At 43.8% G+C, this 57671-nt stretch carries 49 protein-coding genes, 1 tRNA gene, 1 other RNA gene and 1 riboswitch (1 of these 52 cut by a window edge); of the genes, 26 read left to right on the top strand and 25 right to left on the bottom strand.

Annotated elements, in window-relative coordinates:
* Positions 1 to 23, top strand: partial view of a hypothetical protein gene (locus IG80_RS0104610; protein WP_032112758.1) — the end only. The gene continues 910 nt to the left of window position 1, outside the view; the window shows 23 of its 933 coding nt (coding positions 911–933); the start codon falls outside the window, past its left edge; the stop codon is at positions 21 to 23.
* Between the two features lie 24 nt (positions 24 to 47).
* Here the strand turns inward: IG80_RS0104610 and IG80_RS0104605 are convergent, their stop codons facing one another.
* From IG80_RS0104605 to ribD, 5 genes are read right to left on the bottom strand one after another with little or no spacing between them, the layout of a single operon-like run.
* A complete protein-coding gene (locus IG80_RS0104605; RefSeq protein WP_032112757.1) occupies positions 48 to 425 on the bottom strand; it encodes a riboflavin kinase in 378 nt (125 codons plus the stop codon).
* A complete protein-coding gene (gene ribH / locus IG80_RS0104600) occupies positions 409 to 885 on the bottom strand; it encodes a 6,7-dimethyl-8-ribityllumazine synthase (protein ID WP_032112756.1) in 477 nt (158 codons plus the stop codon). The genes IG80_RS0104605 and ribH overlap by 17 nt, the downstream gene beginning before the upstream one ends.
* Positions 875 to 2062 (bottom strand): bifunctional 3,4-dihydroxy-2-butanone-4-phosphate synthase/GTP cyclohydrolase II, encoded by a 1188-nt coding sequence (locus IG80_RS0104595; protein WP_032112755.1) that lies wholly within the window; start codon positions 2060 to 2062, stop codon positions 875 to 877. Before IG80_RS0104595 ends, ribH begins: the two co-directional genes overlap by 11 nt.
* The gene (gene ribE / locus IG80_RS0104590; RefSeq protein WP_032112754.1) at positions 2055 to 2663 is read right to left on the bottom strand and encodes a riboflavin synthase; all 609 of its coding nucleotides are present in this window, start codon (positions 2661 to 2663) and stop codon (positions 2055 to 2057) included. Before ribE ends, IG80_RS0104595 begins: the two co-directional genes overlap by 8 nt.
* Positions 2656 to 3795 carry a bifunctional diaminohydroxyphosphoribosylaminopyrimidine deaminase/5-amino-6-(5-phosphoribosylamino)uracil reductase RibD gene (gene ribD, locus IG80_RS0104585; protein WP_052046022.1) on the bottom strand — a complete coding sequence of 380 codons (1140 nt, stop codon included), beginning with the start codon at positions 3793 to 3795 and terminating at the stop codon, positions 2656 to 2658. Before ribD ends, ribE begins: the two co-directional genes overlap by 8 nt.
* Positions 3796 to 3927: 132 nt before the next feature.
* A riboswitch (FMN riboswitch) is annotated at positions 3928 to 4079 on the bottom strand.
* 201 nt (positions 4080 to 4280) lie between these two features.
* Here ribD and ygfZ point away from each other — a divergent pair.
* From ygfZ to IG80_RS0104550, 6 genes are all read left to right on the top strand, one after another.
* Entirely contained in the window at positions 4281 to 5162 is an 882-nt protein-coding gene (ygfZ, locus tag IG80_RS0104580; RefSeq protein ID WP_032112753.1) for a CAF17-like 4Fe-4S cluster assembly/insertion protein YgfZ, read from the top strand.
* Between the two features lie 113 nt (positions 5163 to 5275).
* Positions 5276 to 7063 carry a DNA primase gene (gene dnaG / locus IG80_RS0104575; RefSeq protein ID WP_032112752.1) on the top strand — a complete coding sequence of 596 codons (1788 nt, stop codon included), beginning with the start codon at positions 5276 to 5278 and terminating at the stop codon, positions 7061 to 7063.
* A 14-nt stretch (positions 7064 to 7077) separates the two neighbouring features.
* Complete coding sequence (gene rpoD, locus IG80_RS0104570) at positions 7078 to 9015, top strand: RNA polymerase sigma factor RpoD (protein ID WP_032112751.1); 1938 nt, start codon at positions 7078 to 7080, stop codon at positions 9013 to 9015.
* 578 nt (positions 9016 to 9593) lie between these two features.
* Positions 9594 to 10511: a class I fructose-bisphosphate aldolase gene (locus IG80_RS0104560; RefSeq protein ID WP_032112749.1), complete on the top strand. Its 918-nt coding sequence runs from the start codon at positions 9594 to 9596 to the stop codon at positions 10509 to 10511.
* A gap of 226 nt (positions 10512 to 10737) precedes the next feature.
* Positions 10738 to 11304, top strand: a complete 567-nt coding sequence (gene efp / locus IG80_RS0104555; protein WP_032112748.1) for an elongation factor P — start codon at positions 10738 to 10740, stop codon at positions 11302 to 11304.
* 154 nt (positions 11305 to 11458) lie between these two features.
* Positions 11459 to 12262 (top strand): inositol monophosphatase family protein, encoded by an 804-nt coding sequence (locus tag IG80_RS0104550; RefSeq protein ID WP_032113366.1) that lies wholly within the window; start codon positions 11459 to 11461, stop codon positions 12260 to 12262.
* Positions 12263 to 12308: 46 nt separating this feature from the next.
* Here the strand turns inward: IG80_RS0104550 and IG80_RS0104545 are convergent, their stop codons facing one another.
* A complete protein-coding gene (locus IG80_RS0104545) occupies positions 12309 to 13619 on the bottom strand; it encodes an MFS transporter (RefSeq protein ID WP_032112747.1) in 1311 nt (436 codons plus the stop codon).
* Between the two features lie 763 nt (positions 13620 to 14382).
* On the opposite strand from IG80_RS0104545, the gene IG80_RS0104540 reads away from it, so the two are divergent.
* Positions 14383 to 16713 (top strand): DEAD/DEAH box helicase, encoded by a 2331-nt coding sequence (locus tag IG80_RS0104540; protein WP_232224326.1) that lies wholly within the window; start codon positions 14383 to 14385, stop codon positions 16711 to 16713.
* A 264-nt stretch (positions 16714 to 16977) separates the two neighbouring features.
* Here the strand turns inward: IG80_RS0104540 and IG80_RS0104530 are convergent, their stop codons facing one another.
* The 3 genes from IG80_RS0104530 to IG80_RS0104520 all read right to left on the bottom strand — a co-directional run bounded on the left by IG80_RS0104530 (position 16978) and on the right by IG80_RS0104520 (position 20732).
* Complete coding sequence (locus IG80_RS0104530; protein ID WP_032112745.1) at positions 16978 to 18372, bottom strand: phosphomannomutase/phosphoglucomutase; 1395 nt, start codon at positions 18370 to 18372, stop codon at positions 16978 to 16980.
* Between the two features lie 135 nt (positions 18373 to 18507).
* Positions 18508 to 19842, bottom strand: coding sequence for a UDP-glucose dehydrogenase family protein (locus tag IG80_RS0104525; RefSeq protein ID WP_032112744.1), 1335 nt, complete (start codon positions 19840 to 19842; stop codon positions 18508 to 18510).
* 11 nt (positions 19843 to 19853) lie between these two features.
* A complete protein-coding gene (locus IG80_RS0104520) occupies positions 19854 to 20732 on the bottom strand; it encodes a UTP--glucose-1-phosphate uridylyltransferase (protein ID WP_032112743.1) in 879 nt (292 codons plus the stop codon).
* Between the two features lie 169 nt (positions 20733 to 20901).
* Between IG80_RS0104520 and IG80_RS0104515 the strand changes: the two genes are divergently transcribed.
* Positions 20902 to 22992 (top strand): sodium-translocating pyrophosphatase, encoded by a 2091-nt coding sequence (locus tag IG80_RS0104515; protein WP_032112742.1) that lies wholly within the window; start codon positions 20902 to 20904, stop codon positions 22990 to 22992.
* Between the two features lie 80 nt (positions 22993 to 23072).
* Positions 23073 to 23603: an inorganic diphosphatase gene (ppa, locus tag IG80_RS0104510; RefSeq protein ID WP_032112741.1), complete on the top strand. Its 531-nt coding sequence runs from the start codon at positions 23073 to 23075 to the stop codon at positions 23601 to 23603.
* Positions 23604 to 23805: 202 nt separating this feature from the next.
* On the opposite strand, the gene arfB is transcribed toward ppa, so the two are convergent.
* Genes arfB through IG80_RS13125 form a run of 3 tightly spaced genes read right to left on the bottom strand, consistent with a single transcriptional unit; the run spans position 23806 to position 25579 of the window.
* Positions 23806 to 24231, bottom strand: coding sequence for an alternative ribosome rescue aminoacyl-tRNA hydrolase ArfB (arfB, locus tag IG80_RS0104505; protein WP_032112740.1), 426 nt, complete (start codon positions 24229 to 24231; stop codon positions 23806 to 23808).
* On the bottom strand, positions 24228 to 24947 hold the full coding sequence (locus IG80_RS13130; RefSeq protein ID WP_052046020.1) for a methyltransferase domain-containing protein: 720 nt from the start codon (positions 24945 to 24947) through the stop codon (positions 24228 to 24230). Before IG80_RS13130 ends, arfB begins: the two co-directional genes overlap by 4 nt.
* On the bottom strand, positions 24944 to 25579 hold the full coding sequence (locus tag IG80_RS13125; RefSeq protein ID WP_052046018.1) for an alpha/beta fold hydrolase: 636 nt from the start codon (positions 25577 to 25579) through the stop codon (positions 24944 to 24946). The genes IG80_RS13130 and IG80_RS13125 overlap by 4 nt, the downstream gene beginning before the upstream one ends.
* Positions 25580 to 25668: 89 nt before the next feature.
* On the opposite strand from IG80_RS13125, the gene IG80_RS0104490 reads away from it, so the two are divergent.
* Positions 25669 to 26772, top strand: a complete 1104-nt coding sequence (locus tag IG80_RS0104490) for a zinc ABC transporter substrate-binding protein (protein WP_032112739.1) — start codon at positions 25669 to 25671, stop codon at positions 26770 to 26772.
* Between the two features lie 238 nt (positions 26773 to 27010).
* Positions 27011 to 29584 carry an ATP-dependent chaperone ClpB gene (clpB, locus tag IG80_RS0104485; RefSeq protein WP_032112738.1) on the top strand — a complete coding sequence of 858 codons (2574 nt, stop codon included), beginning with the start codon at positions 27011 to 27013 and terminating at the stop codon, positions 29582 to 29584.
* A gap of 345 nt (positions 29585 to 29929) precedes the next feature.
* On the opposite strand, the gene IG80_RS0104480 is transcribed toward clpB, so the two are convergent.
* Positions 29930 to 30751 (bottom strand): hypothetical protein, encoded by an 822-nt coding sequence (locus tag IG80_RS0104480; protein ID WP_032112737.1) that lies wholly within the window; start codon positions 30749 to 30751, stop codon positions 29930 to 29932.
* 116 nt (positions 30752 to 30867) lie between these two features.
* Between IG80_RS0104480 and IG80_RS0104475 the strand changes: the two genes are divergently transcribed.
* Both IG80_RS0104475 and rnpB read left to right on the top strand, forming a co-directional pair.
* The gene (locus IG80_RS0104475) at positions 30868 to 31566 is read left to right on the top strand and encodes an N-acetylmuramoyl-L-alanine amidase (protein ID WP_032112736.1); all 699 of its coding nucleotides are present in this window, start codon (positions 30868 to 30870) and stop codon (positions 31564 to 31566) included.
* A gap of 33 nt (positions 31567 to 31599) precedes the next feature.
* Positions 31600 to 32000: RNase P RNA component class A (rnpB, locus tag IG80_RS13310), an RNA gene on the top strand.
* 121 nt (positions 32001 to 32121) lie between these two features.
* Here the strand turns inward: rnpB and IG80_RS14970 are convergent.
* From IG80_RS14970 to IG80_RS0104465, 3 genes are all read right to left on the bottom strand, one after another.
* A complete protein-coding gene (locus IG80_RS14970; protein ID WP_156962031.1) occupies positions 32122 to 32289 on the bottom strand; it encodes a hypothetical protein in 168 nt (55 codons plus the stop codon).
* Positions 32290 to 32363: 74 nt separating this feature from the next.
* Positions 32364 to 33266 (bottom strand): 4-(cytidine 5'-diphospho)-2-C-methyl-D-erythritol kinase, encoded by a 903-nt coding sequence (locus IG80_RS0104470; protein ID WP_032112735.1) that lies wholly within the window; start codon positions 33264 to 33266, stop codon positions 32364 to 32366.
* Positions 33267 to 34868, bottom strand: a complete 1602-nt coding sequence (locus IG80_RS0104465; RefSeq protein WP_032112734.1) for an electron transfer flavoprotein-ubiquinone oxidoreductase — start codon at positions 34866 to 34868, stop codon at positions 33267 to 33269.
* 73 nt (positions 34869 to 34941) lie between these two features.
* On the opposite strand from IG80_RS0104465, the gene IG80_RS0104460 reads away from it, so the two are divergent.
* A complete protein-coding gene (locus tag IG80_RS0104460; RefSeq protein WP_032112733.1) occupies positions 34942 to 35754 on the top strand; it encodes a uracil-DNA glycosylase in 813 nt (270 codons plus the stop codon).
* 427 nt (positions 35755 to 36181) lie between these two features.
* Here the strand turns inward: IG80_RS0104460 and IG80_RS0104455 are convergent, their stop codons facing one another.
* The 3 genes from IG80_RS0104455 to IG80_RS0104445 form a co-directional block, all read right to left on the bottom strand.
* The gene (locus IG80_RS0104455; RefSeq protein WP_032112732.1) at positions 36182 to 36532 is read right to left on the bottom strand and encodes a DUF4167 domain-containing protein; all 351 of its coding nucleotides are present in this window, start codon (positions 36530 to 36532) and stop codon (positions 36182 to 36184) included.
* A 316-nt stretch (positions 36533 to 36848) separates the two neighbouring features.
* Positions 36849 to 37697, bottom strand: coding sequence for a peptide chain release factor N(5)-glutamine methyltransferase (prmC, locus tag IG80_RS0104450; RefSeq protein WP_052046016.1), 849 nt, complete (start codon positions 37695 to 37697; stop codon positions 36849 to 36851).
* Positions 37698 to 37707: 10 nt separating this feature from the next.
* On the bottom strand, positions 37708 to 38469 hold the full coding sequence (locus tag IG80_RS0104445) for an NAD kinase (protein ID WP_032112731.1): 762 nt from the start codon (positions 38467 to 38469) through the stop codon (positions 37708 to 37710).
* A gap of 141 nt (positions 38470 to 38610) precedes the next feature.
* Between IG80_RS0104445 and IG80_RS0104440 the strand changes: the two genes are divergently transcribed.
* Both IG80_RS0104440 and IG80_RS0104435 read left to right on the top strand, forming a co-directional pair.
* A tRNA-Asp gene (locus IG80_RS0104440) sits at positions 38611 to 38687 on the top strand.
* A gap of 80 nt (positions 38688 to 38767) precedes the next feature.
* A complete protein-coding gene (locus IG80_RS0104435) occupies positions 38768 to 39652 on the top strand; it encodes a hypothetical protein (protein ID WP_032112730.1) in 885 nt (294 codons plus the stop codon).
* A 74-nt stretch (positions 39653 to 39726) separates the two neighbouring features.
* Here the strand turns inward: IG80_RS0104435 and IG80_RS0104430 are convergent, their stop codons facing one another.
* Positions 39727 to 40356 (bottom strand): outer membrane protein, encoded by a 630-nt coding sequence (locus tag IG80_RS0104430; protein ID WP_032112729.1) that lies wholly within the window; start codon positions 40354 to 40356, stop codon positions 39727 to 39729.
* 332 nt (positions 40357 to 40688) lie between these two features.
* Between IG80_RS0104430 and IG80_RS0104425 the strand changes: the two genes are divergently transcribed.
* Complete coding sequence (locus tag IG80_RS0104425; protein ID WP_032112728.1) at positions 40689 to 42737, top strand: type VI secretion system Vgr family protein; 2049 nt, start codon at positions 40689 to 40691, stop codon at positions 42735 to 42737.
* Positions 42738 to 42745: 8 nt separating this feature from the next.
* A complete protein-coding gene (locus IG80_RS0104420) occupies positions 42746 to 43423 on the top strand; it encodes a toxin-antitoxin system YwqK family antitoxin (RefSeq protein ID WP_032112727.1) in 678 nt (225 codons plus the stop codon).
* A 291-nt stretch (positions 43424 to 43714) separates the two neighbouring features.
* Here IG80_RS0104420 and IG80_RS0104415 read toward each other — a convergent pair whose 3' ends face one another.
* A complete protein-coding gene (locus IG80_RS0104415) occupies positions 43715 to 44530 on the bottom strand; it encodes an MBL fold metallo-hydrolase (RefSeq protein WP_052046014.1) in 816 nt (271 codons plus the stop codon).
* 98 nt (positions 44531 to 44628) lie between these two features.
* On the opposite strand from IG80_RS0104415, the gene IG80_RS0104410 reads away from it, so the two are divergent.
* Entirely contained in the window at positions 44629 to 45717 is a 1089-nt protein-coding gene (locus IG80_RS0104410; protein ID WP_032113361.1) for a patatin-like phospholipase family protein, read from the top strand.
* A 162-nt stretch (positions 45718 to 45879) separates the two neighbouring features.
* Here the strand turns inward: IG80_RS0104410 and IG80_RS0104405 are convergent, their stop codons facing one another.
* Positions 45880 to 47769, bottom strand: a complete 1890-nt coding sequence (locus tag IG80_RS0104405) for a lytic transglycosylase domain-containing protein (protein WP_032112725.1) — start codon at positions 47767 to 47769, stop codon at positions 45880 to 45882.
* A 24-nt stretch (positions 47770 to 47793) separates the two neighbouring features.
* Between IG80_RS0104405 and dapA the strand changes: the two genes are divergently transcribed.
* The 5 genes from dapA to IG80_RS0104380 all read left to right on the top strand — a co-directional run bounded on the left by dapA (position 47794) and on the right by IG80_RS0104380 (position 52823).
* The gene (gene dapA, locus IG80_RS0104400) at positions 47794 to 48732 is read left to right on the top strand and encodes a 4-hydroxy-tetrahydrodipicolinate synthase (protein WP_084756148.1); all 939 of its coding nucleotides are present in this window, start codon (positions 47794 to 47796) and stop codon (positions 48730 to 48732) included.
* A 33-nt stretch (positions 48733 to 48765) separates the two neighbouring features.
* Positions 48766 to 49236 (top strand): SsrA-binding protein SmpB, encoded by a 471-nt coding sequence (gene smpB, locus IG80_RS0104395; protein ID WP_032112724.1) that lies wholly within the window; start codon positions 48766 to 48768, stop codon positions 49234 to 49236.
* A 6-nt stretch (positions 49237 to 49242) separates the two neighbouring features.
* The gene (gene murJ / locus IG80_RS0104390; RefSeq protein WP_032112723.1) at positions 49243 to 50778 is read left to right on the top strand and encodes a murein biosynthesis integral membrane protein MurJ; all 1536 of its coding nucleotides are present in this window, start codon (positions 49243 to 49245) and stop codon (positions 50776 to 50778) included.
* Between the two features lie 17 nt (positions 50779 to 50795).
* Positions 50796 to 51800: a tryptophan--tRNA ligase gene (trpS, locus tag IG80_RS0104385; protein WP_084756262.1), complete on the top strand. Its 1005-nt coding sequence runs from the start codon at positions 50796 to 50798 to the stop codon at positions 51798 to 51800.
* A gap of 102 nt (positions 51801 to 51902) precedes the next feature.
* The gene (locus IG80_RS0104380; RefSeq protein ID WP_032112721.1) at positions 51903 to 52823 is read left to right on the top strand and encodes a trypsin-like serine protease; all 921 of its coding nucleotides are present in this window, start codon (positions 51903 to 51905) and stop codon (positions 52821 to 52823) included.
* A gap of 369 nt (positions 52824 to 53192) precedes the next feature.
* Here IG80_RS0104380 and IG80_RS0104370 read toward each other — a convergent pair whose 3' ends face one another.
* The 3 genes from IG80_RS0104370 to greA form a co-directional block, all read right to left on the bottom strand.
* Entirely contained in the window at positions 53193 to 53759 is a 567-nt protein-coding gene (locus tag IG80_RS0104370) for a flavodoxin family protein (protein WP_032112719.1), read from the bottom strand.
* 59 nt (positions 53760 to 53818) lie between these two features.
* Positions 53819 to 54832: a peptidoglycan -binding protein gene (locus IG80_RS0104365; RefSeq protein ID WP_032112718.1), complete on the bottom strand. Its 1014-nt coding sequence runs from the start codon at positions 54830 to 54832 to the stop codon at positions 53819 to 53821.
* Between the two features lie 107 nt (positions 54833 to 54939).
* A complete protein-coding gene (gene greA, locus IG80_RS0104360; protein ID WP_032112717.1) occupies positions 54940 to 55416 on the bottom strand; it encodes a transcription elongation factor GreA in 477 nt (158 codons plus the stop codon).
* Between the two features lie 290 nt (positions 55417 to 55706).
* On the opposite strand from greA, the gene IG80_RS12415 reads away from it, so the two are divergent.
* On the top strand, positions 55707 to 57671 hold a 1965-nt coding region (locus IG80_RS12415; RefSeq protein WP_032112716.1), incomplete at its 3' end, for a ribonucleotide-diphosphate reductase subunit alpha.

Below are 57671 nucleotides of genomic sequence, written 5' to 3'. Positions count from 1 at the left end.
AACGGAAAGTTTTGCAACATTAGTTAGGTGATGCTACGTATAGTGATTTAAGTCAACTCAAACCATTCTCGTAAAATCTTAAGATCATCTTGAATTAATACTGCCATCTGTTTATCAGATTCGAAGACCACTGGAGAGCGATGAAACCACAACAATTCGACCTGGATATTAGCATTATAAAGGTCAAGGTCGCGGTCAACCAGGTAAGCTTCGACCAAAGTGTCTGAGACATAGCAAAGACTGGGGATCTGCTGCAACATTGGTCTATCGGGTACGCTGGTGTACCCACCATAAACTCCAGGAGATAGAGTGGTTTTTGTGTGGATATTAGCTGTTGGCGTGCCATACAGACGCGCTTTTTGCTGGCCATATTGGACAGTTCCGCCCACCAATATCGGGAATTTATTCTTACTGACGTAATGCATTGATCACCTGAATCATTTCAATTGTCGTTTCCGCAAACTCATAGCCTTTATGACCATGATTGCCACCTAATCTTTCATAAGCTTGAGCTTCATTTTCCGTTGTCAAGATGCCAAAGACAATGGGTTTTTTGGTCTCAAGACTAATTCGAGCACAACCATCGCTGACTTGCCCGCAGACATAGTCATAGTGGGAGGTTTCACCCCGAATAACGGCACCTAAACAAATGATGGCGGCATGTTTGTTTTGACTTGCCATGAGGGAGGTCACCACTGGAATTTCGATAGCGCCGGGGACAATGATAACGTCGATGTCTGCCTGATGAATACCGAGCTCTAACAAACGTTTTTCAGTTCCTTTAAGTAATTTCTCAGTGATATCGCTGTTAAAACGGCTAACAACAATCAGAATTTTTTCTGATTTTGATAAAACCTTACCCTGGAAATTGATTTTAGTACTCATTAAGGATGTGTCCTAGTTTTTGGATTTTTGTCTGTTGATAAAGGGTATTTTCTGGGCACGGTGGAATGACAAGAGCGACCCGTTCGCAGGTGATGTGAGAGTGTGTAAAAGCTTGGATTTTGGCTGGATTATTGCTGAGAAGACGTACCCTATTGATGCCAAAATCAGTAAGAATCCGAATCGCCAAATCATAACGGCGGTTATCAGTTGGGTATCCAAGCACATGATTGGCTTCTACCGTATCAAGACCTTGCTCTTGTAAGGCATAAGCCTTAATTTTTTGGGCCAACCCAATGCCGCGCCCTTCTTGACGTAAATAAATGATCATCCCCGCAGGTTCGGTCGCAATTTGCTGTATTGATTCTTCTAATTGATCACCACAATCACATTTTTTGGAGCCAAATACATCACCAGTTAAGCACTCAGAATGTATTCGAATGAGGGGTGATGGCACTTTCTTAAAATCACCATGCCATAAGACAACATTGTCGTGATCATCGATATCCTTATAAATACACACATTAAAATCTCCCCATTTAGTGGGAAGTTTTGCTTCAGCTTGCGTAATTTCAAGGCGTTCTCTCAACGCCACCAAATCCTCAATGCTAATGAGAGGCAGTTGATGTTTTTCCGCAAAAATTTCCAGTTCGGGCAGACGCATCATCGTGCCATCGTCGTTCAAAATTTCACAAATCACCCCACCTGGTTCAAGACCGGCAAGCCGGGTCAAGTCCACCGCTGCTTCTGTGTGACCACGGCGCTCCAATACCCCTCTTTCTTTGGCCCTTAATGGAAAAATATGGCCAGGAACGACAAAATTGTCAGGATTGACATTTGGTTGCATTGCTAGCTTGATGGTATGCGTCCGGTCGTAGGCGGAAATGCCAGTAGTAATACCGTTTTTAGCATCCAAACTAAAGGTAAAAGCGGTGCCATGATGATCATGATCAACAGCTGTACGTTGGAGGAGAGGGAGTTGTAACTTATCAATGCGTGTCCCAGGCAACGCTAGACATACCAGGCCGCGGCCATGGGTGATCATGAAGTTAATCTGCTGGGGGGTTATAAGATCTGCAGCGGCAATCAAATCACCTTCATTTTCTCTATTCTGGTCATCAACAACAATAATCATTCCTCCACGGCCTAATTGATTGAGAGCTGTTTTTATTTTATCCATGAGTGATCCCTTTCTGGTTTTTTAAGATGGTCATAATACTTTTTGTAAGATGATCAATTTCGACGTTGATTTGGTGGCCGAGTTGATAATGCTGGACGATGGTTGCTGCTATCGTGTGGGGGATAAAACTGATGCCAAAAGTCGCGTCAGTGACATGGGTAATTGTCAAGCTCATCCCATCAAGGGCAATAAATCCTTTGGGAATAAGACAGCCTTGCCAGAAAGGAGGTGTAGCAAAAATTGCATTCAGTGCTTCTCCTTCACGAATCAGTTGAAGCAATGCTGTTGTACCATCGACATGACCTTGAATGAGATGACCGCCAATACGATCACTGACTCGCAATGCACGTTCTAGATTAACAGCATTCCCTTCTTGAAGATCAGCAATATTGGTGAGTCGTAAAGTTTCAGGAATTGCTTGGACCGTAAAGCATGATCTATTAAAGCTAATCACCGTCAGACAAACGCCATTGACGGAAATACTATCACCCACGCGCATATCCTCTGTAATTCTTCCAGCAGTGATTTCTAACGTTTTACAGGTATCGGTGGTTATACAAGACTGGATCACACCTATTTCTTCGACCAGACCACTAAACATTCAAAAACTCCTTATAGGTATGGGGGGTTATAGCAGTTTCACCCATTATGAGAATGTCATCACCCACGCGAGAGCTCGTACAATGATGTAAAGAGCTTGCCGCGGAAAGAGGGGATCTCGATACGGAATTCATTGGGCTTAAACCCGGCGTTCCTATTAATTTTGGGGCAATATACGCCTGGACGCGGTTGATAAGATTTTGCTCAAGAAATTGACCTAAAACCTGGGCTCCCCCTTCAACAAGCAGACTTATAATCTGGTGATCTCCAAGACAATCGAGGACAGATACGAAATTAAAGCGCCCTTGTTCAGTTGGTAAAAACTGGAGCTCGATTCCCCGGCATTCAAGGGCTTTGAGCCAATGAGGGTCAGCAGTGTCACATGTCACAATCAAAGTTTTTGCTCCAGGTTGGAGGAGGTGATGCGAGAGAGGAATGGCGCCCGTCCGAGTAACAATAATCGGGCGTGGTTGTCTGACGTCGGCAAGTGACTTATAGGAGCTACCTTCAGGTAAGATTCGAACGTTCAGCTCTGGATTATCCAAAACAGCAGTGCATTTGCCGATCAAAACAGCACCGACTTCAGCGCGCAGACTATGGGCAGACCGGCGAGCAGCTTCTCCTGTAATCCATTTAGATTCCCCTGAAAGTGTTGCGATTTTACCATCCAGACTCATGGCCCATTTGGCAATTACAAACGGGCGGTGGTGGCGCATATAATGAAAAAAAGCTTTATTAATCTGATAGGCTTTGTCGGCCAACATACCCACATGAACCTCAATCCCAGCCGCCTGCAATCGCTTAATTCCTTGGCCATTTACTTTTGGATTGGGGTCAGGTAAGGCGACAAAGATTCGGCTGATCCCGCTGTTGATGATGGTATCAACACAAGGAGGCGTATAGCCATGATGGCTACATGGCTCCAGCGTCACATACATATCAGCCCCATTAGCTGAGTTTCCTGCCTGGCTAAGAGCGAGGACCTCTGCATGGCTTTTGCCGGCAGCCCAGTGACAGGCTGTTGCAATCACATGACCATCTTTCACAATCACGCAACCCACCTGGGGATTAGGATGAGTAGAGTATTTTCCTTGTTGGGCGAGAGTAAGTGCTAATGACATCCAGATTGACATAATAACCAGCCCCTTTTACATGTTCAGGGCGTGCTTTAAGAGAGAGTTCTCCCGTAATAAGGAGGATAGCAGGAAGTACGCTCAGAGCGCATTCATGGCTGAGGGTATATTCAATGCACCCCCGTCTCTTTCTTAAACCTTCTTTCCTCCGGACTATGACCGTCGGCTCTGGAGTTACACCAGATCTGCTGTCCTTATGGTTGTGAACATAAGCGCTCGCGGGCTTTCCTTGCTTGCCAAGAATTACCGCCGGTGGGGAATTACACCCCGCCCTGAAGGTTTATTTACTTTTATAGTATAAAGCAGGAAAACTTTTTTCGCAAGTAAGGGCATCTTAACGACACGAAATTTATTGTATCTTAGGTGAAATGGTGCGACAAATAAGCGTAAGTTTTATTATATTTACCTATTTTTTTAAACGCAGTGAAGGATGATATGTTTGGGAAGGCTCAAACTCACATGCTGCCCATTTTAAGATCACGATTATGATTTATTGCACGGAATTAACTAATAGAGGTGTTTTAAAGGTGGCGGGCCCGGACCGCTTCGTATTTCTGCAGGGCTTGCTGACCAATGATGTAAGCCGGTTGACATCCGACACATCTCTCTATAGTCTGCTGCTCACACCGCAGGGAAAGCATTTCTTCGATTTGTTTTTAGTTGCTGTTGGCGATGAATGGTGGGTTGAGGGTGATCGATATCGTCTGGAAGAGCTCAAGAAAAAACTTAGTCTTTACAAGCTTCGCTCAAATGTCTCGCTTGACATTGATTTAGATCAGCATATCTTCTCCCTGTGGGGTGCAGATGTTGTTGCAGCCTTTGATCTTAACGATAGGATTCCCGGACATACCCAACACACCCCCTTATGGCATGTCTATAGGGATCCACGGCACCCCGCGTTAGGCGCGCGGATGATTGTGGCGGCAGATCATGTTGCAGGCTTGTCACATTGTGAGGGGCTCACCATGGTCGAGGCAGATGAGTATCGCTATTACCGCTATGGGTTAGGGGTGCCCGAATCGGATGCTGAGTTACTGGTTGATAAGTCAATCCCTCTTGAAAATGGGATGGATGAGCTTAATGCCATTGATTGGCAAAAAGGCTGCTATATGGGCCAAGAGCTGACATCACGCACGAGATATCGGGGTCTGGTGCGTAAACGATTGTTCCCAGTTACCGTGAATGCAACTGTTAATGTAGAGACAAAAATTGTGGCAGGCGAAAATGAGGTTGGTACCTGGCGCAGTCTTTGTCGTGAGCGGGGGTTAGCTCTGATTCGCCTTGAGGCATTGGATAAAGAGTTAACCTGTGGCAGTGCAAAAGTAACCGTTGTTCAGCCGAATTGGATGGTATTGCCAGAGGCGTAAGATACCTTGGATTTGGTGGAAAATACCATCATTGTGAGTCTTTTTTAAGGGCGTGGGAGCAAGGAAAATATTGATTTTTTTTCTAATGAATTAAAAAGAGAACCTAAAAAAGAATGACGAAATTAAACGAGTTTACCCAATTATTACGTGACAGATTGCCACTGTCCGTTGTGATTGCTCGTTTTGTTGCCATTAAGAAAAAAGGTCGTGAATATAGTGGCCTTTGTCCTTTCCATGAAGAAAAAGGAGCATCTTTTACGGTTAATGATGATAAAGGATTTTATCATTGCTTTGGCTGTGGGGCACACGGCGATCTATTTAATTTTGTTATGCAGAAAATGAATTTGCCATTTATGGAGGCGGTTGAATATCTCGCTCAGCAGGCAAATCTGTCTGTTCCCCAGTTGGAAAGTGCGAAGGTTAATTCAGAAGCTAAAGAGGCACAGCAATCCCTCTATCAGGTGATGGAGATGGCTTGTCAGTGGTTTGAAAGTCAATTGCGTCATTCTCAGGCAGAATCTGTGCGTCAATATTTAATGAAGCGGGGAATGATAGGGGCCACAGCTAAGAAATTTCGTGTTGGTTATGCGCCTGAGGCAGGATTAAAAGAGTTTTTGCTGAAAGCAGGTTGTATTGAATCCCAATTGATCCAGTTAGGGTTAATAATTCAGTCGGAGAAGAATACACGCACTTATGATCGATTCCGGAGTCGCGTGATGTTTCCCATTCAAGATGTGAAGGGCCGAGTGATTGCTTTTGGAGGGCGGATTATTGAGCAGGGAGAGCCTAAATATCTGAATTCACCAGACACACCCTTGTTTCATAAGGGACGTCAACTTTATGCCTTGAATCATTCGCTTTCAAAAGCAAGAAGTGGCCAGCCTTTTGTGGTTGTTGAAGGCTATATGGATGTCATCAGTTTGCATCAAAATGGAATTGAGACGGCAGTAGCGCCCCTGGGAACTGCGCTGACACCGGATCAATTGCAGTTATTATGGCGTACTTCACCAACGCCGATACTTTGTTTTGATGGTGACACGGCAGGAATTAGAGCGGCTGAACGGGTTGCGCAAAAAGCCTTAGAAGTGATTACCCCTGGCTATAGCTTATCTTTTTGTTTTTTAAGTGACGGCGAAGATCCCGATAGTTATATTAAGCAATATGGGACGAGTGTATTCCAACAATTGTTGGGTGCAGCTAAACCGTTGATTGAGGTATTATGGAATGACTTTATTGCTAAGCAAGATTTATCCACACCAGAGAAAAAAGCAAAAGCACGTAAAGAGATTTTAGGGTTGACCAATCAAATTCGTGATCCAGATATTCAGCATTTTTATCGCCAAGATTTTAATAGTCGATTACAAAATTTTTTGCAAAGCCAATGGAATAAAAATGGTCGGAGTTATGTGCCAACTGCTAGTCTGGTGACCAAAAAGTTGACATTGACGAAAAAAAATGCCGATGGACAAAAAATTTTGTTGGCAACTTTGCTAAACCACCCCACATTAGTATCACAGGTAAGCGAACAACTAATGGATTTAACGTTTGCGGATGGGTCCCTCAATGATCTGCGGCAAAAATTGCTCGACATTTGTGGTGAGAATCCTCATATAGAGGTTATCTCTCTCAAAGAACAATTACAACAGGCAGGTTTTGGCGCAACATTGGATCAACTCTTGTGTCGTGATGTCTATCACAAAGCACGATTTGCGCATCCGACAACTGATTTACAGCAGGCCCAGAGTGGTTGGCTTGAAATTTGGACTGCAATGCAAGAGGTGCATAACCTCAAGCAAGAAGTGACTCAAACCGCAGCAGAATTATCGTCGAGTTTAGATGAACAAGTTTGGCAACGGTTAAAATTATTGAAAAAAACCCTAGTGGTTCGGAAAACTAACTAAGGAGCTCTGACAATATGGCAGGAAAATTGGCACAAAAATCATCTGAAAGTGATACTATTGACGACATTCCTTTGATGGAACTCAGTAAGTCTAATCCGACACTGAAGCGACTCATCAATAAAGGAAAGGCGCGTGGGTATATCACTTATGATGATCTGAACGAAGCACTTCCTCAAGATCAGCTATCTTCTGATCAAATTGATGAAGCAATGTCGACTATCTCTGAAATGGGAATCAGCATTGTTGATAGCGATGAAGTTGAAGAAGGCGCATTAGACGGTGAGCTTTCACCTGAAGAATATAATTCCTTTGACGATGAAGAGGAAAACGAAGTTGCAGAAGTAGCGGTAGGTCGTACTGACGATCCGGTGCGGATGTATTTGCGCGAAATGGGCAATGTTGAATTGTTGTCCCGTGAAGGTGAAATTGCAATAGCCAAACGTATTGAACATGGCAAAGAAATGATGCTTGGCGGTCTGTGCGAAAGCCCCTTGACTGCACGTGTGGTTGATTATTGGCGTGAACAGCTGGAGGCTGGAAAGCTTTTATTGCGTGAAATTATTGCGATTGATACCAATAATAGCTTTGAAGATGGTGATGATTTGGCAGATACCCTTGTTGATGAGATCGAAGGGGAAGAAACTGAATTGGAAGAAGGTACAGAGGGTGAAGCGGATGTAGAGACACCGACACAGCCATTGTCTGCCATGGAACAAAGCTTATTACCAAAAGTGATGAATCTTCTTAATAGCTATACAGAATTATATTCTCAATTCTGGGATCACCACCAGGCTTTGATCACAAAGAAGCAAACAGGTGATCAAATTATTAATGACGAGACTTATAAAAGTCTGAAGGTCTCTTTGATTGGAGTGATTGATGAACTTAAACTCAACCCGGGTAGTATTGAGTATTTGGTTGACGAGCATAACAAAGTAAATCGTCGCGTATCAAACTTGGAGCGCCGTGTGGTAAGTTTAGCTGAATCTTCTGGGGTGAAGCGTGAATTGTTTTTGGATTTTATCGCCAAAAATAAAATTGATGGCGAATTTATCGGTAAGGTTTCTAAACAAACTGGTAAAGGATGGAAATTATTTATTGAAAAGCACGAAGCCGCCATTCAAGAACTATTGAAAATGGTGGAAGAAGTTTCTGAGGAAACCAGCTTGGAATTCTCAGAGTTCCGCCGGATTGTGACTGTTATTCAACGGGGCGAACGTGAATCATCTCGTGCTAAAAAAGAAATGATTGAGGCCAACTTGCGATTGGTCATTTCTATTGCGAAGAAGTACACTAACCGGGGATTGCAATTCTTGGACCTGATTCAAGAAGGAAATATCGGATTGATGAAAGCTGTTGATAAGTTTGAATATCGCCGCGGATATAAGTTCTCAACCTATGCGACTTGGTGGATTCGTCAGGCTATTACGCGTTCCATTGCTGACCAGGCTCGAACTATTCGTATTCCAGTTCACATGATTGAAACGATTAACAAGATCGTTCGCACCTCACGTCAGATGATGCATGAAATTGGCCGTGAACCAACGCCAGAGGAATTGTCTGAAAAGCTAGCAATGCCTTTGGAAAAAGTACGCAAAGTCATGAAGATTGCCAAAGAGCCCATCAGTCTTGAAACGCCTATTGGGGACGAGGAGGATAGTCATCTTGGAGATTTCATCGAAGATAAGAACGCGGTTTTGCCAGTTGAAGCAGCGATTCAAACTAATCTTCGTGAAACGACAACACGAGTCTTGGCAAGCTTGACACCCCGTGAAGAACGGGTTTTGAGAATGCGCTTTGGTATTGGAATGAACACGGATCATACTTTGGAAGAAGTGGGCCAACAGTTTGCGGTAACGCGTGAGCGTATTCGTCAAATTGAGGCCAAAGCTTTGCGAAAGCTGAAACATCCAAGCAGGTCCCGCAAATTACGTAGCTTTTTAGATACTTAATAGATTATTGCGAGCCCTCGCGTTCGAGGCCGTGCCAATCTCTTCCAGTATAGGACAAGGAGATTGACACGGACTTCCTCTTTAGAACAATCGGATTCATTCTACTATCTATTTAATCTCCCCCTTTTTACTAAAACTTCGCCTCATTTTCAGCTGAAAATGTCTCAAAATCATCCTTATGGGAATAAAAGACGAGAGAACCCACGGTGAAAAAGATTTGTTCCCATGGTTTTTACTTGCGATGGATTTTATTCCAGGAGTGCCGCATCCTCTCTTCCTTTAGAGAATATAGTGAATCCAATTGATATTTGGAAAATTATAGCACTCAAATTTGAGGCGATTTTTTCGCTTGGCCGACAAAGTGAGTTGGTTCTCCCTACGGGGGTCAAGTGGAAAAAGAAGCTCACAGATGGGATGATAGAAATTCTGAATATCAATTGGATTCACTATATATAATATATTGGATGGTTGCAAATTAAGTAAAAAATCGGATAAACTGGGCTCAATTAACGCTTCTTCTCTATAAATCTTTACTTATAAAGAAGGGGCGAATTCCGTTTAAAAATAGGTCTTTAAAAATGCGTTTGACACAAAAAGTTCGGAAAATTCTTGCCCAATATGAAGGGGAAACCCCTGGCGTTAAGCAAAACCTTGCAAGAATCTTGATGCATGGAAAGCTAAGTGGGACAGGAAAGATGGTCATTCTTGCGGTTGACCAAGGTTTTGAACATGGTCCACGCACGTTTGTCACCAATCCTGAGGCGTTTGATCCTCATTATCACTTTCAATTTGCCGTTGATGGTGGGCTATCCGCTTACGCTGCGCCCCTTGGCTGGCTAGAAGCAGGGTCTGACTCTTATTTGGGGGCTGTCCCAACAATCTTAAAAATCAATAGCAGTAACAGCCTCTACGGGAAAGATAATGCTCCCGATCAAGCCATTACTGCCTCAATCAATGATGCGTTGCGTCTGGGCTGTTCTGCAATTGGATTCACTATTTACCCAGGCTCCGATGCTTCATTAGAACAGATGGAAGAACTGCGGGAACTCTCCGCTGAAGCCAGAGCTTGTGGGTTAGGGGTTGTGGTTTGGTCTTATGCTCGCGGCGCAGTTTCAAAGCAAGGAGAAACAGCAGCCGATGTGATTGCATATGGAGCTCACATGGCCTGTTTATTAGGGGCTCACATTGTAAAAGTAAAGTTGTCGACAGACCACTTAGAAATACCAGAAGCAAAAAAACTGTATGAGCAACATGTAAAAGTTGATACGTTAAAGGCACGAGTTAATCATGTGGTTCAGTCTTGCTTTAATGGTCGTCGGATCGTCATTTTCTCTGGCGGTGAAGCCAAGGCGGCGGACAATGTAGTGCAAGATGCCCAGGCGATTAGGCAAGGTGGTGGTTTTGGGTCCATTATTGGACGAAATTTCTTTCAACGGCCAAAGCCTGAAGCGCTCAAAATGTTGTCAGAGATTATTGAAGTATTCAAAGGAAAATAGGAACAATTCAGCCTATACTGGTCGCCATTGAAACCACAATCTCGTCATTGCCCGCTCTTGTAAAAGGAAATGTAATCTCCTCAAGAATATAACTGGGAGATTGCCACAGAAGTTTACGGTTATTCTTCAATGATGAGTCTGTAGTTTGGAAAGTATCCAGTATATATTGGTCCTAAATTGAATAATTAGGCTTAGCCAGTCACAAATAAGATAAATAGAGGTTTCAATGAAAATTAATGGAAACGCCGTTCGAGTCGGCAATATTCTTGAGTTTGAGGGCAAACTTTGGGTCGTCACAAAAACACAGCATACCCAGCCTGGTAAAGGTGGGGCCTATATGCAGGTGGAAATGAAAGCGCTCTTGGAAGGGACAAAAACCAACCAACGTTTTCGCTCCTCTGAAACTGTTGAGCGCGTCCATTTGGATGAACGTCCCTATCAGTTCCTTTATGAAGAAGGCGAAGACTTGGTCTTCATGGATCAAGATACATTTGAGCAAATTTCTATTGCCAAAGATTTTGTTGGAGATCCAGCTGCGTTCTTGCAAGACGGAATGATGGTGAATGTTTCTATGTATGAAGACAAACCAGTTGGCATTCAATTACCAGAAACGGTTGTGTTAGAAATCGATCAAGCTGACGCGGTGGTTAAAGGACAAACAGCCTCTTCCTCTTACAAGCCAGCAATCTTAACCAATGGCCTCCGGATTATGGTACCGCCGCATATTGGTTCTGGCATGCGCGTTGTCATTAACACGGCAGATGGGACCTATGTCGAACGGGCTAAAGATTAATTTGACAGTGGGTTTAATGTAAGAAGATAAAAATAGATTTTTATTGGCTTGTCAACTGGGGGCGATCTAGCAAATCCTTTCAATATTCTGGCAAGTAAGTTATTTTTTTCAGCACAATAAAAGAATAAAAGGTGATTTTATGCTCTCTCAACGAATGGCGGGTTCTTCAGCCCTGATTAACGTGATGATTTCAGCGGCTGAAAAGGCGGGTAAAGGGCTTATCCGCGATTTTGGTGAAATTGAGCACTTACAAGTATCACGTAAAAGTTTGGGTGATTTTGTGTCCACAGCAGATCGCCGTTCCGAATCGATTTTGATCCAGGAGTTAAGCAAATCTCGGCCTGGCTTTAGCTTTCTTGTGGAAGAAAGTGGTGAAATCATCAATAGCGACAAAAATAACCGCTGGATTATTGACCCGCTTGATGGGACGACAAACTTTCTGCATGGCGTGCCGCACTTTGCGATTTCGATTGCTCTTGAAAGCAATGGCGAAATTGTTGCTGGGTTAATTTTTAACCCGGTAACTGACGAGTTGTACTGGGCAGAAAAAGGCAAAGGCGCTTTTCTTAACCAACGTCGTTTACGTGTTTCTGGTAGGCGTCATTTAGACGAAGCCTTGCTGGCGACAGGCACACCTTTTGGAAGTCGCGGTGATGCCAAGCGCTTTGTTAATCTCATTGAAAAAATTATGCCGATTACAGCAGGTTTGCGTCGTTTCGGGGCAGCTGCTCTTGATTTAGCGTATGTCGCTGCTGGCCGTTATGAAGGTTATTTTGAGATGAGTTTGCAACCGTGGGATGTGGCTGCAGGGGCCATTCTTGTGAAGGAAGCAGGGGGGTATATCTCAGACTTCAATGGCGAAAAAGATTTCTTGAAGACAGGTGATGTTATTGTTGGAAATGAACCAATCTTTCTTGAATTGACCAAGCTTATTTGTCCTCGTATTCCTAAGACATAAAGATTTTTTTCATTATAGGCTCACTCTTTTTGAGCCTATACCCTCCTTAAATAACTTTATCATCCTCACCAAAACGACGATCTTTTGCTTCATAACCAAAGCCAGCAACAAGGGCAAGCAGAATAGCGACAATTCCTGCCACTAAAGCTAAGGCTAGCGCGTAATCGCCCCCATGGGTGGCCGCAATCCCTGCTTGCATTGTGGCGTTGTAAGAAGCAAATAGGTTACCCACTTGATAGGCAAAACCAGGAAAAGTTCCGCGTAGCTTGTCAGGAGAAATTTCGTTGAGGTGGACTGGGACTACGCCCCAAGCGCCTTGAACGAAAAATTGGACCAGAAAAGAGCCAATGGCAAGGCCAATCGGTGTGGTTGCTTGCGTCCACATCGGTATTGCTGGCAAAACCAAAAGAACCGCGGTAACAATTGCGCGGCGCCTGCCAATCTTACTGGATAAGGCGCCAAAAAAGAGCCCCCCCAAGATCGCTCCGATATTGTAAACAATGGCAATTATACCGATCGTATGACTTGATAGGTTTCGTTGTTGCTCCAGAAAAGTGGGATAGATATCTTGGGTGCCATGACTTAAGAAATTAAAGCCAGTCATCATCACAACAGCCCACATAAAGATTTTGACATGTCCCTTGAGTGTAGAACTAAAATACCTGAAGAAGCCGGTTTCTGGTTTCGCATTTTTGGCCTCCCTTTTATCTTGATGCCCCTTAAAGAGGGGCTGAAATTTTATAGGTTTGGCATGATGTTGCTGGGAGATAAAAGCAGGTGATTCTTCCACATTACGTCGAATATAAAATACGAGAAGAGCGGGGATGACACCAACCATAAACATGCCCCGCCAACCAATAAGGGGATAAAGAAAAAAGAAAACAATGGAGGCCAGAAGATAACCTGAGGGATAGCCAGTTTGTAGTATGCCCGAGACAATGCCACGTACTTTTTCTGGGACTGATTCAAGGGTAAGCGAGGCGCCAACTCCCCATTCTCCCCCCATTGCAATCCCATACAGAGCACGGAGTATAATCAATACGGTGAGGGATGGCGCAAAACCAGAGGCAAATTCAAGCACTGAATAAATCAGAATATTTGCCATCAAAATAGGGCGACGACCCAAGCGATCGGCAAATATACCAAAAAGAAGGGCTCCTATCGGCCGCATGGCGAGTGTTAGAGTGATGGCGAGAGTTACTGATTTTATGTCAGTACCGAAGGTTTGAGCAATGTCCTTTAAGACAAAAACAAGAATAAAAAAATCAAATGCGTCAAGTGTCCAGCCAAGATAGCTTGCAATAATCACATGCTTTTCCTGGGAAGTTAACTGGCGCAGCTCAGATAAAATGGACATCATCCAATACTCTCAAATTTCTTAAGGTGTCCTCTACCCCTCGTCATCCAAAAACCTGTTTTTCGAATTACGATAGGTATACTTTATGCTCCAATTTCTTAAAAAGAGCCTAACATAACGTGAATTTGAGGGAAGAGATTTCTCCCTGAAGTTATAGTCATCCTCGAGTGCAATGACTCTATTGAGCCCGCCCTCCCCTTTGAAAGAGAAACAACCTGTGAATATGTTTAAGGTCTAATGTTTAAGGTCTAAGGTGAGACTTAAAAAATATAGCCAATCTATACTAGATTGGCTGTAGTATAATAATTAAACTAAAAGTTTGTTTATACCCTTATGAATGGCTTGAAAAGTCAGTCAGTTGCGAATTTTTAGGTTTATTATTAAATCTAAAGTTTAAATTTTGGGACGGCAAGCAGCAAAAGACGGTAGTTTCGAAAGCATGTTTAGCATCCACCAGGATTTCTAAATCCCACGTAATAGGCTATTCACTAAAACTTCAGAATCGGCAGCACCCGTGGAATTTGGCCTCATTTTCAACTAAAAATGGATCAAAATCATCTTTACCGTCAACGACGGGAGAGAGAACCTCGTTATTGCCTTTCATATATTTTCTTTAATGCTGAGTTTAGGTCATTCACTCTTCCTTATCTTATCCGAAAACTTATGGACAAAAACCCTTTTCTCCTTATATAATAGCTATCACTATATGGTGATTATCACTGCGCAACAACTATTCATAAAAACAAGGCTAAGTAAAAGACTGATGACTTCACTAGTCCAAGAAACAATTTGTGCTGAAACAATGAGTGCGAGCGATAGTAGCTGGCCCTTTAGAGTTAAATTCAAAATTTTTGCAGGCGAAGTTAAATCAAAGGAACGTCCGTGGTCCGCTGTTAAAACGGTGGAAAAGATCTTGGGTGATATTTACTTTGACTATCCCCATGTAACTGCTCGCTTGGGCCCTACTGAATCAAGTGAGGGACGGGCTATTGAGCTAGAAAATCAGGTTGTTGCCCAGCTAATTGAGGCGGGTTGGGTTATTCTCAAGAATTATGCTGCCGTTGTTGATGCTTCTGCTTTAGAGGTTGCGAATGTGATTTTGGCAGCAGAAGTAGAAAACCTTGCGGATCAAGCACGCGCTTTTTACTTTCAGACAATTCCTTTGCTAAAAGAGGCTGGATGGGATATTGACATTGATGATACATTCCCGTTTCGCCCTGTTGAAATGAATGGCGAATGGTATGCCAACTTAGACAAAACATCCTCAACCAGTACCGATTGGTTTGATCTCGAATTAGGGATGATGATTAATGGCAAGCGTGTCAACATTTTGCCGATGTTGGTCAGGATGCTGCGCGAACAAAGTACTCGAACTCAAGTCCAGTCAGCATTAAAAGATGACGGGGCATTTATTTACGTACCTTTAGATGACGGGCAATTGCTCCCAGTGCCAGCCGAAAAAATTCGATTTATTGCGCAAACACTGATAGAATTGCACGACGCTGATGCTTTGACAGATGAGGGGAAACTTCGCCTCTCGGCTTGGCAATCAACCCAACTTGTTGAAATTGAAGCCGCTATGCAGGCCGCTCAAATGCGGTGGTTTGGTGATGAACAAATTCGTGTGCTTGGCAACAAACTAAAAGACTTTACCCAAATTGAACAAGTGGAACCACCTCGTGGATTGCAGTGTGAATTACGTAGTTATCAAACCCAAGGGGTTAGCTGGTTACAATTTTTGCGCGACAATAATCTTAATGGCATTTTGGCCGATGATATGGGGCTTGGGAAAACGATTCAAACTTTGTCCCATATTTTGACAGAATTTGAGTCAGGGCGGATGAATTTGCCTACGCTTGTTGTGGCACCGACCAGTTTGATGACTAACTGGCGCACAGAAGCGACAAAGTTTGCCCCTGACCTCAAGGTTTTAGTTTTGCATGGCAATGAACGACGCGATCTGTTTGAACAAATTAACAATCACCATTTGATTTTAACGACTTATCCTTTATTGTCCCGCGACAAAGATCAATTGTTAAAACATGAATATCACATGCTGGTATTGGACGAAGCGCAAGTTATTAAAAACCCTAATACCATGGCGCACCGAATTGTTCAGCAGGTTCAGGCGCGACATCGCCTCTGCCTTACTGGGACGCCGATGGAAAACCATTTAGGTGAATTGTGGTCATTGTTCTATTTCTTGATGCCAGGATTTTTGGGAGATCAAAAGAAATTTAACCAGATTTTTCGCTTTCCTATCGAAAAAATGGGCGATAACGAACGTCGTCAGAGCTTAGCGCGTCGGGTCAAACCTTTTATGTTGCGTCGTACTAAGCAACAAGTGGTTTCTGAACTGCCGCCCAAGACAGAGATTGTCCAAAACATCGAATTGTTGCCCGAACAGCGTGCGCTCTATGAATCAATCCGTATGACGATGCATGAACGCGTTCAGCAGGAAATCCGCGATAAGGGCTTGAAGCGCAGCCATATCGTTATTTTGGATGCGCTGCTTAAGCTCCGACAGGTTTGTTGTGATCCAAGATTGCTGAAGTTAGATGCGGCTCGTAATATAATTGATTCCGCTAAGATGCAATTCTTGCGGGATACGCTCCCGGAAATGATTGAGGAAAAGCGCCAAATTCTGTTGTTTTCTCAGTTCACAAGTATGTTGGCTTTGATTGAGGAAGAACTCAATCAAATGGGTATCTCTTACGCGAAGTTGACAGGACAAACCAAAGACCGCGCTCAACCTATCGATGATTTTCAATCCGGTAAAGTATCTGTTTTCTTGATTAGTTTGAAAGCAGGTGGAACTGGCTTAAACTTAACGGCGGCTGATACCGTTATTCACTTTGACCCTTGGTGGAATCCTGCTGTTGAAAATCAGGCAACCGACCGAGCCTATCGTATTGGTCAGGAAAAACCTGTGTTTGTTTATAAATTGATGACTGTTGGGACGGTTGAAGAGAAAATTATGGCGATGCAGCAGCGTAAATCTAACTTGCTATCAGGCATATTTAAGTCCAATAGTGAAAGTGAAGCGGCCTTTTCTCCCGACGATTTAGAAGCCTTGTTTGAGCCGTTGTCTTAAGGTCTTGTCTGTGGATAAAGATTGGTTCAATGCACGACAGTATCCATAAAAATGCTGTTCCCCTAGGGGACCCTTGTCATCCTTACCGTAGAGGGAGTGGGCTTGCAAAACAAGCCTTGCGACCTCTTAAGCGGAAGATCATGGCTGTTAGAAAAGCACATGAACCTTCGGGGCAAGCCCAAGGGGGGGGGGGTACAGCCAGGGCCGGCGGAGAATGATTTGTTCTTCTGTCATCTCTTGAGAAATTTTCTATATTAAATTTTGCTAATAGAACTTATCCATACCAAGAGCCCCAGCACCGACGTAGGGTTCAAGCACTGTTTTCATGTGTTGGATAAGGTGAGGAAGTTGTTCTTTTGTATAAGCTTCGCATCGGGCCACTAAAATGCTTTGGGTGTTGGAAGCGCGCACCAACCACCAACCACTTTCTGTTGTGACGCGCACCCCATCAATGGCGATAAAATTAGTCCCATTTTTTTCAAGATCGGCGCGAATTTTTTGTACAATCTCAAATTTATGTTGATCATCACAAGGAATACGGATTTCAGGTGTATTGTAATATTTTGGCAGTTGATCATATAATTCATGTAAAGATTTTGATTGCGTTTCAAGGAAGCTGATGAGTCGGATGGCCGCATAAATGGCATCATCATAACCGTAATAGGTGTCCGCAAAGAAAATATGACCACTCATTTCGCCCGCAAGAGCAGCGCCAATTTCGCGTAACTGAGTTTTAATATTTGAATGGCCAGTTTTACCCATGACGGCAATCCCTTCCAGCTTTTCAATATAATTAAATAATGCCTGGCTTGACTTAACATCGGCAATAATCTTGGCGCCTGGATTGTGTCGCAAGACGTCTTCTGCCAGCAAACAGAGCAATTGATCGCCCCAAATAACCCGTCCCTTTTTATCAATGACACCGATGCGATCCGCATCACCATCAAAGGCAATACCTATATCGCAATTGTGAGCGGCCACTGTATCACATAATTGCACTAAATTTTCTTCAACAGCTGGATCCGCAGGGTGCGCTGGAAAAGTGCCGTCGATTGTTGTATTGAGTAAAATCGAGTGATTTTGGAGGCGTGCGGTAAGCATTTCAATGATCTCACCCGCCGCCCCATTCCCACAATCCCAGACAATTTTAAGCTTCTGAGTCGTTTTCTTAGGGGCATCAATCAGTAAGCGATCTAGATATTGATCTCGCAGATCAATAAATTCTAAGGAACCAGGAGTTTCACTTGTCTGGGGAACCGTATCTTTTAATTCTTGAATCTGAGGCCCGAAGAACGGAAAGTCTTTAAGTGTGAGTTTTAGACCATTGTCTTCAGGTGGATTATGAGATCCCGTCACCATAACCCCAGCCACTGCAGGTGTAATTTTTGTGGCATAATAAAGCATTGGGGTGGGACCAACGCCAACATCCAAAATGTTAGCCCCAGCATCCCTCAACCCCTGAATAAGAGCAAGACTGAGATCGGGCGAACTTAACCTGCCATCTCTGCCGATACAAATCAGCGGGTTTTTGTGGCATTGATGGAGGATAGTTGCAAAACGTAGCCCGATTTCATAGGCATCAGCTGTAAAGAATGTTTTGTTAAAAGTACCACGAATATCATATTCACGAAAAATGGACGTATTAAACTGATGAGTCATTCTTGATCCTTAGGGCATTGAGTTATAATGTGGCTCTTTGGCTTTCTAACCGAAAATTGAAAGAAGTCTCTTTTTGGGTATATTCCAGTGAAACTGGGTGTCCCTTTTAGATAAAATATCTCTAAATCGCCTTAATTAAATTTTAGTCACAGAACCTAAAGCTGCGGGTCTACCGATAGAAATATAGTCAAATCCAGCTTCAATCATCTCATTAGGTTTATAAATATTACGCAAGTCAATAATGAGGGGATGTTTCATTGACTGTTTTAATTTGTCTAAATCTAAAGCCCTAAATTCGTTCCATTCGGTTACAATCACAAGCGCATCTGCCTCAATGGCAACTTCATTCGCATTTTTCCCATAAGTGATATCGGGTAATAGACGGTTTGCAATACTTTGGCCAATAGGATCGTAGGCCGCAACGGTGGCCCCTGCTTTGATAAGTTCAGGAATAATGACCAGACTTGGGGCATCTCGCATATCATCCGTATTTGGTTTAAAGGTTAATCCCAAGAGGGCGATTTTTTTGTTTTTAACAGATCCCCCCATGGCAGTGATAATTTTTTGAGCCATGTTGAGTTTACGGGATTCATTGGATTTAGCGACAGACTCAACAATACTTGTAGGTGTTTCAAGTTCATGGGCTGTTATGGCGAGAGCCAGAGTGTCTTTAGGGAAGCAAGAACCCCCATATCCAGGGCCAGCATTGAGGAAATGCCGTCCAATTCGGTGATCAAGTCCCATAGCTTTAGCCACATCTTGCACATCAGCCTTGGTTTTTTCACAAATATCAGCCATCTCATTAATAAAGGCAATTTTGGTCGCCAAAAAAGCATTGGAGGCATATTTGGTGAGCTCTGCCGTTTCAATACCCGTAAAGATCATCGGAGTTTCAATCAGATAAAGCGGGCGATACAGCCTTTGCAATACCTCTTGAGCTCGATTCGGGCCATCAGTACCAATAACAATCCGGTCTGGGCGCATAAAATCGCTAATTGCGGCTCCTTCCCGTAAAAATTCAGGGTTGGAGGCCATTTCAAAGTGGGCAGTGGGATTTGCGTCACGAATAATCGTCTCAACCTGGCGGGCTGTACCCACAGGGACGGTCGACTTTGTCACAATCACGGCATACCGTTTTAGGGCTTTACCCACTTCTTCAGCGGCGGTAAAGACATAAGATAAATCAGCCTTGCCTGTTTTCTCGCACGTGGGGGTGCCGACAGCCAAGAAAATGACATCAGCAGTGGCAACGCTTTCAACTAATTTAGTCGTAAAGGTAAGTTGTCCAGACTTACTTCCCTGTTGAAGGAGGCTATCTAATCCCGGCTCATAAATCGGAGAAATACCCCGATGTAATAAATCGATTTTTGAGTGATCTTTATCAACACAGGTGACTTTATAGCCAAATTCAGCAAAACAAGCCCCGGTAACAAGGCCAACATATCCAGCACCAATAATCGTAATTTGCATAATTTTTGCTCTTAAGAGTGATACTTAGTGATTGCTTTTAGCAAGCTTGGTTGTAATTCTGGGTCATTATAAGCATAGGCAATATTTGCTTCAAGCCAGCCTTCTTTAGTGCCGCAGTCAAATCGTTCTCCTTCAAATAACACGCCGGAGAAGGGGATGTTTTGGGCAATCATCGGATTAAAAGCATCGGTTAATTGAATTTCTTGACCAATCCCTACTTTTTGAGTGTTGATATGGTTAAAAACTCGGGGATCTAAAATATAGCGACCAACAATGGCGGTCCGAGACGGAGATGTCTCAGGATCAGGTTTTTCAACCACACTTCTGGCAGAAATCACACCATTTTTCTGATCAGCAATATCAAGAATTCCATAGCGAGAAACTTTTTCTGCCGCTACTTCCATCACCGCGGTGTAGTTGCCGGGGCCATTATTTTCATAAGCCTGAACCAATTGCTTGGTACAGGGTGTTTGGGAAAGGATCAAGTCATCAGCTAATAACAGGGCAAAGGGTTCATCTTGAATCAAGTGCCTGGCGCACCAAACAGCATGACCAAGTCCTAATGGATGTTGCTGGCGAATAAAAATTGCCTGTCCTGGTTCTAGCTGGGTTTGGCGAACTTTTGCGAGATCTTCTATTTTGCTGCGTTCTTGCAAGACATTTTCCAAAAGCTGATTGCTATCAAAATGATCTTCGATCGCCGTCTTACCCTGGGAAGTAATAAAAATGAAACGCTCGATCCCTGCTTCCATTGCCTCCACCACCGCATGTTGAATCAAAGGCATATCGCCAACGATCAACATTTCTTTAGGACTTGCTTTGGTTGCTGGTAGAAACCGAGTACCTAAACCCGCAACAGGGAAGATGGCAGTTCTAACTTTTTTCATGATTATGCTTTATTATCTTGATTGTTACCGAATATAAAAAAATGCACCACAAAGCCAAGATATAATTCTATTAAAAAGAGCTCCCTTGGCAAAAAATATAAATTCCCCCTTTAAAATTACTTCTAATTGACCTTTAATTGAGAATAAGCGCCCTACGAGTAAGGAAAAAAGAATGGAATACGTTTTTGAGATAATTATTGGTTGTGGTGGCTTAGCAATTCTCTATGCATTGGTAGCAAGTTTTTCCGTCTTGCGCCAGGGGATGGGGACCTTAGAAATGCAAAGCATAGCTCTGGCAATTCAAGAAGGGGCAAAGGCCTATCTTGCACGCCAATATCTAACCATTAGTGGTGTTGGTCTTCTGATTGGGATTTTATTAGCTTGGCTATTATCCCCCCTGGCGGCAATGGGATTTGCCTTAGGGGCGATTCTCTCCGGGCTTGCTGGATTTATTGGAATGAGCGTTTCGGTGCGGGCTAATAGTCGCACGGCGGAGGCAGCACGTTTTAGTCTCAAATCAGCTCTCAATGTAGCCTTTAAAGCTGGGTCCATTACAGGCTTTCTTGTGGTTGGTTTAGCTTTGATAGGAATTGCCGGTTATTTTTGGTATTTGATGACTCTTGATATTACCCAGCGTCAACTGTTGGAAGGATTAGTGTCGCTGAGCTTTGGGGCCTCGCTTATTTCTATTTTTGCAAGGCTTGGGGGCGGAATTTTTACTAAAGGTGCTGATGTTGGTGCGGATCTCGTGGGTAAGATTGAAATAGGTATTCCTGAAGATGATCCACGCAATCCCGCGGTAATTGCCGATAATGTGGGTGATAACGTTGGTGATTGTGCTGGCATGGCGGCTGACTTATTTGAGACGTATGTCGTGACAATGGTTGGTTCCATGCTGCTCGCGTCGATTTATTTTCGAGGGTTATTGCAATATATGATGATGCTTTATCCTTTACTGATGGGGGCGACATGTATCATTGGGTCGATTGTAGGGACCTTTTTTGTCCGTCTTGGTCATGGAAAAGGGGTGATGCATGCTTTGTATAAAGGACTTATTGCGACGACAATTGTATCGACTGCAGCCATTGTGGCATTGACCTATTATCTTTATCAAATAATGGCAATGCATTTTCCAACGCCTCTTATTCCTTTTACAGAAATGAACTTAATCATCTGTGCCTTAACGGGTTTGGCAATCACCGGATTGCTCGTCTGGATTACGGAATATTATACAGCAACAACCAGTCGACCTGTGAGGTCAATTGCAAGTGCCTCCCTCACAGGTCATGCGACCAATGTTATCCAAGGTTTAGCGGTAGGGATGGAAGCAACTGTTTTGCCGGTGATTGTCATTGCTATTGGGATTATAGTTGCCTATGTCAACGCCGGTATTTTTGGGATTTCTATTGCTGCTGCAGCCATGTTGGCATTAGCGGGAATGGTGGTGGCCATTGATGCTTTTGGTCCCGTGACAGATAATGCAGGGGGGATTGCGGAAATGGCTCATTTACCTGACCATGTCCGCGTCATTACGAACTTACTTGATGCTGTGGGGAATACCACCAAAGCGGTCACAAAAGGCTATGCTATTGGCTCTGCCGGTCTTGCCGCCCTTGTGTTGTTTGCTGCCTATACTGAAGATCTGCGTTATTATTTCCCCGAGTACTCTCTCGAGTTTAGTCTCAAAGATCCTTTCGTTCTGGTTGGATTGCTAATTGGCGGCTTGATTCCCTATGCGTTCGCGGCGATGGCGATGAAAGCGGTGGGAAAAACGGGAGGAGCAATGGTGTGGGAGGTCAGACGTCAATTTAGGGAGCTTCCAGGCCTCATGGAAGGAACTCATAAGCCAGACTATAGACGCGCCGTGGATTTGCTCACCAAAGCTGCCATTCGGGAAATGATTATCCCTTCGTTGCTCCCTGTTTTGGCGCCCATCGTCTTATTTATTGGAGTGAGCTTTGTGGCCGGCAAAGAAGTTGGTTTTGTGTGCCTCGGTGCCCTACTGATGGGGACGATTGTTACTGGTTTATTCATGGCCATTTCCATGACATCGGGTGGTGGCGCTTGGGATAATGCCAAAAAACTGATTGAAGAAGGGCACTTTGGCGGCAAAGGGTCGCCTGCCCATATGGCGGCAATTACTGGAGATACCATCGGTGACCCTTATAAAGACACCGTGGGCCCAGCGATTAACCCCCTTATTAAGATCATCAATATAGTGGCGATCCTATTACTAGCCGTCTTAGCTGCGATGCACTCATAATTGGTAAAAAAATGGACAACTTAAATGAATTAAGTTATATCATTACCGATGATACTATAAAATTTTAAAGAGATTTCACGATGGATATTACAAAGATTTCAATAGGTACAAACCCCCCTCATGAATTAAATGTCATTATTGAAGTACCCATGGGTGCTGATCCGGTTAAGTATGAAATGGATAAAAACTCCGGCGCCATTTTTGTTGATCGGATGCTGCACACTGCGATGTATTATCCATGTAATTATGGTTTTGTCCCCCATACTTTGTCGGCGGATGGGGATCCAGCAGACGTTTTGGTCTTATGTGAGGAAAGATTGATTCCTGGTTGCGTTATTCCAGTGCGCCCTCTCGGTGTTTTGGTGATGGAAGATGAAGCTGGGCGTGATGAAAAAATCCTCGCTGTCCCAACAGCAAAGATCAGCGCAGTGTATGATGGAATTGAAAGTGTCCACGATTTGCCAAAGATTAAGCTTGAACAAATCGCTCATTTTTTCACCCATTATAAAGATTTAGAAAAGAATAAATGGGTTCGCGTTATGGGGTGGGAAGGTCGTGAAGAAGCCTTGAAAGTCCTCCAAGAAGCAATCGATAACGTCAAGAAAGGTTAACTTTTAAGGCTCTAACGTTCTACTTTTAACCTTTAGATACCTCATTGCGAGGGCCAGCATGGGCTGTGGCAATCTCCCCAACAAATTGTGAAAGAGATTGCCAAACCGTTTTCCCGGCTTTCTACCATATAAAGTTTGTTAATGTGAAAATAAGATGAGTGGTGATTTCAATGGTGAAGCAGTACAGCCCTACTCTTTTTTCTTACTCTCCCTCAAAATTGACAGATTGGCGTAGCTTTTTTCGTGTTCCCTGTTTGGCTTTTGTATGCAATCGCTTTTCTTTAGAAGATCGGGTGGGGGCAGTTGCAATCCGTTTTTCAGGCTTAATCAAGGCGCGCTGGATGAGTGTGATGAGTCGGTCTCTTGCATCTTGCCGATTTTGTTCTTGACTGCGAAAGCGGTCTGCCGTAATTACCAAAATCCCCTCCTTGGTAATGCGGTTACGGGCGAGCTGCTCCAAACGCTGACGTACTCCTTCTGGCAGAGAGGGCGAATGGCGAACATTAAATCGCAGCTGGACTGCCGATGAAACTTTATTGACATTTTGACCACCTGGACCGGAGGCGCGGATAAAGGTCTCCGATAATTCCCATTCTTGGATCGATAAAGTGTCAGTAATGTAAATCATTGTTTTGACGTGATAAAAATAATTTCGTGGGTCACTTTGACATTTTTCAATTGTAAAGCGGTTCTGAGGTTTTTAAAAGAGGTTTTCGTCGGCGTCTCCTCGCCAAAATGGGCGCCAATTTTGCGGATTTGATGCCAAAACGCCAACCAGGTTTCAAAAGATTTTTGAATGAGTTGTGACTCAATCAGATAGTCTGGACCCAAAATTTCGGATAACATCGCCACCGACAAAAATTTCTTAGTGCGGATGGGAAGATCGTAATGCGCGCAAACCTCATGCCATTCTTTAAAACTGGCCGGTCCAAAGGTGGTGAGGGCCATTCTTTTGCCCAAGTGTGCAAGTTGGTGTAGGCTTTGTGATGGCTGTTGAAACCATTGCAAGCAGAGATTGCTGCTCACCAAATCAAAGGGGTGATCAAAGGGAAGATGCTCGCCGTCCGCCACAACATAACTGCCAGAGGAAGATGCCTGCCGACATACTTCCACCATGGGGAGGGCAAGATCGATTCCCACTAGCTGACTCGTCGGCCAAAGTTCATCTAGTTTACGTGTTAAATAGCCTGTGCCGCAGCCAATTTCCAGGATTGATTGCGGAGGGGAAGGGAGGATGTGGTGTAACTTTTTAACTAGTAAATCAGCGACTTCCCGTTGCAGCTCAGCATGGGCATCATAAGTCAGGGCGGCGTCAGAAAAGCGCTGTTGAATCTCCGATTTCATGCTAATTCTTTCAAAAAATGACGAATAAGAGTTGCCGTTTCATCTATATGGGTTGCTGGAAAATTATGCGCACCCTTAACAATTTCAACTCGATCAAAGAGAGTTTGCTGTTGGGCAAGGGAGCAGATTTGATCAGTTTCTCCGGCGATGGCTAAATGGGGGACTTTTGGAAGCCTAGTTGAGACAGTCTTTAAGAACTGCAAGTCCGCGGTGAGACGTTGTAAGCTCAAAAAAGAAGGTTGTGCCCAATCCTGATCATAGCCACAGGATTGGTAAAAATCCGAGAGAACTTGTCGGGGTTGAGTTGCAAATTTATCCACCATTCGTTGCACCACTCGGCGTGGAATTCCAACTTTAAAGTCCGCGTGTTGACAGAATTTCGTAAAACCCCCAAGACTAATTAATCCGCTGAAAGAAGGAGGAGCCCACAACCTAGGTAATTCCAAAAGTTTGGCAAAACCAAGGGAGTGGCCAATACCTACACAAGGATAAGAAGCGGCGGTCCGAAAAGACGGATCACCAAAATATCCCCAATCAATGAGAAGGTGGTCATAGTCAGGTAAGGCTTGGAGGAGCGGTTTGAAAAATGTGGTATCAAATCCCCAACCATGGGACCAGATTAACTGAAACATTACACAACTATTGTTTTTCTCAGTATTATTTCGCTATAAGTAGCAGATAAGTTGTGAAAAGCCCATTTCTTTATTTAAGTTGTAGTCCCATGTTAAAATTTTTGAGCGTTTTTTTTATTTTTTTTGCGGCAATCACTCAGGTGAATGCTGAAAAAAAAGCCGATACCACCTTAACTCAAACTTGTGAATGTCCTTCCCAAAAGCACACTCACAAGAAGCCGCATAAAAAGAAACACCATCACCATAAGAAAAAGAAAAGCTTATTAGGTTGGCAACCGCATACGCCGCGGGTTGTCGTTACGATAAAACCAATTCATTCTTTGGTAGCAGGGGTGATGGAAGGGATTGGCGAGCCTGAGTTATTAATTCAGGATAATTCCTCTCCCCACGTCCATGCAATTAAACCAAGTGAAGCAGACACTTTGGAAAAAGCAGAAGTCATCGTGTGGGTTGGCGCTATTTATGAAACGGGGCTGCAGTATCGCTTAAAAGATCTGGAAGATAGTAAGACCATTATCGAGTTGCAACACGCCAAAGATGTCATTCTTTATCCCGTTCGCGAAGGCGGTTTCTGGGGCAGTAGTTCTTGCTGTAACTCATGCGAATCCGGTCCTGAGGCGGAAGAAAACTCCCCCTGCAATTGTCACCCACATACAGAAGGTCATCACCATGAACCCCTATCAAAAGATGGCCATATATGGCTTGCTCCAAACAATGCTAAGGCCATTGTTACGCAAGTTGCCGAAGAACTTGCGGCCCTTGATCCACAACACGCGCCGGATTATCTGGCAAATTCTAAAAAAGTTATAAGTAGCCTAAATGATTTGGCACGGGAAATCACCTATGTAGTAAATCCTGTTAAAACTAAGCCCTATATGATGGTGCATGACTTTAGCCAGTACTTTGATCGCTATTTCGGTACCAATGGAGTCGGAACCATCATTGATATCTCCCATGCTGAGCCCACGCCAAAGTATTTGCGCACAGTCCAAGAAAAACTTAATAGCGGTAGTGCCAAGTGCTTGCTCGTTGAGCCCCAATTCAATCTTAAAGTCACCCAAATGTTGATTGATGATACTGGGGTTGCAACCCAACAAGTTGATTATCTTGGTGGTGATTTAACTGCGGGGCCAGATTGCTACTTTGAAATCATGCGTCGCTTTGCCAATAGTCTTGTCAACTGTTTGGGGTAGGGAAGAGGTCGCCCCTTTATAATAATTTAAGTAAAAATCCCCCTCTTCATTGTCATCTGCGGGTCAAGAGGTCGTAAGGCCTTTGTTCCAGAAGCCAACTCCCCCTAACTCGAGGGTGACAAAGTCTTAAGATAACAAACCTTCTTCCTCCCGCTCACGTTAAAATACTCTTTTCAAAAACTTCTCTAGCGTTAAAGACTTATGATATACTTGGGTTACATCACTGTGGAGGTTATTTATGAATCAAGAGCAATACACAAAACGCGCCCAAGGGATGATTCAGTCAGCACAGATGTTGGCCATCCGTGAAGGGCATCAGCAATTAACACCTTTTCATCTCTTAAAAGTTATTCTTGAGGATTCTGAAGGTTTAGCGTCGCGTATTCTGACGGACGCTTCGGCCAATTCACGGCAATTGCTCGCAGCAACAGAAAAAGAGTTAGAAAAACTACCTAAAATTTCGGGAAGTGGCGCCGGGCAAGTCTTTCTCTCTCCCGAACTCGCAAAGCTATTTGATTTTGCTGAAAAAGCGGCGACCAAAGCAGAAGACCGTTATGTAACTGTTGAAATGCTGTTGTTAGCAATGGCCTCCCTTGATCCCACAAAAAAACTTTGTCTGGAAGCAGGCGCTGACTCTACCAAAATTAATAAAGCAATCAATGAGATGCGAAAGGGACGCAAAGCCGATTCTGAAAATGCTGAAGATTCCTTTGATGCGTTGAATCGCTATGCCAAAGACTTAACGCAAAGCGCGCGTGAAGGAAAAATTGATCCTGTTATTGGTCGAGATGAAGAAATCCGCCGCACGATTCAAGTTTTATCTCGCCGTACTAAAAACAATCCTGTGCTCATTGGTGAGCCGGGGGTGGGTAAAACCGCTGTGGTGGAAGGGCTCGCCATGCGGATTGTCAACGGCGATGTGCCGGAGAATTTGAAAAATACTCAGTTAATGTCGCTTGATCTTGGTGCTCTCATCGCCGGGGCTAAATATCGAGGTGAGTTTGAGGAACGCTTAAAGGCTGTCTTGAGCGAGGTTGCCCATGCCAGTGGAAATATTGTGCTGTTTATTGACGAGCTGCACACTTTAGTTGGCGCCGGTAAAGCCGAAGGGGCCATGGATGCTTCCAATATGCTGAAGCCAGCCTTGGCGCGTGGTGAACTGCATTGTGTCGGGGCAACGACTTTAGACGAATATCGCCAGTATATTGAAAAAGATGCCGCTTTGGCGCGCCGGTTTCAACCTGTTTTGGTTGGCGAGCCGTCCGTGGAGGAGTCCATTTCTATCTTACGCGGCATTAAGGAAAAATACGAACTCCATCATGGGGTGAGGATCAGTGATAATGCGATTGTTGCGGCTTGCACCCTATCGAATCGCTATATTAGTGATCGTTTTTTGCCAGATAAAGCGATTGATTTGATGGATGAGGCCGCAAGCCGTGTTCGGATGGCAGTTGACTCAAAGCCTGAAGAAATTGATGAACTTGACCGCCGTATTATTCAGTTAAAAATAGAACGCGAGGCACTTAAACGTGAAACCGATTCGGCATCCCAAGATCGCCTTGTAAAATTAGAACAAGAGTTGCAGGAGCTAGAAGCACAATCAGCTGAACTCACGGACGCATGGAGACAAGAAAAAGAAGTACTGCTGTCGGCTCATAAAATTAAAGAACAGCTGGATAGTTTGCGCCAGGAATTAGAAATCGCCCAGCGCCAAGGAGATTTGGCACGAGCCGGACAAATTGTTTATGGTTTGATTCCAGATCTGGAGAAAAAACTAAAAGATCTTGAAGAAACGCAAGGAATGCGTGCTCTTCAAGAGGAAGTAACAACTGAGGACATTGCCTCAATCGTGGCACGCTGGACAGGCATCCCTGTGGAAAGGATGCTGACCGGTGAGCGTGACAAGCTGTTATCCATGGAAGATAATTTGAAAAAACGGGTGATTGGGCAGGAAGAAGCTATTAGCGCGATTAGTCAGGCCGTTCGACGCGCCCGCGCCGGCTTACAAGACCCCAATCGCCCGCTTGGATCCTTTCTCTTCTTAGGCCCAACCGGGGTTGGTAAAACCGAATTAACCAAAGCGTTAGCCGAATTCCTCTTTGATGATGAAGGCAATATGGTGCGGATAGATATGTCTGAATATATGGAAAAGCACTCTGTGGCTCGCCTAATTGGGGCACCACCCGGTTATGTCGGCTATGAACAAGGCGGCGAGTTAACCGAAGCCATTCGCCGGCGTCCTTATCAGGTGATTTTGTTTGACGAAGTGGAAAAAGCTCATCCAGATGTGTTTAATATTCTGCTGCAGGTGTTGGATGAAGGCCGTCTAACCGATAGTCAGGGGCGTAAAGTCGATTTTAGGAACACGTTGATCATTCTCACCTCTAACCTTGGCGCGGATTACTTGGCTGAGCATGCTTCAAGCAATATTACCCCGTTGATTCGGGAGCAAGTGATGCAGGCGGTACGCAATGCGTTTCGCCCTGAGTTCCTCAACCGCTTAGATGATATTCTCATTTTCCATCGGTTGACGCGGGAAAATATGACGAAAATTGTGGATATTCAGTTGGCACGCCTACAAAAACTGCTTGAAGATCGGCATATTCGCCTTGAGGTTGATGAAGCAGCTAAGAAATGGTTGGGTGATGCGGGTTATGATCCTGTTTATGGTGCGCGCCCTTTGAAACGGGTGATTCAGCGCTCTGTACAAGATCCCTTGGCAACTCAGATTCTCTCTGGAGAAATTTTAGAGGGGCAAACGATTCAGGTGCATGCTGCGGACGACGGCCTCAGTTTCACCATAAATTCATAAGAGTAGGAAGGAAAAAAGGGAGCCATTTGAATGGTTCCCCTTTTTTGAAGCTAACTAATTATTTAATGCTAACAAATAGGGACTTTTTGAATAAATGACAACCTTTTTTAGGTATTAAATTTTTATTAGCTTTGGCTAGTGGCGGTTTTCAAAGCTTGAAAATACATTCAAAATGTCGCCATAACTCTGTATCAATCTATACTAGATTGGCTATACATGTTATACCCAACTGATTTGAAGCTCCGATATCTTTAGCTGTTTTGGGTATAAAAAATAAAACCTCTCTTCTAAATGAATAAAAGAGAGGTTCTCTTAACTAGCATAAATCAGCGTGGTTATGCTAAGCTATTTCTTAGTTGCTTCTTTTGCATCAGCAGCAGCTTTTTCTGCTTCTTTTGCATCGCCAGCGGCTTTGCTAGCATCTTTTGTAGCTTCTACTGCTTTGGCATCATGCTTTTTAGCATGGTGTTTATGGTGATGTTTTTTACCGTGGTGCTTGTCACCTTTTTTAGTATCAACATCATGGCCGATTTTACCCTCGCCTTTGTCTTCAGCAACGAGACGATCTCTGTCACTGTTGTCGCGTGGTTCATAGTTTTCCATTCTTGTCGCACAGAAGGCACCTTCTGGAAGACCTTTAATGAAACGACCATCAGCAATTAATAAAGCGTCACTATTAGCATCTGGTTTGCCTTCGCGTGGGTTGATCGTACGGCTGTTTTGAACATAGTCAATATGAGTCATACCTTCTGGTTTTGTTCCGGTATGCAATGCCCCACGTGCTGCAGGAACTATCTTTTTACCTTCGTCATCATACCAAATGGCAGTACCTTCAACAGCGCTTTGACCCACGAGAGTTTGTTTGCCTGTATGAACAATATAAGTATCATCCGCACCAATACAAACTAAAGGTGCATCTGCATCGTTATAGTTATCGACGCCAGCTTCTAAGCCGATATTTTCGTTTTCACGACCCTTACCGGTCTCAGATCCTAAAGTCCCTGTGCCATTCAAAAATGCAATTGCACCAATACCTTTTTCAGCAAAAACTTTCTTAACACCTTCGAAGCGAGTTACTGCTTCAGAACCATCTTGTTTGTCATCAGCTTGAGCAGTGCTAACTGTGAACAAGCTAGCCATCAATGCCAACTTTAACAAATTTTTCATCACTTTATCTCCACATGAATATCTATACATATTTATGCTATGCTTGTTTTATAGGAAACACAAACAAAAACATATATTTTTACTAATATTTTACTTAAATTAACAAAAGGCAAAAAATGCCCAAAATTTACAAATACTTAAGCCCAAATTTTAACGATCGGCCAAGCGATAAGGAGCTGGATTTAATCGTTATTCACTATACTAGCATGCAACTGGTTAACGAAGCATTAACAAGGCTTTGCGACCCCACAGCTGCCGTCAGTTCGCATTACTTAATTGAGAGCAATGGCACGCTTCACCACCTAGTGGATGATACCAAGCGGGCCTGGCATGCCGGCGTTAGTTTTTGGCAAGGAGAGCGGGATATTAATGGGATTTCTATAGGAATTGAGCTCGATAATGGAGGCCATGATTTTGACTTGCCGTTTTACCCAGCGTGCCAAATTGAGGCGCTTTTATCACTCCTCACTGATTTGGTTCAAAAATATCACATCCCCAAAGAAAGAATTATTGGCCATAGTGATATTGCGCCCACGCGCAAAAGGGATCCAGGTGAGCATTTTCCATGGCAGCTTCTTCATAACCATGGATTTGGATTATGGCCAGAAACGGACTCGGTGCGCCACGCCCCCCAATCTGTTTTGGAGGTGCAGCAGTGTTTGACGGCCATCGGCTATGATTGTCCCTTGACTGATATTTTAGATGCGCAGACAAGTTCTGTTATTGAGGCATTTCAACGCCATTTTACCCCGATGGAAATCACGGGGACGATCACACCTCAATTAAAATTTAATTTGAGCTGTTTCCATACTTGAAGTTTCATTTAATCTCTCTATATATTAGGAGAACCAGATGATCGGGTGATCGCTGGAACCGATTGGTTCTGGAGGAAAGTCCGGGCTCCTCATAGATAGGATGACGGATAACGTCCGCCGGGGTCAGTTGACAAAGACTGACTCAAGGGAAAGTGCCACAGAAATTATACCGCCATCTTTTGATGGTAAGGGTGAAATGGGGCGGTAAGAGCGCACCGCACGGCTGGTAACAGACGTGGCAAGGCAAACCCCATCCGGAGCAAGACCTAATAGGAGTGAGCGACGAAAGTCACGTGTGTCTATGCACGGTCACTCGGGTTGGTCGCTAGAGGTGTTTTGGTAACAAACATCCCAGATGAATGGTCACCCAGTAACGGCAGAGATTTATCTCCAACCGTTATGGACAGAACCCGGCTTATAGATCATCTGGTGCTTTAGATTAACGTCAATTCTAAGTAAACAAGCTTAAGGATGTTAGTTTTCTTAACACTTTTGCCATCGTTGATAACGATAGTGAAGGTTCTCCTGTATCAAGCTGATATATATTAAAAAGGCTTATGGACAATATTTAAGATAATCACTCATCATCAATTCAGCATAGTTGTTTTTCCGAGCTAATGACTCATAAATAAGATGACTCGCATGCGCGACATACCCTTGAGCCAGGGTCAAAGACATAAATAAGAGTACAATAAATAATTTTGTTTTTAGTGGTGTATGCATGGTCTTTTCCTTTCATGACCACTCCAGAATCCCCTAAAAAAGTAAAGATTTGATTAAACAAACTGTATTTAGTTCTAAAATTTAAGAGAACATGTCTTGGTTGCTTTTACCCACCAATGGGGATGTGCTGTTTGTACCTTTTCAGCAAGGTGCTGGGCCTTACTTTCATTCTTCACAACCACAAAATAAGTCGCCCCACTCCCTGATTGTCGGCAAAGAATAGTCTCATTACTTAACTTTTGGACAGTTTCTGGAATGTTGCCAATCTCTGGGGAAATAAATCGCGCAAGGGGTTCCAGGTCATTTTGAGTCGTGTTCATGAATTCTAATAGCGCTGCTTTGGCCGTCAAAGAGGGTATCGCTAAGGGGACGGAAAAAGATTGGTTGAGGGATTTAAAAATAGACCGTGTGTTGACGGGAATTCTGGGATTAATAAGAACGATATCAAGATTGCTATTCCAGGGAAGTGCCTGTGGCAGCTCACTCGTTCCGGAACCATCTAACCAGAAAAGGTTCCCTAAACCCAACTGGTAACTCAAACAAACCGGCACATCAGCCCCCAGCCGCCCACTTGCAACCACCAACTCTTGTTTTTGATGCAGGGATAAATCCAGTTGATGCCAGGCAAGCAACGTCGCAATCATCGCGGCAGCATCACTCGTCCCGCCGCCAATGCCGGCGGCCACGGGAAGATTCTTTTGCAGCCTGATCTTAAAAAAGAAAGGCGGGCGGTTAAAGTAGCGATAAAACCATTCTTTGGCCTGAATCACACTGTTGGGGCTGCCACCGTGAAGAAGGGGCGCAAACTCCCCGGTCACGGTGAGTTCATCTGCTATCGTCTCCTCTGCAATCGTTAGCATATCGCCAAAATCAACAAAGGTCATCAGTGTTTGCAAGCGGTGGAAGCCGTCAGGAAAACGACCCACCACATGGAGCATGAGATTGAGTTTTGCAGGCGCTAAACGGTGAATCAGCATCTACATACTGCCATAGTTGGGGCCACTGCCACCTTCTGGGGGAACCCAGTGAATGTTTTGCAATGGATCTTTAATATCACAGGTTTTACAGTGGATGCAGTTGGCGCTATTAATCTGTAGACGTGGTTTATTATCTTCTTGCACTATTTCATAGACACCAGCCGGGCAATAGCGTTGTTCAGGACTCTCATAAAGCTTGTAGTTATGATCGATGGCGATTGTTGGGTCTCGCAATAGCAGGTGATTTGGCTGGGTTTCTGGATGATGCGTGCTACAGAGGTACACGGAACTCAATCGATCAAAAGTGATTTTACCATCGGGTTTTGGATAATCGATGGTTTTGGAGTCTTTCGCCAATTTCAGACTTTCATTATCGCGGTGATGTTTGAGTGTCCAGGGTGATTTTCCGCGACTGATATAGGTTTCAAAGGCAGCATTCAGAATGCCTGGAATTAAGCCATACTTAAAGCCAGGGCGAATATTGCGCACTTCTTTAAGTTCAGTGGCAATCCAGCTTGCGTCCAAACGGGATTGATAATCGTTGGTGCGGCCTTGAAGCACTTCATAGGCACCTTCAGCCGCCAACATCCCGGATTTCATTGCGGTGTGAGACCCTTTAATTTTAGGGACATTCATAAATCCTGCTGCACAGCCAATGATGGAGCCACCTGGGAAAACAAGGTGTGGCAACGATTGCCAGCCCCCCTCATTGAGAGCTCTTGCGCCATAAGCAATTCGCTTAGCCCCTTCAAACAAGGGACGAATCTTTGGGTGAGTTTTAAAACGTTGAAATTCATTAAATGGAGAGAGATAAGGATTAGTATAATCCAAGGCAATCACATAACCGACGAGTACTTGATTATCCTCAAAATGATAGAGGAAGGAGCCGCCATAGGTGCTGTTATCCATCGGCCAACCTACGGTGTGTTCGATCAACCCAGGACGATGTTTTTCAGGTGCAACCTGCCAGATTTCCTTAAAGCCAATGGCATAGGTTTGTGGTTTGTCAGTATCGCGAAGGTTATAAGTGTCAATCACTTCGCCGGTCAAACTGCCGCGGCAACCTTCCGCCAAAAGCACTTGTTTACCATAAATTTCCATGCCGGGTTGATATTGATCTGTTGGTTGACTATTTTTATCAAGCCCCATATCCCCAGTTTTAACCCCAACTACCTCGCCTTGTTCGTTTTTAAGGAGGGCAGTCCCAGCAAATCCGGGATAAATCTCGACCCCTAAGCCTTCTGCTTCGCGCGCTAACCAGCGACAAAAGTTTGCCAGCGAAATGATATAGTTGTCCTTGTTGTGCATTTGGGGAGGCGTAGGCAATTTAAAACGGCCATTTTCTGTCATAAAATAAAAATGATCTTCTTTGGCAAGGCAGGTTAAGGGCGCCTCTTTTTCTTGCCACTCCGGGATGAGTTCATCCAAAGCCCGAGGTTCAAAAACATTGCCAGATAAAATATGGGCGCCAATTTCGGAACCTTTTTCCAGCAAACATACGGAAATTCCCGCATCCAGTTGCTTGAGTCGGATTGCAGCAGCAAGTCCAGCTGGACCGCCACCCACAATAATCACATCATATTGCATAGATTCTGCAGACATATTTCCTCTTACCTGCTAGTATTCACTTACTATCTAAGTCATAGAATATTTAAATATACTTTAACGAGCAATCATGACGTTAAATAATAAAATTATAAATATAATTGAGTGGCATGTTGACGCCGGTGTCACAGTTGCTGTTGGTGAGGAACCGCGGTCACTTTATGCCGTAAGGGTTGAGCCTCCTGCCGCAAATATTGTTCCAGTAATCCAAGCTGTAGCATCTCCATCCACAAATTTTCCACCCCAATTTGATTCAAATCCCATGAAAAAAACAATCTCTCCCCCCAGCCGCCGTTTAGCTCAGCAATGTCAAACCTTAGAGGAGCTACGCCAGGCAATGAGTAACTTTAACGATTGTCCTTTAAAACTGACTGCAACCAATATGGTTTTCAGCGATGGGAATCCTGAGGCTAAAATTATGGTGATTGGTGAAGCTCCGGGTGCAGATGAGGATATTCAGGGAAAACCCTTTGTTGGGCTGAGTGGTAAGTTGCTCGATCGCATGTTTGCGACGATTGGTTTGTCGCGCCAAGAAAATATTTATATCATCAATATTGTTCCCTGGCGCCCACCAGGCAACCGTCAGCCAACCACTCAAGAAATTACTCAGTGTTTGCCTTTTGTGCAAAGACATATCGAATTAATACGACCAGACTTATTGATTTTGGTAGGCGGCGTGGCCGCCAAAACGATCCTTGATACCAATGAGGGGATTATGCGTTTGCGAGGCCGTTGGCATGACTATACCTCAGAAGGGTTAGAGGCACCCATCAAATGTATGGCAACCTTCCACCCAGCATTTTTATTACGCTCACCTGCGCAAAAAGCCCAAGTTTGGCGGGATCTGTTAACTGTGCAACAGGAACAACATTCAAGGAAGTAATTAGAGTGAAATGAAAGTGTAATATTGTCCGCCAAGAGAAGGTACCGACAACAAGACTGCGGACTGAGGAAGGCATTCTTTCTTTTTTAGCCATTGCAATCGCTTCTTACAGGCCTAAGACGATTGTTATTAGCTCGGTTGTGAAAGACATCACGCCTCTATTAGAAGAGACTTGTGAAAAACTCAAGCTTCCTAAGAAGGTACAATTTTAGGCGGGCTAATCATCGTCGGCTATGATATGGCGCCAAAGGCACTCTCCATATGGGCACAAGCCTTTTGCCTTGCAAGGCAGCCTTAGATGTTAGGTCAGAAATCAGCTTAGTCAAGTATTTTGGTATCAATACATGAATAATGCCGCTTTGAAGCTGCCAACGCAGGAAAAGCGCACGAAGTAGGCTTATATTTCCCGACCTTTAACCCCTATTCATTACGCAGCGGAAGACTCAGCCACCGTTTCACAAGTCGCGCGTGACTCAGGTGATAATTCCACAATCGGTTTTTCAGCGGTATCACTGAGAGATGGTGTAGGGTCAGGAAGGGGCTGCTGCGCTTTAATATCATTCATCAAGCGCAAATAATGCTCAGCATGTTGGTAATACCCTTCAGCGGCAATGCGATCGCCGATAGTGAGAGATTCGCGAGCGAGTCCCAGATATTTATCAAGGTTTTGCTTGACGTTTGTTGTTTTTGGCTTGAAGTCCTGGCTGCTATAGCTAGATTTTGTTTTACCTGGGGTTGAACGTGGTTTAGAACGCTTCATCATGTTATATAACGTCATGCTTTAATATTATCGTAAGAATATACCCAATTCACCTAAAAACATGGATTTTATTATCATATTTTTGGGATCAACTTTATGCGAGAACTATTTGAATTAGAAGGGGCTATTCCAGCCTTTTGAACCTAAAAATCACCTTAAAGTTACACCTTTTAAGTAAATTGAGTATTATGAAAAAATTAATTTTAAATTAATTGTCAAGAATTTCCACTCAATCACACCTTAACAAGAAATGTAATTCATTACTAGCAAAAATATCATATTTTATTATGATTCCCTTCGAAACAGAATGACAAAATAAAAATAAGGGGATAATTTATCCCTGAGGCTGACCCAAAATTAGACAGCGTTCATGGCCTTGTAAATCCCATCTGGTCCCCATCAACTGTAAACCATGATGTTCAAAAAAAGGTTGAACGAGAGGTCTTTGTGTATGTCCTACTTCAAGAAAAAGCAAGCTTGTAGGCGCCATCACTTTAGGAACGGCAATGGCAAGGCGTTCATACTCAGCTAATCCCCCCTTATCAGCAAATAAGGCAGAGTCAGGATCATGCAGCGTCTGAGCCGATAGAATCTCATCGCGTGAAATGTAGGGGGGGTTGCATAAAATTACATCAAAATGATAAGTCAAAGCGGTTGCCCAATCGCCACAAATAAAATAACAACGATCTGCTAAATGCAGGTTCAACGCATTGGCTTTAGCGACTAATAAGGCTTTAAAAGACATATCAACAGCAACTCCTGTGGCATCCTTGTATTCGCTTAAGGCAGCTAAAATTAAGCAGCCAGAGCCTGTACCAAGATCAAGGATATTCAGGGCACGATTTTTATCAGGAAAGTGAGTCAGCAATGCCTCAATCAATGTTTCGCTATCAGGGCGGGGGTCAAGGGTATCTTTTGTGACGATAAACGGCAAACCCCAGAATTCTTTATGGCCAAAAATTTTTGCTAAAGGTTCTTGCTGGCAGCGTCGTTCAATGAGTGAGGCTATATCAAAGAGTTGGTCGTTGGTAAGGGACTGTTCGGTGTTAAAATAAACTGATTCATAGGTTTTGCCTAGAACATGGGCGATGATCAATCGCGCTTCCCTTGGTGCTTCGAGAATCCCGGCCTGGCGTAATCTGGTACATAAGGGGTCGAGAATCATATCAATCGTTTGTGTCATTGGCTTACCCTTATGTTAAAAACTGTTCTCGCAAAATACGTTCTTCAAGATTGTGATCTGGATCGAATAATAATTTATAACCACGTGATTTATCTTGCTGAACTGTGACTTCCAAAACATTCAGGACGAGAGACTCATCGGCTGAGGCATTAACAGGCCGTTTATCTGATTCCAAAATTGTGAATTTTACTGTGGCAGTATCAGGGAGGAGAGCACCGCGCCACCGTCTGGGACGAAAAGGGCTGATAGGGGTTAATGCTAATAAATTAGTCCCAATGGGAAGAATCGGTCCATGGGCCGATAGATTATAGGCAGTGCTTCCTGCTGGCGTTGCGAGCAGAACACCATCACAAATTAAGGAGGGAAGTCTCACAATGCCATCAGTTTCAATTTGGATTTTGGCGGCTTGGGATGACTGACGGATAAGCGAGACTTCGTTTAATGCAAAATCAGTGATACTTACTCCTTCTTGGGTTTGACAATGCATGACTAAGGGGTGAAGTATGGTGAGTGTTGCCTGCTCTAAATGCTCCAACAACGTGTCGGGAGTAGGGGAGTTCATTAAAAAGCCGATACTGCCACAGTGGATGCCATAGACCGGTTTGTTGAGGTGATAATGCTTGTGTAAGGTGCGCAACAAAAAGCCATCACCACCAATAGCAATAATAATATCTGCTTCTTCGGCAGGAAAATTGGTAAAACGGTCCAAATAGGTTTGACCCACTTCACGCGAAAAGGGCGAGTCAGAAATCTGTATTGATAATTTTATCATTTTATTTTTTGCATCGTCCGTTTGTGTCTGTCGTTGGTCTTACGTTAGTACAGTGTAAGATAGCAAGTTTAGGAAAAAATTAAAATTCTTTCTTGACAGTTGTTCATACGGTGCGATATACAATGAAAGTCTAATCGGTTCGGGGGTGTAGCTCAGTTGGTTAGAGCGCCGGCCTGTCACGCCGGAGGCCGCGGGTTCAAGTCCCGTCACTCCCGCCATTATTCAAAAAATAGTCTGTTCTAGACTATTATTTTTCCCTATACTCAATATTAAGTAAATTTTTTATAAAAATGTTCTTATGGACAACCTTGTTTTATTTTTTGATATTAACGGGACAATTTTGGCTCTTGATACGGCCCAGGAAAAAAACATCGAAGTAACATTGCTACAAGAATTAGCAAAGCGGTATACAGCGCGTTGGCATGAATCGGTGCCGGAGCCAATCACCTATGCCAAGTTTGTCCGGCGTTATTTACTACAAGGCGATGAAAAGGTTGACTTAATTTTAAAGCGGCAACGCCAACAAAAATATGGTGATTTTTTGGTCTATCTTCACCAAAATCACCCTGATATATACCAAAAAGTCCATACCGATTTTGATCAGCTGAGGAATACGCTGTTAAAAAGTAGCGGCCATCTCTTTCCTTCTTTCGTCAAATTATTAACTGAATTACAGATTCAGCAGATTCCTTTTACCTTAGTTTTGCGTTCTTTTGGGGAGGATATTCCGGCGGTTCAAAAAGAATTAGCAATCCATCGGATTATGATTAAAGATCTGGGTCATTTTAGGCAAGGGGTTTTGTGCCTTCCTGGGCGTCAACTATCGCAGCCAGGAGAGATATTGCAAGCTCTTATTCCTGGGCGGCATCAGGCGTGGCAAGATGACTGGTCTTATTGGCATGCTCATCAACATGAAGGCGAATTTGGTAAGCCTTTTTATCTGTCTCCCCACCAGCCGCTTAGTTTGTTTTTTGATGATAAAGCAATTGAAAAGGATATCATCCATGTTCAACGCCTAGATGGAATGAAGATGTCGAGAGAAGAAGCGGTTGCCTCAGGCTATCTTTTTGCAGTGGATACGCTAGAAGCCATTCGGGATGATAATTATTTTTGTGATCGAGTGTTTTGTGTGTTGGGGCGGCGGGCTCGAGAACTTATTGATCGCCATGGCAAGCACAAGTAAATTATTTTAAGAATAACAGGTATAAAAAAAGAGGCCAATTGGCCTCTTTTTTTGGATTTGACTCCAAGTTCTAATTAGAACTTGTAAGCAACACCAAGGGTAGCAGACTGAGCTCTTACGTTAGAATCTCCAATTTTAGCACCCAAGTCATAAACATATTGCAAACGAACGCGAACGTTCTTTGTCACTGCCGTTTCGATACCCAAACCTGGAGCAAAGCTAGCTTTGTTTTTAGAGTCACCAGGGTATTGAGTTGTCACGCCTGCATCTGTTTCAAACGCTTCCAATTTATAATTAGCAAGGTTCAAACCAAGGCGAGCATAAATCATTGTGCTTGGGCTTACTTTTTGACCAGCAAGAACCGCAAAGTTCCAAATATTACGTTGTTGGATAGTGAAACCAGAACCAGCTAAATTACCCACAGTAACAGATTGTCCTACTTTTGCGCCTGCGAAAGTATAGCCAAATTCACCACCAAGATATGTACAACCGGTGACAAAACCATAACCTGCATAAAGGCTACCTTCAATACGGCTACGACCTATGTTTGACTTGACATCTAAGTTATTGACGCTATCTTGTATGTTTGCATTAACACTACCTGCGCCAATACCTGCACCAAGATAGAAACCTGTGTTGATGTCTGCAGTAGCTGCACCAGCTACGAAAGAAGAGGCTACGAGAGCCAAAGCTAACTTCTTCATTATTAACTCCTTTTTTTTAAAAGTGTTGAGTATCTCATCTCAACCGAATTTCACAAGTCGGAATGTAGACGCAAAAATGCTCTTCTGCAAATTAAAGTCCAACTAATTCAATGCGAAAAGAAAAAAATGTGGCTATTTTGCATCAGAAACAAAATAATAAATTAAAATTTTAATTAATTTTCAGATGGTGTATGGTGGCTTAAAAGACTATTTCGATGACCCACTTCCTGTCGTTTGAAAATGATATGAGTTTCTGTGAACACCAATTTAATGAGGATGATTTTGTTCACAGATCCCAGCAGATGTAAGAACAATAATGAAGGCAGCCTTAAATGTTAACGACACAACAACATCAAAAGATTAAAGTCTTTACCGCTCTGAATGATGATGCGCTGATTTTAGATCAGCTTTATGGTTATGAGCGGACAAATGAACCTTATTGTTTTACTTTGAAGATGCATTCGCAGCAATTAGGTCTTAATTTTGATGATATTATCGGCAGTAATTTTGAAGTTGAATTTGAGTATGGTCACAAGAAGCGCTATTTTGGGGGAATTGTTGGTGAGATTGAGCAATTGCAAAGCGTTGAAAATGATAAAGGATTTCAGGCCCATTATCAGCTCAAGATTTATCCGCGCCTTTGGCTGTTAAAATTTAGTAGCGATCATCAGATTTTCCAAAATAAAACCACCATTGAAATTATTAAGTCCGTCTTGCAAGAACAAGGCGTGAGCCAGTTGGAAGATAAAACCACTGGCTGTGGGCATAGTGAACGGGAATATTGTGTCCAATATGGAGAGACTCATTATGATTTTGTTTGCCGCCTGATGGAAGAAGAAGGAATCTTCTATTATTTTGAACATACTCGCCAAGGGGAAAAAATGATTCTGTTAGATGACTCTTCCTCAGTTAAGGCGGCAGAGTCAGAAAGTCTCCGACAAATGGATTCCACCTCAGGCGAGCCTCTCTACAATCAAATTGTCAATATGAGCATCGCTCAACAAGTCGTGGCCAAACGTTACGCCACCGCTGATTATAATTTTACGACGGCTTCTACAAAGCTTTACAATAAAATAACAGGTGAGGGGGCTGGTGGCCAGATTTATCGGTATCCTGGTATTTATCTTGATTCTGGCGGTGGGGATGATAGGGCGTCTCATCGCATTCAAGAGCTTGAATGGTTTAAAAAGACTGTTAAAGGAACCAGCACCGTTCCTAAGTTTGCGCCCATGTATTCTTTTTCGGTGACCAACCATCCTCGGCCTGATGCGAATGATGTATATGTGCTGTATGAGGTAATTCATACTCTGGATTTTACCTCTTTGGAGGAACCTTATATTTATAAGAATGACTTTAAGGCTTTCCCGAGTATGGTGACCTATCGCCCGCCTATTGTCACGCCAAAACCAATCATTCCAAGTACTCAAACGGCCAAAGTGACAGGCAAAGAGGGGGAGGAGATCTGGTGTGACGAATATGGGCGGATTAAAGTAAAGTTCCATTGGGATCAAAATGGGAGTGAAGACGAAAAAAGTTCGTGTTGGATCCGGGTGGCTCAATTGTGGGCTGGCAGTAATTGGGGTGGTTTGTGGACACCGCGCGTGGGTATGGAAGTCATCGTGACCTTTTTAGAAGGCAATCCGGACCGCCCTTTAATTACCGGTTGTGTTTATAATAGCGATAATATGCCTCCTTACGCTAAGGATGAACCGACGAAGAGCACAATTAAATCAAATAGTACTAAAGACGGCGGGACAGATAATAACGAATTTCGTTTTGAAGACAAAAAAGGGTCGGAGGAAATTTTCATCCATGCCCAAAAAGATATGAACACGGTCGTGGAGGATAATAGGTCTCTTAAAATTAATGCTGGTGATGATACAACAGACATTATGGCCGGCGATCGCACAGTAACGCTTCATGGGGAAAAGCGCGATAAGCGAGCTCAACGGGGTAATGATACGCTTGTGTTAAGCAAAGGCTCACGGACAGTGAAACTGAATGCTGAAGGAAAGGACAAAGCAAACCATCTTTTAGAGCTCACTCGGGGCGATAATACGATTACTCTCAAAGAAGGTGATTTTGTGATTACACTTAATAAAGGAAATCAAACCATTGATATTAAGGGCAGCTTAACCATCAAGGTAACAGGTGCGATTAATTTTGAAGGCGACGATAACATTACCATTAAGGCTGGGGGGGATATTAAACTGATTTCCGGTGGTGATACAAACTTATCCGCTTCGGGTAACTTTACTGCCAAAGGAGCTGTGTCAAAGGTGGTAGGGCAAATGGGTGGGACGTTTGATGGCGGTCCGTCACTGTCTTTGACCTCAAGTGGATCAGTTTCTGTGTCTGGCTCCACGATTAGTATAGGATAGGAAGCAATATGACAGAACAAATTGATCAGCCCCCCGTTGCACCCGCTTCGCCTGCAGGGCCGCCTGTAAAAGATGGCGTGGTTGAGGTTAAAGATGAAACAGGGACAGTGCGGCAGCAACTTTCCTATCAACAAGGTGTCTTAGAAGGGCTCTCTAAATTTTACGACGAAATGGGAACTTTGTTCCAAGAGATTCCCTTTCATCAAGGAAAAATCGAAGGTGTTTTAAAGCAATATGATGGGGATGGTAACGTGGCCCAGGAAATGTCTTTTAAGCAAGGGAAAACCGATGGCGTTGCTAAGTTTTACACTCACAAATACCTATCTATGACGATCACCTTTGTGGCGGGGATGCAAGAGGGCATGATGAAATTGCTCCTCCCCAATGGCAAGGATAAAGCGTTGATGCCCTATAAGCAGGGCAAAAAAGAAGGGAAGCATGTTATTTTTGATGATTTTGGGAATCCTGTGTGTGAAGAAAATTATATGAATAATTTATTACATGGCGAGCGAATGACCTATTACCCCAATGGCCAAGTGATGATGCATGAGCGCTATGATCAAGGACTTAAACAAGGCGATTGGTATCTCTATTACGACACTGGCGTACTGATGCAATACAGCCATTATGATAGAGGAATGCTGACAGAACCATCCAGGAACTATAGCCAATCTGGTGTAGAGTAGGTTGCTATATACTCCCCAAGGAAAAGAAAAGTAGGTAACGTGAACTCAATGTAAGAAACAGGCAACATATTATTTTATTAATTTTTTTGTCATGCCCGGGCTAGATGGAGTTGGATTTTGAAAAAACCTTACGAAATCTCGGAGCTTGGACTCAGGCTGTTAAATACATGGGCCTTCGCATCAAGGCTCCTTAGAGCTACCTGTTTTACGCGTCAACCCTGTCTCACTCACGGGTGAAAAGGATCTTAAGAAAATGGCCATTTTCCATTTTCTCACTTCAAATTCACGTTGTTACAAATTAATCCCCAGGCCATCTGTTCCTAAAATGGTGCCGGCAAATTCTGCTTGAGCTTGGGTTAAAATATCCTGCATCTCTTCGTCTGAATGGTCTGGATTGTGGTGAAAGAGAGCGAGCGACTTCACTTTTGCCGCCTTCGCGACGGCGGTGGCCTCTTTCCAGGTGGAATGACCCCAATCTGGATGTTGGTCAAATTCAGTATCCGTGAAGGTAGAGTCATAAATGAGCATGTCTGCGCCTTGACTAAAGCGGATAAATTCTGGCCGTAAAAGATTACTATGTTTGGTATCTGTTAGGTAAACAATGGTGTGTCCTTGCTGGGAAAGACGATAGCCACAGGCACCCCCAGGATGATCAAGCGCCATGGTTTCAAGCATAACGTCTGTGCTGCCAATAGACAAAGGACGGCCAGGTTCAAATTCATGATAATGACGCGTGGCTGGGAAGTCTTCCCAGGGAACCGGAAAATAGGGGGGACTAAAACAAGTCTGAAGGGCTTTTTCCAGTCCGCCAAAGGGAGCGGCATGACCGGAATAAAAATTAAGCGTCCACTCTTTTAGAAAAATAGGCTTGAAGAAAGGAATTCCCATAATGTGATCATGGTGGAGGTGTGATAATAGGATGGTTGCTTGGGTATAATATTGTAACCGGGAATCCTCCCCCAAGCTAATTAATCCGGTGCCCGCATCAAAAATAATCAACTGTTGATCAAATTCTACACTCACGCAACTGGTACGGCCGCCAACCTTAATTGTCTGTGGACTGGCAATCGGATAACTGCCCCGGGTGCCCCAAAAGGTAACTTTCACGAGGTACACCTTTAATTAAATGTTAAGACTCTTGCCCTATTATAAAATAAAGAAAGCCTAAGGGCTAGATCCATTTGGACATGGAAGGAGTGAAATCAATGGCAGCAGAAATTTCCAAAAATGAGGACAAGAAAAATAAAGGAAATGGCACAAAACGTGTCACAATTGCAATGCAGGGAGGTGGCTCCCACGGTGCTTTTTCCTGGGGAGTTATGGATCGTCTTTTAGAAGATGGACGTTTTGAAATTGAAGGCTTAACTGGGACGAGCGCCGGAGGCATGAATGCGGCAGCGGTGGTTCAAGGGCTCATGAAGGGCGGCAATCAAGGGGCGCGCGAAGAAATGCGGGCTTTTTGGAAAGCCATTAGTGATGTGGGCAAGAATAGTATGCTCAACAATCGCGGCCCGATTGATAAAATGTTGGGTAAATATACAATGTACCACTCACCTGGCTACATCGTTTTTGACTACCTTAGCCGCATGTTTTCCCCTTACGAGCTGAACCCAATGCAGGTGGATCCTCTCAAGGACGTCATTACCAAATCCTTTGATTTTGAGAAATTACGTGCCTTTAAAGGGGCGAAGTTATATCTGTGTGCAACCCATGTTTATACTGGAAAACTGCGCATATTTAGTTTGGATGAGTTGCGACCAGAGTGTCTCTTAGCAACAGCATGTCTGCCAACAATTCACAATGCAGTCATGGTTGATGGCGAGTATTATTGGGACGGTGGCTTCATTGGTAACCCTGTGTTCTTCCCGCTCATTTATGATTGTGAGACACCTGACATTATCTTGATTCAGCTGAACCCTACAGTTCGCGAAAAATTGCCGACAACATCGCGCGAAATTGCTGATCGATTAAATGAAGTAACCAATAATGCCTCGGTTGTGCGTGAAATGCGGGCAATTTCCTTCATTAGCGACTTAATCGATGAGGGGGTTATTGAAAAAGGCAAGATGAAGCGCGTCTTTATGCATGCCATTGAAGATGAAGAAGTCTTCCAAGAGCTTGGTTGGTCAAGCAAACTCAATACTGAGTGGGAATTCTTCACTTATTTATTTGAAAAAGGTCGGGACGCAGCCGACAAGTGGATAAAGAAAAACTATGATAAAGTTGGGAAAGAATCCACGGCATTAATACGGGAACACTTTGTCGGGGAGCGTTGGCAACAACATCGCGACTAAGCTTATCTAAAATGAGTATAATTGAGATACGAAGGGGAGGCTAAATACTCCCCTGCTTTAATTTTAAAAAGAAACATTTAAGAATTATAGGGATTCAGAAAATCAAGCAGTTGCCGTTTAGTGAATTAGTTCTGACCTAATCTGATACTAGGCTTGAAAAATTCACCGTTGTAAATAACAATAGTAATTTTCCATCACCCGTTGTACATAGTTGCGCGTTTCAGCATAAGGGATTAACTCCACCCAATCAATGGTATCAACTTTTGAATGACGGGGATCACCAAAGGTGATCAGCCAGTTTTCGACAGCATTCGAACCAGCATTATAGGCCGCAGCAGCTAAAATCATCGATCCATTAAAGGAATCAAGCAGGTCTTTTAAATGGCGACTGCCGACTGATATATTGGTGGCGGCGTGGGTAAGGGGTCCTTTCTTTAATTTATGCTTTTTAATTGTTTGATTGGCCGTTGCGAGCATAAGCTGCATTAAACCAACAGCCCCGGCGGGACTCACCGCGTCTGGCTTAAAACGGCTTTCCTGACGGATGATAGCATGGATGAGCGCAGGATCTGCTAGACTGCCATGAACTTCCGACAATTGAGGGTATGCAGCGGTGATGAGGGGGGATGTTGTAATTGTCGCTTTCTTGGCGATTTGAACTGCTAGGTATTTGCCGCCTTTTTCATGCATTAGGTCAACAAGCAGTTCTTGCTCTTGTGGTGATTTTAGTTGTTTGGCAAGGCTAATGGCAAAGGCTTCGGCCCACGTGGTTTCTTTAAGGTGCAGTAAAATATGGATCGCTTGCACGAGTGGGCGAGACTCAAACTTTTGGCGTGTTGTTTTGGAAACCGTTACTTTTTTTAGGTTGACCTTATGAATTTTACCATGAATATGTTTATAGGCTAATTGACCGTAATAGGTTGCCGGATGACTTAATGCTTTTTTAAAGGCAGCTTGACTTGGCTTTTCCTCACCTAAAGCTTTGTAGGTACGTCCCAACCAATAAGACGCCCGTGCGACACTAATGGGAGAGCGCACTTTTTCTCTAAGGGTATTAAAATGTGCTAGCGCTTGAGTAGGATTATTGAGAAATCTTAAGGATAACCATCCGGCCAGCCATTCGGCATTGGCAAAGTTTTCCCCTGAGGTGAGTTGATGTTTGGAGAGGATCTGATAGGCTTCGGCATACCGTTTTTGTTCGATTAAACGGCGCCCAAGAATGTTTTGCTCTACCCAAAAAGATTCTGCCTGAATTAAAGGGATTTTTTTGAGGTTCTTGAGCAATTTTACGGCACTGTCGGTTTGATCCGATTTGCGGTTAAGGCGTACTTGGTCGAGCACGATACCAGGGTCTGAATCAGCATTAAGGAGGACAGCTGCCTGGCCAGGATTCAAGCGTGTCTTAATGATTTGTCGCTGCTGTGTGTTGAGGTAAGGAAGTAATACTTTTACTTGTTGTATTTCTTCTTGTTTGTCAAGAAGAACGGTGGCTTTATTAAACAGAGATTTAGGCTTCAAAAGGGTATGGTGGGTTTGAATAAACTCTTCCAGCTCTGGGCCTGAGAAGGTTGCTGCTATCAGTAAGTTACTGGCAATATCACCTAGATTGTGTGCCTTCATTTTCTTCAGTGCTTGGGTATAAACGAAGGCTCCCTTTCCAGTGAGGGGAGGAAAACTTTTAAACCAACTGACAATCTCTTCAGGGGGCTGAGTAAAATTAGCGAGATCACTTTCTGCTTTTTTACGAATTGTCTCTTGCATTGGCCAATCAGGGTGCTGTTTTAAAAAACGGCGAATATCCTCAAAGCTGGCATTTGTTTGACAACGTACCCATTCTAGAAGAGCCGCACTTAGAGCACATTCACTAGCCGCAATTGTAACAGAGGTATCACCATTGAGGGACTTCTTGAGCTTCTCCCCACAACGGCTTACTTCAGACTCTGGGGAGGCGTTTGCAGGGACAACTAGCAGGGGTGCAAGAGAAAAGAAAATGAACCTTTTGGCAAAACTCTTGGCAAAATTCTTGCAAACCGATATTGTCAATTCAATCACTACGGAACCTATAAGGAGTAAAAGATGTTTTCAGGCTCTATTGTTGCGCTAATTACACCATTTCTCAATGGAGAAATTGACCTTACTGCTATAAAAAAATTAGTGAACTGGCATGTAGACCAAGGAACCAATGCGATTGTTGCATGTGGTTCCACGGGAGAAGCAGCCTTGCTCAACAATTCAGAGCGTCGTCTTGTGATTGAAACTGTGATCCGTGAGAATGACGGACGGCTGCCAATCATCGTGGGTTGTGGTGCCCCATCCACCCATGAGGTAATGGCGATGATGCGGGAAGCAAAAGAACTTGGCGCCGATGCTGCATTGGTTGTGACGCCCTACTATGTTAAACCCACACCTGAAGGGATATTCCAGCACTTTAAGGCCTTGAATGAAGCCGTTGAACTGCCTATTATTATTTATAATAATCCTGGTCGTGCAGTTGTTGGATTGTCAGTTGAGTTGGTTGTCCGCCTCGCGGAATTGACCAATGTGGTAGGGATTAAAGATTCCTGTGAAGATTTAACCCGTGTGATTAAAATGCGCCAGCAAATCAAAAAGCCCTTTAGCTTTTTGTCTGGTGATGACCCGATAGCCACCGCTTATCTTGCCCACGGTGGTGATGGTGTCATTTCTGTTTCTGCCAACGTGGTGCCCAAATTGTGTAGCCAAATGGTTGCAGCGTGGAAGCAACGGGATCTTGACCTATTTTCTTCTTTGCGGGATAAATTACTTCCTTTGCATGAAGCCATGTTTGTTGAGGCTAACCCAGCGCCGGCTAAATATGTGATGTCTCAGCTGCAATTAATAACTGAGGAAGTGCGTTTACCCTTGGTTCCAGTGTCCGCAGCGGCACGGCAAAAGCTTGATCAGGTGATAAAGAGTGTAGGACTCATCGCTCTTAAAGGGGACAGTGAAACTGCGACTCAAATGGCGATCTCTTATGGTGAGGAGTCTGCGGCTTGAAAATAAGAAGTGTATTTTAGGGGATGACTTAATATGAAGAATACAGAAAATGCACATCGAATTGTGGCCCAAAACAGGCGCGCCCGGTTTGACTATTTCATCCTTGAGGAATTTGAGGCGGGAATTATGTTGGTTGGAAGCGAGGTTAAATCCCTCAGATCCGGCAAGGCAAGTATTAACGAATCGCATGCGGGCGAAATGAAGGGAGAGCTTTATCTATTTAATGCCAACATCCCAGAATATACGCAAGCCAATAGCTTTAACCATGAGGCAAAACGGCCTCGTAAATTGTTGCTCCGCTATCGGGAAATCCAAAAACTCATTGGGGCGATCCAACGTAAAGGAATGACAATTGTTCCTCTATCTGTTTATTTTAACACAAAAGGGTTAGCTAAAGTGGCTTTAGGCTTAGCTAAGGGTAAGAATGTCGTTGATAAACGCGAAACGATTAAGGAACGCGACTGGCAACGGGATAAATCACGCATTTTGCGCCGGGAAGACTAAGGTCCGATGCGTATTCTTAAAGCTGCAATGACCGTTGGTGGGTTTACGGCCGTGAGTCGTGTGTTTGGGTTGGTGCGTGAGATGATGATTTCCCATCTCCTTGGCGCCTCAATTGTGACCGATGCCTTTTTTGTTGCTTTCAAATTTCCTAACTTTTTTAGGCGGATTTTTGCTGAAGGAGCCTTTAATGCTTCCTTCGTGCCCCTATTTTCCCATACATTAGTGAGTGAAGGAGAGGCAGCAGCCAAAGGTATGGCAGAGAAGATTTTTGCCGCCCTTGCTTTTGTATTGACAATTTTTGTCGCGCTTGTCGTCCTCTTTACCCCTTCTATTATCCATATTTTGGCGCCAGGGTTTGCCACAACCCCAGAGCGATTTGAATTGGCCGTCACCTATACTCAAATTACTTTTCCTTATATCCTCTTTATCTCGCTGACAGCACATTTATCGGGTGTATTGAACTCTCTTGATCGGTTTGCCACTGCTGCAGGCGTGCCAGTCCTCTTGAATATTGTGATGATTGCCGCCTTATTAATGGCCCCTAAATGGGGGGTTAGCTATGGAATTGCCTTGTCTGTATCCGTCTGTGTGGCGGGAGTGTTGCAACTTTTATGGGTTTATTTTGCTTGCGTCAGAGCGGGATTTCGAATTCATTTACGTCTGCCTACCTTTTCGCCAGAGGTTCGGAAACTTTGTCGTCTGATGATACCTGGGGTGATTGGCGCAGGCGTGATGAACATCAACCTCTTTATTGATACGATTTTAGCCTCCTTCTTGCCGGCGAAATCTATCTCCTTTCTATTTTATGCGGACCGATTGAATCAGTTTCCCTTGTCGATTTTGGGGATTGCCATGGGGACGGCGTTGCTGCCCTCTCTATCGCGTCAGCTTAAAGCCGGCGATTATGAAAAGGCTTATCATAGCAAAAAGCTAGCCATTGAGTTTGCAATTCAGCTCACTTTACCAGCTGCGCTCGGTCTGATGCTCCTCAGCTATCCGATGATTCACGTCATCTATGGTTTGTCAGTCAGTGATACCCAAGCCATCGCATCCGCGTTGGCTGCTTTTGCGGCGGGGATTCCAGCGTATGTGTTGACTAAAATTTTTGCGGCCAGCTTTTTTGCGCGTCAGGATACAAAAACCCCTGTGAAAATTGGGTGTCTTTGCATCGCCATAAATCTGATATTGAATCTAGTTTTAATGCAATTTTTTGCCCACGTTGGATTGGCACTGGCAACATCTTTGGCGGCATGGGTCAACGCAAGTTTGCTTTATGCTGGACTTAAACGACGCCATTGGTTTAGGTTAACGCCAGCTTTCTGGATATTGACTGGGAAGGTTGTGATTGCTACCGCTGCTATGGGGCTAGGTTTGTGGGCCTTCGCCCTGGTAGGTAGCGATATGCTTAACCATGGTGTTGGACTTGAAGTGTTTTATATTTTCTTGAGTGTTATGGTGGGACTGGCAGTTTATGCAGTTTTTAGTGTTTCCTTTAAACTCATTAACTTAACAAAAATCAAACAAGCACTCTTACGCAGATAAAGGTATTTTTTATGTTGATTCATCGTATTTTGTCGGGCATACGCCCCACCGGAGATATTCATTTAGGAAATTATTTGGGGGCGGTACGTAATTGGGTTGAGATGCAACACCTCTCACAGCAAAATCTGTTTTGCATTGTTGATCTGCATGCACTGACAACTTTACAAGATACCGATAATTTGGCTGACCACACTAGAACTGTTGCTGCTGCGTATATTGCCTCTGGAATCGATCCTAACAAATCAGCCATTTTTGCCCAAAGTCATGTGCCTTACCATGCCGAACTTGGTTGGATTCTTGGATGTTTTGCGCCGCTGGGATGGTTAAACCGCATGACGCAATTTAAAGAAAAAGCAGGAAAGCATAAAGAATTGGCTTGTCTTGGTCTTTATGCTTATCCCGTGTTAATGGCCGCAGATATATTGCTTTATAAAGCAAGCCACGTGCCGGTTGGCGAAGATCAAAAACAACATTTAGAGCTAGCACGTGATTTGGCAGGTGCTTTTAATCATCGGTTTAATTCAGATTTATTCCCCGTACCAGAGCCGATTATCCAGGGGCCTGCCACCCGAGTGATGAGCCTGCGTGATGGCACCAGTAAAATGAGCAAATCGGATATCTCTGAGTATTCCAGAATTAATCTGATGGATACCCCAGATATGATTGTCCAAAAAATTCGCAAAGCCAAAACGGATATGGAGCCATTGCCTGAAACGGTAGAAGGCCTTGAAAACCGACCAGAAGCACAAAATCTTGTGAATATTTTTGCAGCCATTAGCGGCATTTCAGCTGCTGATATTTGCGCTAGATTTGCTGGCAGTAACTTTGCGCCCTTTAAGCAAGAACTCGCCGACCATCTTATCGAAAAAATCGCTCCTGTCGGCACTCAAATGCGTCATTTGTTAAAAGAAACCAGTGAGCTGGATAAGGTGTTAGCTGCAGGCGCGGACGTCGCCAATAAACTTGCTGCAACTCATATGGTTGAAATCCGCTCTGTGATTGGTTTGTTGCAGGAAAGATAATTACTATCGTTTATTTCTCTTTGAATGTATTGAAACCTTCCATAAGGAACCCTATATAAATAACAAATAAACAATTCTTTAATTAAAAAGGGATAATCAATAATGAAAAAGATGTTGTTTGGATTTATCCTATTTGGATTGATAGCAACTCCAGGAAATGCTTCGACCTATCTGGACGATAAAGGATTAGAAGAAGGCATCCGCCGGGGTACGCAAGAAAAATTTACCTCTTCCACAGGACAAATAATTGCTTCTTTGGAGGATGATAGTGCGCAAAGATTTAATGGTGTTTTAGTAACACCTTCGTTGGTATTAACCCCAAGACATTGTATTCATAACACAAAAATAACAGATGCTTCTTTTATTGTTTATCCGAAGGTGGATTATGCTATTGGAAAATTGACTAGTGGTGATCGGGAATTTGCAAAGTACGGTTCCCGTTTAGATTTAGAGAATATACAACTCCCTTCTGATCAAAGCCTTGACCTTGCTTTGGTTCCCTTGAAGAGACCAATAGAGAATGTCGAAATTCTCCCTCTTAATTTAGAAAAGCCAAAATCATGGACGAATGGTTTTTTGGTAAGTTATGCATCTGCTTATATTCTAGGGAATGATCAGCCCGCCTTCGAAAATCAAAGGCATATTGCGGTTTTTGATGTCCAGGAAAAAGATTTGGATATAGCAAATTCTTGCATGGCTAACTCTACAAGCTCCAGTGCGACGTATCTAGTGAAACCCTGGGAACTAACTGGAAATCCTTATTTAGCCACCAACAGAGAGTTTATCCCGGCACGAGAAATGCACCGCTTAACCGCTCTTACTGCTCCATCGGATAGCGGCGGGCCTTTTATTACAAACTCCGTTTCTCGCGGCTTCATGATTTCTGGAATTCATCGCGGACGAATGGTGATCAATGAAAAAAAGACGTCAACGTCAACAATTACGCCGCAGGTTTATACATCAATTATACCGCTTTACCCACACAAAGAATGGATAGAATCCGTAATAACTAAATTTCAGTAAAGTTCTCAGCACACGACAGTAGGATAAATTATTCCTCTGAGCTTGCTGAAACCAATATGATTGAAATCCGCTCTGTGATTGGTCTGCTGCAGAAATAAAAAGTCACAAGGTTAGGGGCATAGAACCTAATCCTGTGAGTCTTTCCCTAGGTTCTGTGCACCTCATTCACGCCAAGATAATTTTGAGGAAATTAGGTGCACAGAGCCTAAAGCTTTATTCCCTAATTGACGATATACTTCCACGAACATCAATGATTCTGGCTTGGCTTTGTCCCCACATAAAATACCATTGATATGATCGATTTCATTTTGGAAGGGTTGATGAAAAAAGCAAGGAAATATATGAGGCAATTGCCCCATAGAATAATAGCTATTTCCTAAATTGCTGAGCAAGCTCAGCGACACGTTTGCCAAGGTGTTTAGCCGTATCTAAATCACTTTGGAATGGGGTAACATCGGCGGGTTGATCCACGTTTGACTGAGCCATTGCCCCTAAGAACGCACCCATGCGATTCATATCATTAATACTGCCTGTGCTGGAGTTATTGCCAGGAAGCAAGCCAAGACTCACCCAAATCATAGCATGTTGAGCTGCAAAAATACTGAGTTCAACAAGAGAATTAAGTTTATCCCCATTTTGGCTTCCGGAATTGGTAAAGCCAGCGGCAAGCTTGTCCTTCCATTTTTGGTCAACCCAGAATTTTGAAGTGGCCTCCATAAATTTTTTAAATTCGGCGGAAACACTCCCCATATAGGTTGGGGCTCCCATAATAATGGCGTGAGCCTGATGTAGTTTTTCCCAATGTTGATCAATCTCAGTCACTGAGATGAGGGTGCCGTGAACACCATTGACTGCCTCAACGCCTTGCAAAACAGCTTTAGCTTGTTTTTCCGTGTGGCCATAACCACTGTGATAGACAACAACAACTTTTGTCATGAGAGAGCCCTTTCCTTTTTTTAAATTTTAATCCCAATAACTTTAATATTACTTTAATATTATCGTTGATCGAGTTTAAATTCGATGCGGCGGTTTTTTGCCAGCGATTTTGCATCGGCGCTTTCCTCGAGTGGCTGAAATTCGCCAAACCCAGCAGCAACAAGGCGGCTTGAAGGGATGCCTTCAGCAATCAAATATTTGACCACAGAAATAGCACGTGCGGAGGAGAGCTCCCAATTAGAAGGGAATTTAGTATGAATTGGCAGATTATCCGTATGGCCATCCACACGCAAAATCCAATTAATGTTTTGGGGAATTGTCTCAGTAATTTCTTTTAATGTTTTGACGAGGGGCGCCAGTTGCTTTTTCCCATCCTCCCCCAGATCGGCTGAAGCCACCTCAAATAACACTTCTGATTGGAAGACAAAGCGGTCACCAACGACGCGAATGTCAGCGCGGTTACCAATAGCCTGCTTCAATTTGGCAAAAAACTCAGAAGCGTAGTCACCAATACCACCCTTAAATTTCTTGTTTTCATCAGTGAGCGCAGTGTTTTGCATTATTAACTTATCAAGTTGGGCGCTAAGATCAGCAAGTTTTGCTTCTTTTTCTGAGCTTTTCGTTGTTTCAACGCCAAGACTTGCCGTCAGGTGTTTGATCTTTTCCTCTAAGGCTGCTAGCTGCTGCTGAAGGGTTTGAGCTTTCTCTTGTAAGGTTGTTTTTTCTTGCTGATGGCTAAGGAGCTCTGCTTTTGTGGCAGCTAGTTGCTCTTCTGAAAGCTTGAATGTTTGGCTGAATTTATCCAACGCTTCTCTGAGCGTGGTAATTTCTTGCTCTGATAGTTGTTTTTGGGTTTGCTCAGAAGCCAAAGATATTTCGAGTTGATCCAGCTGTTTGTTGAGCTGTGAGAGGGCCTGATCCTTATCACTTAATGCATCGGTTAGATAAAATTGGGCGAGCACAAAAGCCATGAGGACGAAAATAATCACCAGAAGTAATGTTGAAATGGCATCAACAAATCCTGGCCAGATATCCAAGTGATCATTTCTGCGGCGACGGGGTGTCAAAAACATCAGTTAATCAAACATAACAGGTGGCTTAGCTCTGAGCATATCTGTTTTTGTGGGCGATGTGAACCCATGTTTTAGTCGCCCAGAACTTAGAAAGGAGGAGGTTGAGTTTAAATAAACTCAACCTTAATAATGGAATAAGCTTTACTGCCCCCTGGTGTGGTCACTTCAACGGTATCGTCGACACTTTTACCGATGAGTGCGCGTGCCAATGGAGAGGTAATAGAAAGGAGGCCTTGGCGAATATCGGCTTCATCACCGCCAACAATTTGGTAAGTGTGATTTTCTTCTGTATCTTCATCAATCAAGGTGATTGTTGCGCCAAATTTAATATGACTGCCAGATAGTTTGGCTACATCAATAATTTCAGCTCTGCTGACTTTATCTTCTAGCTCTAGAATCCGCCCTTCGATAAAACCTTGGCGTTCTTTTGCCGCATGATATTCAGCATTTTCCGACAGGTCGCCGTGTACACGCGCATCGGCAATAGCCTTAATGACAGCATGTCGTTCAACTTGTTTTAAATGTTTTAGTTCTTCTTGCAGACGGTCGCAACCGCGCTGGGTCATCGGAATTTTTTTATCCATTGCTCTTACTCAAAATCAATTCATGGCTGATACTATTTGATCTATATTACAGAGTTAAAAAATCAACTCTACTTTTTTTTAAAAATATTTTTACGCTTATTATACTCTCATCCTCCATCAATTACCAGATCGTTTTTTAAATCAGATGCTTCGAGTGTCTCACTGAATGTTCAAGCACGATTAATTTTTTTTCAAGGCTAGTTTTTTTGTTTGGTCTGTGCAACATTAAACACAATATATGGTGTTAATATTTTCATAAAATTCTATATTTTGTGTTGGAGGAACCGCTCATGAAGATCCGTCGTTCGTTTACAAAGCAAGGTCAATGCCCTTATTCAGGCATTGAGTTTCAAAAAACCGCCAGTGAAATCCGCAATCCCGATGGGTCTGTTGTTTTTCGTCAAGAAAATATTGAAGTGCCTACTAATTGGTCACAGGTGGCATCAGATGTTTTGGCGCAAAAATATTTTCGTAAAGCCGGCATCCCTGATACTTTAGAACCAGTCCCTGAAGCAGGTATTCCTGAGTGGTTATGGCGTCGGCAGGCGGCTAAAGGAGCAAAATTCTCAAGCGAAACCAGTGCAAAGCAAGTTTTTGATCGTCTTGCGGGCGCCTGGACATACTGGGGGTGGAAGGGTGGCTACTTTGAGGCGGAAGCAGACGCTCAAACCTTTTATGACGAAGTGCGTTATATGCTGTGTCAGCAAATGGTAGCCCCCAACTCTCCCCAATGGTTTAACACAGGCCTCCATTGGGCTTATAGCGTTAATGGACCAGCTCAAGGACATTTCTATGTTGATTTTAAGACGGGTGAATTAAAGAAATCTGAATCTGCCTATGAACATCCACAACCCCATGCTTGCTTTATTCAAAGCATTAACGACGATCTCGTGGGCGAGGGGGGGATTATGGACTTGTGGGTGCGTGAAGCCCGTCTGTTCAAATACGGTTCTGGAACGGGGACCAACTTCTCTAACCTACGGGGCACAGGTGAACCTTTGTCTGGTGGTGGCAAATCTTCTGGATTGATGAGTTTTTTAAAGATAGGGGATCGCTCAGCTGGAGCCATTAAATCAGGTGGCACAACTCGGCGTGCGGCTAAAATGGTGATTATTGATATTGATCACCCTGACGTGGTGGATTTTATCCAATGGAAAGTCTTGGAAGAACAAAAGGTGGCGGCTCTGGTGACGGGGTCAAAGAATAATCGCTTGCATCTCAATGCGATATTTGATGCCTGTAGTATTGAGCTTGAAGCTGGCAAAGACCCCTTTGAGCCAAAGGACAATCCCACCCTTAAAGCGGCCATTAAAGCGGCGCGCACGGCGATGGTGCCAGACAACTACATTCGTCGTTGTATTCAGCTAGTGAAGTTGGGTCATGATAAGTTGGACATTCCTGTTTATGATACAGACTGGGATTCTGAAGCTTATTTCACTGTTTCAGGACAAAACTCCAACAACACCGTGCGCGTGACCAATGACTTTTTGAATGCCGTGCTCCAGAAGAAAGAGTGGCAGCTAAAACGCCGTACTGATAGTAGCACTCACAAAACTTTGCCGGCAGAGCAATTGTGGGATGAGATTGGCTACGCTGCCTGGGCGAGTGCGGATCCTGGCATTCAGTTTGATACCACCGTGAATGAATGGCATACCTGCCCGATCAGTGGTCGCATTAATGCCTCAAATCCTTGCTCTGAGTATATGTTCTTGGATGATACGGCTTGTAACCTTGCCTCTTTAAACCTGGTGACCTTCTTTAAAGACAATAAATTCCAGGTGCAGACATATCAACATGCCATCGAACTTTGGACAATTATCCTGGAAATTTCAGTGATGATGGCCCAGTTCCCCTCTCAAGAAATTGCCCAACGTTCTTATGAATTCCGCACTCTTGGACTGGGGTATGCTAACCTTGGCGGTTTGTTAATGACGCTGGGTATTCCTTATGATAGCAAGGCTGGTCGCGCCATTGCTGGATCTTTGGCGGCGATTATGACAGGTGTTTCTTATGCGACATCGGCGCAAATGGCGAAAGAATTAGGAGCGTTTCCATCTTATGAGGATAACCGCGAACCGATGTTGCGCGTGATGCGCAACCACAAACGCGCCGCCTTTGGGGAGGCAAAAGGCTATGAAAAGCTTTCCATTCTCCCTGTACCGTTGGTTGCTAAAGATTGCCCAATGCCAGAATTGGTTCAAGCGGCACGCCAAGCTTGGGAAGAGGCGGTTCGCCTTGGGGAAAAGCATGGTTAT

The sequence above is a fragment of the Candidatus Paracaedibacter symbiosus genome (assembly GCF_000757605.1).
Lineage (GTDB): Bacteria > Pseudomonadota > Alphaproteobacteria > Paracaedibacterales > Paracaedibacteraceae > Paracaedibacter_A > Paracaedibacter_A symbiosus.
This window is presented reverse-complemented; position numbering and strand designations above follow the sequence as displayed.

Bases quoted from the DNA above. Each gene is read 5' to 3' on its own strand.
- IG80_RS0104445 (WP_032112731.1), bottom strand. From the start codon at position 38,469: ATGATAAAATTATCAATACAGATTTCTGACTCGCCCTTTTCGCGTGAA.
- IG80_RS0104525 (WP_032112744.1), bottom strand. From the start codon at position 19,842: ATGCAAATTACGATTATTGGTGCTGGATATGTTGGCCTTGTTACCGGG.
- IG80_RS0104550 (WP_032113366.1), top strand. From the start codon at position 11,459: ATGGCGGGTTCTTCAGCCCTGATTAACGTGATGATTTCAGCGGCTGAA.
- IG80_RS0104530 (WP_032112745.1), bottom strand. From the start codon at position 18,372: ATGACTCATCAGTTTAATACGTCCATTTTTCGTGAATATGATATTCGT.
- IG80_RS0104490 (WP_032112739.1), top strand. From the start codon at position 25,669: ATGTTAAAATTTTTGAGCGTTTTTTTTATTTTTTTTGCGGCAATCACT.
- dnaG (WP_032112752.1), top strand. From the start codon at position 5,276: ATGACGAAATTAAACGAGTTTACCCAATTATTACGTGACAGATTGCCA.
- IG80_RS0104425 (WP_032112728.1), top strand. From the start codon at position 40,689: ATGTTAACGACACAACAACATCAAAAGATTAAAGTCTTTACCGCTCTG.
- IG80_RS0104475 (WP_032112736.1), top strand. From the start codon at position 30,868: ATGCCCAAAATTTACAAATACTTAAGCCCAAATTTTAACGATCGGCCA.
- IG80_RS0104460 (WP_032112733.1), top strand. From the start codon at position 34,942: ATGACGTTAAATAATAAAATTATAAATATAATTGAGTGGCATGTTGAC.
- IG80_RS0104545 (WP_032112747.1), bottom strand. From the start codon at position 13,619: ATGTCCATTTTATCTGAGCTGCGCCAGTTAACTTCCCAGGAAAAGCAT.
- clpB (WP_032112738.1), top strand. From the start codon at position 27,011: ATGAATCAAGAGCAATACACAAAACGCGCCCAAGGGATGATTCAGTCA.
- greA (WP_032112717.1), bottom strand. From the start codon at position 55,416: ATGGATAAAAAAATTCCGATGACCCAGCGCGGTTGCGACCGTCTGCAA.
- ppa (WP_032112741.1), top strand. From the start codon at position 23,073: ATGGATATTACAAAGATTTCAATAGGTACAAACCCCCCTCATGAATTA.
- IG80_RS0104435 (WP_032112730.1), top strand. From the start codon at position 38,768: ATGGACAACCTTGTTTTATTTTTTGATATTAACGGGACAATTTTGGCT.
- IG80_RS0104465 (WP_032112734.1), bottom strand. From the start codon at position 34,868: ATGTCTGCAGAATCTATGCAATATGATGTGATTATTGTGGGTGGCGGT.
- IG80_RS0104365 (WP_032112718.1), bottom strand. From the start codon at position 54,832: ATGTTTTTGACACCCCGTCGCCGCAGAAATGATCACTTGGATATCTGG.
- IG80_RS14970 (WP_156962031.1), bottom strand. From the start codon at position 32,289: ATGCATACACCACTAAAAACAAAATTATTTATTGTACTCTTATTTATG.
- ribD (WP_052046022.1), bottom strand. From the start codon at position 3,795: ATGTCAATCTGGATGTCATTAGCACTTACTCTCGCCCAACAAGGAAAA.
- ribH (WP_032112756.1), bottom strand. From the start codon at position 885: ATGAGTACTAAAATCAATTTCCAGGGTAAGGTTTTATCAAAATCAGAA.
- IG80_RS0104430 (WP_032112729.1), bottom strand. From the start codon at position 40,356: ATGAAGAAGTTAGCTTTGGCTCTCGTAGCCTCTTCTTTCGTAGCTGGT.
- ygfZ (WP_032112753.1), top strand. From the start codon at position 4,281: ATGATTTATTGCACGGAATTAACTAATAGAGGTGTTTTAAAGGTGGCG.
- IG80_RS0104540 (WP_232224326.1), top strand. From the start codon at position 14,383: ATGACTTCACTAGTCCAAGAAACAATTTGTGCTGAAACAATGAGTGCG.
- murJ (WP_032112723.1), top strand. From the start codon at position 49,243: ATGCGTATTCTTAAAGCTGCAATGACCGTTGGTGGGTTTACGGCCGTG.
- IG80_RS0104380 (WP_032112721.1), top strand. From the start codon at position 51,903: ATGAAAAAGATGTTGTTTGGATTTATCCTATTTGGATTGATAGCAACT.
- IG80_RS0104480 (WP_032112737.1), bottom strand. From the start codon at position 30,751: ATGAAAAATTTGTTAAAGTTGGCATTGATGGCTAGCTTGTTCACAGTT.
- IG80_RS0104560 (WP_032112749.1), top strand. From the start codon at position 9,594: ATGCGTTTGACACAAAAAGTTCGGAAAATTCTTGCCCAATATGAAGGG.
- arfB (WP_032112740.1), bottom strand. From the start codon at position 24,231: ATGATTTACATTACTGACACTTTATCGATCCAAGAATGGGAATTATCG.
- IG80_RS0104410 (WP_032113361.1), top strand. From the start codon at position 44,629: ATGGCAGCAGAAATTTCCAAAAATGAGGACAAGAAAAATAAAGGAAAT.
- IG80_RS13125 (WP_052046018.1), bottom strand. From the start codon at position 25,579: ATGTTTCAGTTAATCTGGTCCCATGGTTGGGGATTTGATACCACATTT.
- IG80_RS0104420 (WP_032112727.1), top strand. From the start codon at position 42,746: ATGACAGAACAAATTGATCAGCCCCCCGTTGCACCCGCTTCGCCTGCA.
- prmC (WP_052046016.1), bottom strand. From the start codon at position 37,697: ATGACACAAACGATTGATATGATTCTCGACCCCTTATGTACCAGATTA.
- IG80_RS0104470 (WP_032112735.1), bottom strand. From the start codon at position 33,266: ATGCTGATTCACCGTTTAGCGCCTGCAAAACTCAATCTCATGCTCCAT.
- rpoD (WP_032112751.1), top strand. From the start codon at position 7,078: ATGGCAGGAAAATTGGCACAAAAATCATCTGAAAGTGATACTATTGAC.
- efp (WP_032112748.1), top strand. From the start codon at position 10,738: ATGAAAATTAATGGAAACGCCGTTCGAGTCGGCAATATTCTTGAGTTT.
- ribE (WP_032112754.1), bottom strand. From the start codon at position 2,663: ATGTTTAGTGGTCTGGTCGAAGAAATAGGTGTGATCCAGTCTTGTATA.
- dapA (WP_084756148.1), top strand. From the start codon at position 47,794: ATGTTTTCAGGCTCTATTGTTGCGCTAATTACACCATTTCTCAATGGA.
- IG80_RS0104455 (WP_032112732.1), bottom strand. From the start codon at position 36,532: ATGACGTTATATAACATGATGAAGCGTTCTAAACCACGTTCAACCCCA.
- IG80_RS0104605 (WP_032112757.1), bottom strand. From the start codon at position 425: ATGCATTACGTCAGTAAGAATAAATTCCCGATATTGGTGGGCGGAACT.
- IG80_RS0104370 (WP_032112719.1), bottom strand. From the start codon at position 53,759: ATGACAAAAGTTGTTGTTGTCTATCACAGTGGTTATGGCCACACGGAA.
- IG80_RS0104515 (WP_032112742.1), top strand. From the start codon at position 20,902: ATGGAATACGTTTTTGAGATAATTATTGGTTGTGGTGGCTTAGCAATT.
- smpB (WP_032112724.1), top strand. From the start codon at position 48,766: ATGAAGAATACAGAAAATGCACATCGAATTGTGGCCCAAAACAGGCGC.
- IG80_RS0104595 (WP_032112755.1), bottom strand. From the start codon at position 2,062: ATGGATAAAATAAAAACAGCTCTCAATCAATTAGGCCGTGGAGGAATG.
- IG80_RS13130 (WP_052046020.1), bottom strand. From the start codon at position 24,947: ATGAAATCGGAGATTCAACAGCGCTTTTCTGACGCCGCCCTGACTTAT.